General features: G+C 55.1%; 52 protein-coding genes (1 of these 52 running past the window's edge). 26 read left to right on the plus strand and 26 right to left on the minus strand.

Going from position 1 to position 57,671, the window contains the following annotated elements; all coding sequences use genetic code 11:
• Nucleotides 1-618 (plus strand): dihydroorotate dehydrogenase (quinone) (gene pyrD, locus ABF287_RS09605; protein ID WP_347184786.1); only part of this gene is annotated, 618 nt, incomplete at its 5' end.
• 36 nt (nt 619-654) lie between these two features.
• On the opposite strand, the gene ABF287_RS09610 is transcribed toward pyrD, so the two are convergent.
• Genes ABF287_RS09610 through ABF287_RS09620 form a run of 3 tightly spaced genes read right to left on the minus strand, consistent with a single transcriptional unit; the run spans nt 655 to nt 2,889 of the window.
• Complete coding sequence (locus tag ABF287_RS09610; protein WP_347184787.1) at nt 655-1,986, minus strand: MATE family efflux transporter; 1,332 nt, start codon at nt 1,984-1,986, stop codon at nt 655-657.
• Nucleotides 1,979-2,467, minus strand: a complete 489-nt coding sequence (locus tag ABF287_RS09615; protein ID WP_347184788.1) for a PaaI family thioesterase — start codon at nt 2,465-2,467, stop codon at nt 1,979-1,981. Before ABF287_RS09615 ends, ABF287_RS09610 begins: the two co-directional genes overlap by 8 nt.
• The gene (locus ABF287_RS09620) at nt 2,464-2,889 is read right to left on the minus strand and encodes a PaaI family thioesterase (protein WP_347184789.1); all 426 of its coding nucleotides are present in this window, start codon (nt 2,887-2,889) and stop codon (nt 2,464-2,466) included. The genes ABF287_RS09615 and ABF287_RS09620 overlap by 4 nt, the downstream gene beginning before the upstream one ends.
• A gap of 226 nt (nt 2,890-3,115) precedes the next feature.
• Here ABF287_RS09620 and ABF287_RS09625 point away from each other — a divergent pair, with 226 nt between their 5' ends.
• From ABF287_RS09625 to ABF287_RS09660, 8 genes are all read left to right on the plus strand, one after another.
• Nucleotides 3,116-3,481 (plus strand): MerR family DNA-binding transcriptional regulator, encoded by a 366-nt coding sequence (locus tag ABF287_RS09625; RefSeq protein ID WP_347184790.1) that lies wholly within the window; start codon nt 3,116-3,118, stop codon nt 3,479-3,481.
• A 392-nt stretch (nt 3,482-3,873) separates the two neighbouring features.
• A complete protein-coding gene (locus tag ABF287_RS09630) occupies nt 3,874-4,257 on the plus strand; it encodes a MerR family DNA-binding transcriptional regulator (RefSeq protein ID WP_347184791.1) in 384 nt (127 codons plus the stop codon).
• 48 nt (nt 4,258-4,305) lie between these two features.
• Nucleotides 4,306-6,078: an acyl-CoA dehydrogenase C-terminal domain-containing protein gene (locus tag ABF287_RS09635; protein WP_347184792.1), complete on the plus strand. Its 1,773-nt coding sequence runs from the start codon at nt 4,306-4,308 to the stop codon at nt 6,076-6,078.
• Nucleotides 6,079-6,431: 353 nt separating this feature from the next.
• Complete coding sequence (locus ABF287_RS09640; RefSeq protein ID WP_347184793.1) at nt 6,432-6,758, plus strand: hypothetical protein; 327 nt, start codon at nt 6,432-6,434, stop codon at nt 6,756-6,758.
• Nucleotides 6,755-7,390 (plus strand): glutathione S-transferase, encoded by a 636-nt coding sequence (locus ABF287_RS09645; protein WP_347184794.1) that lies wholly within the window; start codon nt 6,755-6,757, stop codon nt 7,388-7,390. The genes ABF287_RS09640 and ABF287_RS09645 overlap by 4 nt, the downstream gene beginning before the upstream one ends.
• Before the next feature lie 11 nt (nt 7,391-7,401).
• On the plus strand, nt 7,402-8,613 hold the full coding sequence (locus tag ABF287_RS09650) for an acetyl-CoA C-acetyltransferase (RefSeq protein WP_347184795.1): 1,212 nt from the start codon (nt 7,402-7,404) through the stop codon (nt 8,611-8,613).
• Between the two features lie 10 nt (nt 8,614-8,623).
• Nucleotides 8,624-10,831, plus strand: coding sequence for a 3-hydroxyacyl-CoA dehydrogenase NAD-binding domain-containing protein (locus ABF287_RS09655; RefSeq protein ID WP_347184796.1), 2,208 nt, complete (start codon nt 8,624-8,626; stop codon nt 10,829-10,831).
• Between the two features lie 266 nt (nt 10,832-11,097).
• Nucleotides 11,098-12,117, plus strand: a complete 1,020-nt coding sequence (locus ABF287_RS09660; RefSeq protein WP_347184797.1) for a hypothetical protein — start codon at nt 11,098-11,100, stop codon at nt 12,115-12,117.
• 19 nt (nt 12,118-12,136) lie between these two features.
• Here the strand turns inward: ABF287_RS09660 and ABF287_RS09665 are convergent, their stop codons facing one another.
• The 6 genes from ABF287_RS09665 to cdd all read right to left on the minus strand — a co-directional run bounded on the left by ABF287_RS09665 (nt 12,137) and on the right by cdd (nt 17,904).
• Nucleotides 12,137-13,291, minus strand: coding sequence for an SPOR domain-containing protein (locus ABF287_RS09665; RefSeq protein ID WP_347184798.1), 1,155 nt, complete (start codon nt 13,289-13,291; stop codon nt 12,137-12,139).
• A gap of 69 nt (nt 13,292-13,360) precedes the next feature.
• Nucleotides 13,361-13,993, minus strand: coding sequence for a uracil phosphoribosyltransferase (gene upp, locus ABF287_RS09670; RefSeq protein ID WP_347184799.1), 633 nt, complete (start codon nt 13,991-13,993; stop codon nt 13,361-13,363).
• Nucleotides 13,986-14,978 carry an adenosine deaminase gene (locus tag ABF287_RS09675; protein ID WP_347184800.1) on the minus strand — a complete coding sequence of 331 codons (993 nt, stop codon included), beginning with the start codon at nt 14,976-14,978 and terminating at the stop codon, nt 13,986-13,988. The genes upp and ABF287_RS09675 overlap by 8 nt, the downstream gene beginning before the upstream one ends.
• Nucleotides 14,975-16,186, minus strand: a complete 1,212-nt coding sequence (locus tag ABF287_RS09680; protein ID WP_347184801.1) for a phosphopentomutase — start codon at nt 16,184-16,186, stop codon at nt 14,975-14,977. Before ABF287_RS09680 ends, ABF287_RS09675 begins: the two co-directional genes overlap by 4 nt.
• The gene (locus ABF287_RS09685; RefSeq protein ID WP_347184802.1) at nt 16,183-17,493 is read right to left on the minus strand and encodes a thymidine phosphorylase; all 1,311 of its coding nucleotides are present in this window, start codon (nt 17,491-17,493) and stop codon (nt 16,183-16,185) included. Before ABF287_RS09685 ends, ABF287_RS09680 begins: the two co-directional genes overlap by 4 nt.
• 18 nt (nt 17,494-17,511) lie before the next feature.
• Entirely contained in the window at nt 17,512-17,904 is a 393-nt protein-coding gene (cdd, locus tag ABF287_RS09690; RefSeq protein ID WP_347184803.1) for a cytidine deaminase, read from the minus strand.
• 270 nt (nt 17,905-18,174) lie between these two features.
• Here cdd and ABF287_RS09695 point away from each other — a divergent pair, with 270 nt between their 5' ends.
• Both ABF287_RS09695 and ABF287_RS09700 read left to right on the plus strand, forming a co-directional pair.
• The gene (locus tag ABF287_RS09695; protein ID WP_347184804.1) at nt 18,175-20,457 is read left to right on the plus strand and encodes an NADP-dependent malic enzyme; all 2,283 of its coding nucleotides are present in this window, start codon (nt 18,175-18,177) and stop codon (nt 20,455-20,457) included.
• A gap of 299 nt (nt 20,458-20,756) precedes the next feature.
• On the plus strand, nt 20,757-22,661 hold the full coding sequence (locus ABF287_RS09700) for a propionyl-CoA synthetase (RefSeq protein ID WP_347184805.1): 1,905 nt from the start codon (nt 20,757-20,759) through the stop codon (nt 22,659-22,661).
• A gap of 110 nt (nt 22,662-22,771) precedes the next feature.
• Here ABF287_RS09700 and ABF287_RS09705 read toward each other — a convergent pair whose 3' ends face one another.
• On the minus strand, nt 22,772-23,530 hold the full coding sequence (locus ABF287_RS09705; protein WP_347184806.1) for an NAD kinase: 759 nt from the start codon (nt 23,528-23,530) through the stop codon (nt 22,772-22,774).
• A 273-nt stretch (nt 23,531-23,803) separates the two neighbouring features.
• On the opposite strand from ABF287_RS09705, the gene glyA reads away from it, so the two are divergent.
• Nucleotides 23,804-25,099, plus strand: coding sequence for a serine hydroxymethyltransferase (gene glyA, locus ABF287_RS09710; RefSeq protein ID WP_347184807.1), 1,296 nt, complete (start codon nt 23,804-23,806; stop codon nt 25,097-25,099).
• Nucleotides 25,100-25,174: 75 nt separating this feature from the next.
• Nucleotides 25,175-26,023 carry a DUF817 domain-containing protein gene (locus ABF287_RS09715; RefSeq protein ID WP_347184808.1) on the plus strand — a complete coding sequence of 283 codons (849 nt, stop codon included), beginning with the start codon at nt 25,175-25,177 and terminating at the stop codon, nt 26,021-26,023.
• 22 nt (nt 26,024-26,045) lie between these two features.
• On the opposite strand, the gene ABF287_RS09720 is transcribed toward ABF287_RS09715, so the two are convergent.
• Complete coding sequence (locus ABF287_RS09720) at nt 26,046-26,417, minus strand: hypothetical protein (protein ID WP_347184809.1); 372 nt, start codon at nt 26,415-26,417, stop codon at nt 26,046-26,048.
• Nucleotides 26,418-26,471: 54 nt separating this feature from the next.
• Between ABF287_RS09720 and ABF287_RS09725 the strand changes: the two genes are divergently transcribed.
• From ABF287_RS09725 to ABF287_RS09735, 3 genes are all read left to right on the plus strand, one after another.
• Nucleotides 26,472-27,251, plus strand: coding sequence for an alpha/beta fold hydrolase (locus tag ABF287_RS09725; protein WP_347184810.1), 780 nt, complete (start codon nt 26,472-26,474; stop codon nt 27,249-27,251).
• Nucleotides 27,252-27,398: 147 nt separating this feature from the next.
• Nucleotides 27,399-27,743 (plus strand): type II toxin-antitoxin system Phd/YefM family antitoxin, encoded by a 345-nt coding sequence (locus ABF287_RS09730; RefSeq protein ID WP_347184811.1) that lies wholly within the window; start codon nt 27,399-27,401, stop codon nt 27,741-27,743.
• A gap of 263 nt (nt 27,744-28,006) precedes the next feature.
• Nucleotides 28,007-28,894, plus strand: a complete 888-nt coding sequence (locus tag ABF287_RS09735; protein ID WP_347184812.1) for an FRG domain-containing protein — start codon at nt 28,007-28,009, stop codon at nt 28,892-28,894.
• A 207-nt stretch (nt 28,895-29,101) separates the two neighbouring features.
• On the opposite strand, the gene lepA is transcribed toward ABF287_RS09735, so the two are convergent.
• Complete coding sequence (gene lepA / locus ABF287_RS09740; RefSeq protein WP_347184813.1) at nt 29,102-30,901, minus strand: translation elongation factor 4; 1,800 nt, start codon at nt 30,899-30,901, stop codon at nt 29,102-29,104.
• 349 nt (nt 30,902-31,250) lie between these two features.
• Here lepA and ABF287_RS09745 point away from each other — a divergent pair, with 349 nt between their 5' ends.
• The 3 genes from ABF287_RS09745 (at nt 31,251) to ABF287_RS09755 (ending at nt 33,934) form a co-directional block, all read left to right on the plus strand.
• Nucleotides 31,251-32,585 (plus strand): hypothetical protein, encoded by a 1,335-nt coding sequence (locus tag ABF287_RS09745; protein WP_347184814.1) that lies wholly within the window; start codon nt 31,251-31,253, stop codon nt 32,583-32,585.
• Between the two features lie 331 nt (nt 32,586-32,916).
• On the plus strand, nt 32,917-33,234 hold the full coding sequence (locus ABF287_RS09750; RefSeq protein WP_347184815.1) for a hypothetical protein: 318 nt from the start codon (nt 32,917-32,919) through the stop codon (nt 33,232-33,234).
• A 10-nt stretch (nt 33,235-33,244) separates the two neighbouring features.
• Complete coding sequence (locus ABF287_RS09755; protein ID WP_347184816.1) at nt 33,245-33,934, plus strand: NAD-dependent deacylase; 690 nt, start codon at nt 33,245-33,247, stop codon at nt 33,932-33,934.
• Between the two features lie 18 nt (nt 33,935-33,952).
• Here ABF287_RS09755 and ABF287_RS09760 read toward each other — a convergent pair whose 3' ends face one another.
• The 3 genes from ABF287_RS09760 to ABF287_RS09770 are packed head-to-tail and all read right to left on the minus strand — an operon-like array spanning nt 33,953 to nt 37,002.
• Nucleotides 33,953-35,461 carry a tripartite tricarboxylate transporter permease gene (locus ABF287_RS09760; protein ID WP_347184817.1) on the minus strand — a complete coding sequence of 503 codons (1,509 nt, stop codon included), beginning with the start codon at nt 35,459-35,461 and terminating at the stop codon, nt 33,953-33,955.
• Entirely contained in the window at nt 35,461-35,946 is a 486-nt protein-coding gene (locus ABF287_RS09765; RefSeq protein ID WP_347184818.1) for a tripartite tricarboxylate transporter TctB family protein, read from the minus strand. The genes ABF287_RS09760 and ABF287_RS09765 overlap by 1 nt, the downstream gene beginning before the upstream one ends.
• Before the next feature lie 60 nt (nt 35,947-36,006).
• On the minus strand, nt 36,007-37,002 hold the full coding sequence (locus ABF287_RS09770) for a tripartite tricarboxylate transporter substrate binding protein (RefSeq protein WP_347184819.1): 996 nt from the start codon (nt 37,000-37,002) through the stop codon (nt 36,007-36,009).
• A 219-nt stretch (nt 37,003-37,221) separates the two neighbouring features.
• Between ABF287_RS09770 and ABF287_RS09775 the strand changes: the two genes are divergently transcribed.
• From ABF287_RS09775 to ABF287_RS09785, 3 genes are all read left to right on the plus strand, one after another.
• On the plus strand, nt 37,222-38,142 hold the full coding sequence (locus tag ABF287_RS09775) for a LysR family transcriptional regulator (protein WP_347184820.1): 921 nt from the start codon (nt 37,222-37,224) through the stop codon (nt 38,140-38,142).
• Between the two features lie 166 nt (nt 38,143-38,308).
• The gene (locus tag ABF287_RS09780; RefSeq protein WP_347184821.1) at nt 38,309-39,145 is read left to right on the plus strand and encodes a shikimate dehydrogenase; all 837 of its coding nucleotides are present in this window, start codon (nt 38,309-38,311) and stop codon (nt 39,143-39,145) included.
• Entirely contained in the window at nt 39,145-41,085 is a 1,941-nt protein-coding gene (locus ABF287_RS09785) for a TIM barrel protein (RefSeq protein ID WP_347184822.1), read from the plus strand. Before ABF287_RS09780 ends, ABF287_RS09785 begins: the two co-directional genes overlap by 1 nt.
• A 49-nt stretch (nt 41,086-41,134) precedes the next feature.
• Here ABF287_RS09785 and ABF287_RS09790 read toward each other — a convergent pair whose 3' ends face one another.
• On the minus strand, nt 41,135-41,824 hold the full coding sequence (locus tag ABF287_RS09790) for a hypothetical protein (protein ID WP_347184823.1): 690 nt from the start codon (nt 41,822-41,824) through the stop codon (nt 41,135-41,137).
• Nucleotides 41,825-41,968: 144 nt separating this feature from the next.
• On the opposite strand from ABF287_RS09790, the gene ABF287_RS09795 reads away from it, so the two are divergent.
• A complete protein-coding gene (locus ABF287_RS09795) occupies nt 41,969-43,102 on the plus strand; it encodes an AraC family transcriptional regulator (RefSeq protein WP_347184824.1) in 1,134 nt (377 codons plus the stop codon).
• Between the two features lie 90 nt (nt 43,103-43,192).
• Here the strand turns inward: ABF287_RS09795 and ABF287_RS09800 are convergent, their stop codons facing one another.
• The 5 genes from ABF287_RS09800 to meaB all read right to left on the minus strand — a co-directional run bounded on the left by ABF287_RS09800 (nt 43,193) and on the right by meaB (nt 47,201).
• Entirely contained in the window at nt 43,193-43,690 is a 498-nt protein-coding gene (locus tag ABF287_RS09800; protein ID WP_347184825.1) for a copper chaperone PCu(A)C, read from the minus strand.
• 48 nt (nt 43,691-43,738) lie between these two features.
• The gene (locus tag ABF287_RS09805) at nt 43,739-44,128 is read right to left on the minus strand and encodes a hypothetical protein (protein WP_347184826.1); all 390 of its coding nucleotides are present in this window, start codon (nt 44,126-44,128) and stop codon (nt 43,739-43,741) included.
• 44 nt (nt 44,129-44,172) lie between these two features.
• Nucleotides 44,173-45,429 carry a hypothetical protein gene (locus ABF287_RS09810; RefSeq protein ID WP_347184827.1) on the minus strand — a complete coding sequence of 419 codons (1,257 nt, stop codon included), beginning with the start codon at nt 45,427-45,429 and terminating at the stop codon, nt 44,173-44,175.
• A 117-nt stretch (nt 45,430-45,546) separates the two neighbouring features.
• Entirely contained in the window at nt 45,547-45,834 is a 288-nt protein-coding gene (rpmB, locus tag ABF287_RS09815) for a 50S ribosomal protein L28 (protein WP_347184828.1), read from the minus strand.
• A 377-nt stretch (nt 45,835-46,211) separates the two neighbouring features.
• Nucleotides 46,212-47,201 (minus strand): methylmalonyl Co-A mutase-associated GTPase MeaB, encoded by a 990-nt coding sequence (meaB, locus tag ABF287_RS09820; protein ID WP_347184851.1) that lies wholly within the window; start codon nt 47,199-47,201, stop codon nt 46,212-46,214.
• Nucleotides 47,202-47,361: 160 nt separating this feature from the next.
• Between meaB and hrpB the strand changes: the two genes are divergently transcribed.
• Nucleotides 47,362-49,791 carry an ATP-dependent helicase HrpB gene (gene hrpB / locus ABF287_RS09825; RefSeq protein ID WP_347184829.1) on the plus strand — a complete coding sequence of 810 codons (2,430 nt, stop codon included), beginning with the start codon at nt 47,362-47,364 and terminating at the stop codon, nt 49,789-49,791.
• An 878-nt stretch (nt 49,792-50,669) separates the two neighbouring features.
• Here the strand turns inward: hrpB and gndA are convergent.
• A complete protein-coding gene (gene gndA / locus ABF287_RS09830; RefSeq protein WP_347184830.1) occupies nt 50,670-52,100 on the minus strand; it encodes an NADP-dependent phosphogluconate dehydrogenase in 1,431 nt (476 codons plus the stop codon).
• Between the two features lie 342 nt (nt 52,101-52,442).
• Here gndA and ABF287_RS09835 point away from each other — a divergent pair, with 342 nt between their 5' ends.
• On the plus strand, nt 52,443-52,856 hold the full coding sequence (locus ABF287_RS09835; RefSeq protein WP_347184831.1) for an NUDIX hydrolase: 414 nt from the start codon (nt 52,443-52,445) through the stop codon (nt 52,854-52,856).
• 106 nt (nt 52,857-52,962) lie between these two features.
• Nucleotides 52,963-54,441: an inorganic phosphate transporter gene (locus tag ABF287_RS09840; protein ID WP_347184832.1), complete on the plus strand. Its 1,479-nt coding sequence runs from the start codon at nt 52,963-52,965 to the stop codon at nt 54,439-54,441.
• A 95-nt stretch (nt 54,442-54,536) separates the two neighbouring features.
• On the opposite strand, the gene argF is transcribed toward ABF287_RS09840, so the two are convergent.
• From argF to ABF287_RS09860, 4 genes are all read right to left on the minus strand, one after another.
• On the minus strand, nt 54,537-55,460 hold the full coding sequence (gene argF / locus ABF287_RS09845) for an ornithine carbamoyltransferase (protein ID WP_347184833.1): 924 nt from the start codon (nt 55,458-55,460) through the stop codon (nt 54,537-54,539).
• A gap of 24 nt (nt 55,461-55,484) precedes the next feature.
• Nucleotides 55,485-56,651, minus strand: coding sequence for an aspartate aminotransferase family protein (locus ABF287_RS09850; protein WP_347184834.1), 1,167 nt, complete (start codon nt 56,649-56,651; stop codon nt 55,485-55,487).
• Between the two features lie 293 nt (nt 56,652-56,944).
• Nucleotides 56,945-57,478: a hypothetical protein gene (locus ABF287_RS09855; RefSeq protein ID WP_347184835.1), complete on the minus strand. Its 534-nt coding sequence runs from the start codon at nt 57,476-57,478 to the stop codon at nt 56,945-56,947.
• A gap of 10 nt (nt 57,479-57,488) precedes the next feature.
• Nucleotides 57,489-57,671 carry the 3' end of a mechanosensitive ion channel domain-containing protein gene (locus ABF287_RS09860; RefSeq protein ID WP_347184836.1) on the minus strand. Its footprint extends 1,179 nt past the window's final position, so only the last 183 of its 1,362 coding nucleotides appear in the window; its start codon lies beyond the right edge, outside the window; it ends in the stop codon at nt 57,489-57,491.

Raw genomic sequence — 57,671 nt, forward strand, 5'->3', positions numbered from 1 at the left:
CGCGCGGCGGACTTTGCCCGCGTGCTGGCGCATTGCGGCAACCACATCGACTTTGCGACGGTCAATGTGTCGTCGCCCAACACCGAAAAGCTGCGCGATTTGCAAGGACCTGAAGCGCTTGAAGCTTTGCTGGCAGGTGTTCTTGACGCCCGCAAAGGGCTCACGCACGAGGTGCCAGTGTTTTTAAAAATCGCACCGGATCTTGACGCCAGCGAGATCGCGGAAATCGCGGAAGTGGCCAAGAAATCAGGCATCAACGGCGTGATCACAACAAACACCACTTTGTCGCGCGAAGGTTTGAAAAGTGCACACAAAGGCGAAATGGGCGGCCTTTCCGGTGCACCATTGTTCGAAAAGTCCACACGGGTGTTGGCGCAACTGTCCAACATTTTGCGCGATGACGTGCCGTTGATTGGTGTCGGCGGGGTGTCCTCTGCACTGGATGCCTATGCCAAAATTTGCGCAGGCGCATCTATGGTCCAACTCTATTCGGCGATGGTGTACTCAGGGCTTTCACTGGCACCCCAAATTGCCCAAGGCTTGGACGCGCTTTTGAAAGCAGACGGTTTTGAAAACGTGTCAGATGCCGTTGGCACAAAACGCGACAACTGGCTCTAATCCAAATATACGTGGCAATAGCATGGAGAAGTGGCGTTAGCGCGCTGCTTGCCGTTCCAGTTCGGGATATTTCCACGCCAGCGTTGCACCGCGCGCCACATAGCTGATCAACAATGCTGCCCATAAGCCATGCGCCCCGAACAGCGGACTAAGTGTGTAAACTGCGGCCAAGTATACAGCCAGACTGATGGCGCTCATATTGCGCATATCGCGGGTGCGCGTCGCGCCGATAAAGACCCCGTCAAGCATCCAAGCACACAAGCCAACCAAGGGCACGGCAACCATCCATGGTAAAAATCGCCGCGCTTCGCTTTGAACATCGGGCGCAGTGGTCATCACATCGACGATCGCCCCGCCAAAGACCGCAAAAACGACGGCCAACGCCGTGCAGATCAACAATCCCCAAAACGACGCCATCAAGGCCCCACGCCGCAATGCTACGGCAGACCCAGCACCCATCGCTTGTCCCACCAAAACCTCTGCTGTGAAGGCAAAACCGTCCAATGCGAAGGCCGTAATTTGAACGAATTGCATCAAGATATGATTGGCCGCCAATGTTAAGTCGCCAAAGCCAGACCCAAAAAATGCAAAACTCACCATGATCGCCAACAGCAAGACCGAGCGGATCATGATGTCGGTGTTCACGCGCGCCATATTCATCACGCGTTCCATGTCGAATATCTGCGACCACATCCACCAATTGGGATGCGCCAGCGCTGAACGACACAGGTACAAGCCAAGCAAGGCACCTGAAATCTCGGCAATCACCGTTGCACTTGCAACGCCTTGCACGCCCCAGCCAAGCCCGAGCACAAACCAAATATCCAGCACGACATTCAGGCCATTCATCCAAAGCTGTAGCACCAGCACCGCGCGACTGCGCTCAGACGCGATAAGCCACCCCGTGAGCCCAAAAACCGCGATTGCAAAAGGGGCGGACCAAATCCGAATTGAGATATAGCTGCGTGCCAAGCTTTCCACTTCGGCGGACGCAGGCGCCACTTGGAACGCCAACCACAGTATTGGCACCTGCAAAACGATCAACGTAAGCCCTGCCGCCGCCGCAATCATCATGACGCGGCTCAACAGGGCTGATACTTCACCGGCGTTCCCTGCTCCGCGCGCTTGTGCGACCAGACCCGTTGTGCCCATGCGCAAGAACCCAAAGAGCCAAAATATCGACGACAAAATAACCGTGCCCAGCCCAACTGCGCCAATCGGAGCGGCTAGGCCCATTTGCCCCACCACGCCTGTATCGACCACGCCCAAAATCGGAACCGTTGCGTTTGACAACACGATGGGCAGCGCAATCGCCAACACCCGTTTGTGCGTGATGTCAGCCGCAAGAGCCGCGCCTGTTTCAGTCATTGTTCGGCATCAAAAAGTGCCCCGTCGCCATAGCGAATGGACGCGCTTGATTGTCTTGCCATGCCTCCACATGAACGGACGAAATCCTGCGACCCGTTCTCACAATTCTAGCGCGCGCATAGGCATCACGCGGCAAACCAGCGCGCAAATAATCGACGGTTATATCAATGGTCTTGGGCAAAGCTGGCAATTTGTCTATATCGCCGCCAGCTTCGACAATCGGCCAAATCACCGACCAACCGAGCGCCACTTGAGCCGTAATTTCCAAAAAGGCCGCCGTCGCCCCACCGTGCAACGCCTGAAGCGCGGGATTGCCAATCAAGTCGGCGCGAAAGGGCATAACCGCGGTCAATTCATCGCCACGGCGTTCGAATTCAAGCCCTAAGTATGTCGCATATGGCACGCGCGCCTTGAGGGCAACGAGCGCAGAATCTCTGCGCGTTTTGACGACTTGTACGGGTTCGGGGGCTGTTCTGCTCATGTGGCCCGCTCCACTGAAAACGTACCTGTTGCAGTTGCAATAGGTGTTTGCGATGTCCCATCTGTGGCCGTGGCACGCACGAACGCCACGGAACCGGTCACATGGTAGCACTGCGCAGACGCAACAATTTCACTACCTGGTTCGGCTGAGCGCATATAGTCGATACGCAAGTCGATTGTGGCCGTGGCGATACCCGCGTTTGGGTGCGACATCACTGCTGCACCACAACACGTGTCCATCATGGCGGACACAGCCCCCCCATGAATCACACCGGTTTCCAGATCGCCAATCAGCGAGTCACTATAAGGCATGGCGATCTCTGCCTCGCCGGTGCCAAAGTGCTTAAATTGCAACCCAAGCGCCACAGCGTGCGGCAAAGTGGCCATAAACTTTTCGGCCAACTCTGTTCGGTTTTGTCCCATTGTAACCCCTCCATTCAAGACCAATATGCCATAAAGGAAGTCTAGATATCGCGCGAATTTTACCAAATAGCCAACGCTAATTCACGTTGCGAAAAGAAAGTCTTACATCGTGCAACAGCTACCTTGATATCGCAGCAAAGATGTTTGTAATATTTGCGAAGGACTTCGGACCTACGTTGCACTTTGTTTGTTGTCAGTCTAGTTTTGCGGTAAGGAGAACACGATAATGCCCCATGAACGTCTGACGTTTAAAGAAATGTGTGCAAGGTTTGATGTCACGCCGCGCACCTTGCGCTATTACGAATACATTGAACTCCTGTCTCCAGAAAAAGAAGGGCGTTCACGCTTTTACCTGTCGCGTGAAATTGGCCGTATGAAGCTGATCATGCGGGGGCGCAAATATGGGTTCTCTCTCGAAGAAATCCGTCAGTGGCTGATGATGTACGACACCGAAGGGTCGCAAGCGCAATCCAGTGCCTTTATCGCACTCGCGGATCGGCAACTGGCCGAATTGCAGCGACAAAAGGCTGAAATCGAAGAAGCCATTGCGGAATTAGGCCAGCTCAAAAAAGACATTTCGGCCCAAAATTAAGACATGAACCGTGCGGGCTGTGCCCTTTGACGATTTGGCGCAACCAAACGACGTAACGTCTTTAACACTGCCACTTCAGCAAAGCACCCTTTCGCCGCCTCTTACCCCCTATCGCTTTGGTGGTGTTTCGTGCCGCCTTTAGCCATTCCCAAATCGCTGTGACCCCACAAATAGTGGGAAAATGATTTACATCATTCGCAACCGTCAAAACGCTTTGGAAATTTTATTTCATCTAAAGACAATAACTGCATCGAATGTTTCACCTAACAAAAATTGACGCCACGTTACATTTACATACGGGCGAACTTCCCTTGTACAGTTAGCTCACAATGTCCATTTCAGCCGTCTAGCAAAATCATAAAGCACAGACTGCTGAACCGGAGTAAATTGAGATGACGACCAAGGTGATGACAATTCGCCAAATGTGTGACGCGTATGACGTCACACCGCGGACACTACGGTTTTACGAAGCAAAGGAGCTTTTGTTTCCAATACGCGAAGGCCAACGGCGTCTTTTCACTGGGCGTGATCGTGCGCGATTAAAACTTATTTTGCGCGGAAAGCGTTTTGGGTTTTCTCTCGAGCGCATTCGCCAAGTGCTGGATCTATATGACACCGAAAACGGCAGCGAAAAGCAACTCCGAGGCACTTTGGTTGCGTACCAAGAGCGCAAAGCCGATTTGAAACGGCAAGTTGAGGATCTGCAGCAGGTCTTGGTTGAGCTAGAAGAACACATGAGTTTTGTGCGCAATGCACTAGAAGAAAACGTTGCGTAGGAAGTCGTAATCAGCGCCCTTCCTACACTGACTTTAGGGAGAGCAAACATGCCGCAATACACGGCCCCAATCAAAGACATCCAATATGTCTTGCATGATGTCCTAAACATTTCAGGCTCAGATACGCTTGGATATAGCGATCTTGATGCAGAATTCACCGAAGCAATTCTAGAGGCCGCAGGCGCACTTTCTTCAGACGTTTTGGCACCCTTGAACGCTGTGGGTGACAAAGAAGGCTGCACGCTTGAAAACGGTGTGATCACCACCCCTGCAGGTTTTAAAGACGCCTTTGAACAGATCAAAGAAGGCGCATGGCCGGGCCTTGATATGCCCGAAGAATTCGGCGGTCAGGGACTGCCCTATGTCATGGGCACTGCGGTAGGTGAGTTGTTTTCTGCCGCCAACCAAGCTTTCACCATGTATCACGGCCTCACCCATGGCGCGGCGTCTGCGATTTTGGCGCATGGGACCGATGATCAAAAAGCGACCTATTTGCCAAACATGATTTCGTGCGAATGGACCGGCACGATGAACCTGACCGAGTCACATTGCGGCACCGACTTGGGCCTCATGCGCACCAAGGCAGAGCCTCAAGACGACGGCTCTTACAAAATCTCTGGCCAAAAAATCTTTATCTCTGCCGGCGATCACGACATGTCCAACAACGTGATCCACTTGGTCTTGGCCAAGGTTCCAGGTGGCCCCGAAGGCATCAAAGGCGTGTCGCTCTTTATTGTTCCAAAGTTCCGCGTAAACGCTGACGGCAGCGTCGGAGAACGCAATGGCGTGAGCGTCGGATCAATCGAAGAGAAAATGGGCATCCACGGCAATTCAACCTGTGTGATGAATTACGACGACGCGACTGGGTATCTGTTGGGCGATCTCAACAAGGGCATGCGCGCCATGTTCACCATGATGAACGAAGCGCGAATTGGCGTCGCCATGCAGGGTCTGGCCCAAGCCGAGGCCGCCTATCAAAACGCAGTGATTTACGCCAAAGACCGTTTGCAAGGGCGTGCCGTGACAGGTGTTGAAAACCCTGATGGGCCTGCAGATCCTTTGATTGTCCACCCTGACATTCGACGCAACTTGATGGATCAAAAGTCCTTCATCGAAGGGGCGCGTGCCTTTATGCTTTGGGGGGCATCCTTGATTGATTCAAGCCACCGCAACGACAATCACGACGCCGAGGGTTTGATTTCCTTGATGACGCCTGTGCTCAAAGGGTTCCTCACTGACAAAGGCTATGAGGCGACCGTGAACGCGCAGCAAGTCTACGGCGGCCACGGCTACATCGAAGAATGGGGCATGTCGCAATTCACTCGTGATGCGCGCATTGCGATGATCTATGAAGGCGCGAATGGCGTGCAAGCCCTTGATCTTGTTGGACGCAAACTGGCCCAAGATGGCGGCAAACATGTCATGGCCTATTTCGATATGGTCAAATCGTTCTGCAAGTCCGCAGATGCGCCAGAAATGGAAGAGTTCACCACACCGCTCAAAGCCGCCTCAAAAGACCTGCAAGCCGCAGGCATGTATTTCATGCAAAACGGCATGAAAAACCCGAATGCTGCGCTGTCAGGCTCTTATGATTTCATGCATTTGTTCGGCTATGTCTCACTCGGCTTGATGTGGGGCCGCATGGCGGAAACCTCGCTCAAAGCACTGGCCAATGGCACCGATGATCCCGAGTTCCACAAAAACAAACTGATCACCGCGCGCTACTTCATGTCTCGTCAGTTGCCCATGACTGGCACGCTTTTGAAACGTATCGAAAGTGGCGCTGATCCCGTCATGGCATTGTCTGCGGACGCGTTCTAAACGCATCATTTAGTCCAGCTTTGCCGCACATGGCTTTGCGCTACAAAACGCATTCAAAGACCCCGCACCCCGAAAACGGGTGTGGGGCTTTTTTGTTAGAAAGCCGCCAAGACTGTGCAGACCAAACGATGACGGAACGTTACAATGACCAAGTGATTTAGAATGACGCGGCGTTCTGCTGTTGCGATGACAGAAGAAGGCTATCGTCATCTCAAGTCATTCTCGCGGGCGGCGGGGTTGTACGAAAGTGAGGCCCTGCCTTTCCTTTTCGAAACATTCTCATCCGCGACAGATCAAAACATACTCGAACACCGGTGACGGCTGTTCAATTCAGAACTGGAAGATCGCAAACAATGAAACGCTCCGCGCCATTAAGAAAACAGGCTTTAAGTCTGCTAAGCGCGCGCAGTGAGTATTTTTGCCAAGAAAAAACAAGCTGCAAACAAGGTAAAGTTGCGCGCCAACCACGATCGGTCGGGCTCATGTGTCTGAGCAGCTTCTCCGATGTCGGCCAGCGCGGCTTTTCCTTGGGCGGCCATCGGCTCTCCAGCCTGTTCCGCGCCATTCAGCAAAACGCGTTGACCTTAATGCTGGGTAAACTTTTGCGCTTTTTCTTGGCTCCAATACTCAAATTCTACCCTATCATCCCCATGTCTAAGGTATCGGAGGACATACAATGACAGCGAAACTCTATTGCTTTGGTGAAAGCGGAAACTCTTACAAAGCCGCACTCACACTCACTTTATGCGATATCGCGTGGGAACCGGTCTATCTGGACTTTTTTAATGGTGCTGCGCGCACGCCAAGCTTTCGCGAAATGAATGTGATGGCCGAAGCCCCGTTTTTTATCGACGGGGACGTGAAGCTCAGCCAGTCAGGCGTCATTCAGCACTACGCCGTTGAAAAGTCTGGACAACTGGGAGGCAAAACACCCGAAGAAGTTCGCGAAGTGCTGCGTTGGGTTTTGTGGGACAATCACAAGATGTCTGGCGTTGCAGGTCAGACCCGTTTTTTGAATAACTTTCTGTCCGAGGCCAAACGCCCACAGGAAGTGATTGCCTTCAACAAAGCGCGCTTGAACGCCGCCTTCCAAGTGCTCGATGGCGCACTAGAGGGGCGCGATTGGTTGGCCACTGACACCGTAACCATCGCGGACACCGCGTGCTGTGGCTATCTGTTTTACCCTGAACCTTTTGGGTTCACGCGGGCCGATTGGCCAAACATTGACCGTTGGTTGGGAAACATCGAACACCTTCCCGGCTGGCAACACCCCTACGATATGATGCCCGGATCCCCTGCGGATCGGACCTGAGGAGGAAAATCATGACTGAAGCATATATCTATGATGCGGTGCGCAGCCCGCGCGGCAAAGGCCGAAAAGACGGGAGCCTTCATGAGGTCACCGCAGCGCGCCTGTCCGCGCAGATGCTCAACGCAATCAAGGACCGTAGCGGACTTTCAGGTCATGCTGTGGAAGATGTAATTTGGGGCAATGTGACCCAAGTGGGCGAACAAGGCGGCTGCCTTGCACGCACGGCTGTTTTGGCCTCAGACCTTGATGAGCGCATTCCGGGTTTGGCGATCAATCGCTTTTGTGCTTCAGGCATGGAGGCTGTGAACTTGGCCGCCAACCAGATCAAAGGTGGCGCTGGCATGGCCTATATTGCTGGTGGTGTCGAAATGATGGGCCGTGTGGCTATGGGCTCAGACGGCGCTGCGATTGCCGTTGATCCGAGCATTGCCATGGACACTTATTTTGTACCGCAAGGCATCTCTGCTGATATCATCGCCACAGAATACGGGTTTTCGCGCGCAGACGCCGACGCTTTGGCCGCAGAATCGCAAGCGCGCTCAGCCGCCGCTTGGGCCGACAACCGCTTTGCAGGCTCCATCGTGCCTGTGATGGACCAAAACGGCCTGACCATTTTGGACACAGACGAATACATGCGCCCGGGCACTGACATGGAGGCGCTGGCGAAATTGAAGCCTGCTTTCAAAGACATGGGCGAAGTGATGCCCGGCTTTGATAAAGTCGCTTTGATGAAATACCCCCATTTGGAAGCCATCGATCACATCCACCATGCAGGCAACTCGTCTGGCATCGTGGATGGCTCCGCCGCTGTGTTGATCGGCAACAAAGAGTTCGGCGAGAAATACGGCATCAAGCCGCGCGCGCGCATTCGTGCCACCGCGAAAATCGGCACGGACCCGACCATCATGCTGACAGGCCCTGTGCCCGCGACGCAAAAAATCCTTGCGGACAGTGGCATGAGCATTTCCGATATCGACCTGTTTGAAGTCAACGAAGCATTCGCCTCAGTCGTCTTGCGCTTCATGCAGGCGTTTGATGTGGACAGCTCAAAAGTGAACGTCAACGGCGGGTCTATCGCGATGGGGCACCCATTAGGAGCCACTGGCGCGATCATCATCGGCACTTTGCTGGACGAACTTGAACGCACAGGCAAAGGCACAGGCCTTGCAACATTGTGCATCGCATCCGGCATGGGTGCAGCCACAATTATCGAGCGGATGTGAGGAGGCAGACATGACAGATTTTACTTATAGCGTAGATGCAGACGGCGTGGCTGTGATCACTTGGGACGTCAAAGCCAAAAGCATGAATGTGCTGTCGCTTGAAGGCCTCGACGCTTTGATGGCACATATCGATACAGCCCTCGCGGACGATGAGGTCAAAGGCGCGGTGATCACCTCGGGCAAAGATACGTTTGCCGGCGGGATGGATTTGAACATCATCGCCTCGATGAAAGACAGCGCTGGCGACAACCCCGCCAAAGGCCTGTTTGACGGCCTCATGGAATTTCATGCCAAATTGCGCAAAATTGAGCGTGCAGGTATGGATCCGAAAACCAACAAAGGCGGCAAACCGATTGCGGCCGCCCTGCCCGGCACCGCGCTTGGCATTGGCTTGGAAATTCCGCTCGCCTGTCATCACATTTTCGCGGCAGAAAACCCGAAAGCCAAAATCGGCTTGCCAGAAATCAAGGTTGGTATTTTCCCAGGCGCTGGCGGCACGACACGCGTGTCTCGCAAACTTGGCGCGATGGCGGCCTCGCCCATCCTGCTGCAAGGCCAGATGATGGACCCGAAAAAGGCGAAGGCCAGCGGTGTGATTGACGAAGTCGTGCCCGCAGATGAGCTTTTGTCCACAGCCAAGGCTTGGGTTTTGAGCGCAACCGACGCTGATATTTTAAAACCTTGGGACGCCAAAGGCTGGAAGATGCCCGGTGGCGCGCCGTATCACCCAGCGGGCTTTATGACTTTTGTCGGCGCATCTGCGATGGTCAACGGTCAAACGCAGGGTGTATACCCAGCTGCCAAGGCCATGTTGTCAGCGATCTATGAAGGCGCGCAGGTGCCCTTTGATGTGGCGCTGAAAATCGAGGCGCGTTGGTTCACCAATGTGCTGATGAATCCGTCTTCTGGCGCGATGATACGGTCATTGTTTATCAACAAAGAAGCTTTGGAAAAGGGCGCGAACCGTCCTGATGTGGCCGATCAACGCGTCAACAAAGTTGGCGTGATCGGCGCGGGCATGATGGGCGCGGGTATCGCCTATGTGTCTGCCAATGCAGGCATCGATGTTGTCTTGATCGATGCAAAACAAGAAAGCGCTGATAAAGGAAAATCTTACTCTGAGGGCATCTTGGACAAAGGCATTTCTCGCAAGAAAGTCACGCCTGAGAAGAAAGAACAGGTGGTGGCGCGGATCAACGCGACCACCGATTATGACGCGCTTAAAGGCTGTGATTTGATCGTCGAAGCGGTGTTTGAAGACCCATCTGTGAAAGCCGAAGTGACCGCCAAAGTTGAGGCCATTGTGGGCGAAGACTGTATTTTTGCCACCAACACCTCGACCCTGCCGATCACAGATTTGGCCAAAGCGTCGAAACGTGCGGATCAGTTCATCGGCATCCACTTCTTTAGCCCTGTCGACAAAATGCTTTTGGTCGAAATCATTAAAGGCAAAAAGACCGGCGATGTGGCCGTGGCCAAAGCCCTTGATTTCGTACGTCAAATTCGCAAAACGCCAATCGTGGTCAATGACGAGCGGTTCTTTTACGCCAATCGCTGCATCATCCCTTACATCAACGAAGGCGTGCGCATGGCGGCCGAGGGCGTTGAATTGCCTTTGATCGAAAACGCAGCCAAGCTGTTGGGCATGCCGCTTGGGCCGTTGCAGTTGATTGATGAGACCTCCGTTGATTTGGGTGTCAAAATTGCCAAGGCCACGAAGGCCGCGATGGGCGACGCATACCCAGATGAAGCCGTAGATGAGGTCGTATTCTGGTTGGCAGAGCAAGGCCGTTTGGGGCGCAAGGCAAATGCCGGTTTCTATGACTACAATGAGAAAGGCAAACGCGGCGCACTGTGGTCCGGCTTCGCGGACGAATTCCCAGTGGCCGAAAGCCAGCCAGAGCTGGACGAAGTGCAACACCGCATGATCATGGCTCAAGTTCTAGAGGCAGTGCGCGCTTTGGAAGCTGGCGTGTTGACCGACATTCGCGAAGGCGACGTGGGCGCGATCCTAGGGTGGGGCTTTATGCCATGGTCCGGCGGTCCGTTCAGCTGGCTCGACATCATCGGCGCAGCCCAAGCTGTCGATATTTGCGACAAACTGACAGCCACACACGGATCGCGGTTTGAAACACCTGCACTGCTGCGTGAAATGGCCGCTGCAGGTGAGACGTTCTACGGTCGATTTGGCTCAGGGTCCGATCAAAAGGCAGCGTAGAGCCATTGCACATATTCAGCCCTTGAGCATTCGTGCTCAGGGGCCCCAAAGCAACCAAGGGTCAAAGCTGTGCCACCCGTTCTTGGACTTGAAGTAGGGACGGATTTTCGGTCAAGCGACATCATCATGATCAAGTGTGTGCAGGTGGTCTGAAATTTTTAAAGCTATATTTTCCGCTGAACCAGCTACGAATAGTGCGACCAGAGATTGTGAAGGGCTTCAATCCGCAGTAGATTGGCGCAAAGCAACAAAATGAGCAGACGCGCATGACCGCGCTTACCAAATTTGATCGTCTCGAAGCCTCTGCGCTGTGGCGGCCCCAAGGGGAAACTCAAAGGGTCGAAGTCATTGTGTCTATGGGCGATGCAACGCTGACCATCAGCAACCTGAACGAACAGCCCTTGTCGCATTGGTCCCTGCCCGCCATCGAGCGCATCAACGGCACCAATGAACGTCTTGCGATCTATGCCCCCGGTCCAGACACGGACGAACGCCTTGAAACCGAAGACGAAACCATGATTGCCGCCATTGCGCGGATTCAGCGCGCCATTGAACGTGGCACAGCGCGGCAAGGTCGCGTTCGGGGCGGTCTATTGGCAGGCGTCTGCGTCGGAATGTTAGCCATCGGCATATTTTGGCTGCCTGGTGCCCTTGTGCGCCAAGCCACCAGCATCGTGCCAGACGTGACGCGCAATCAGATCGGCGCCTCTTTGCTATCGCGCCTCGAACGCCTGTCGGGAAGACCCTGCCAAACGCCGCAGGGCACAATTGCGCTGCGCCTTCTCAACGCGCGCTTAAGCACCAACCCAGTTGGTGAAATCGTCGTTCTGCGCAGTGGTTTGGAAAGCCCCAAAACGTTGCCTGGCGGTTACATTTTGCTGGACCGCAGTGTCATCGAAGATCACGAAGATCCGGATGTGGTCGCGGGCTACGTTTTGGCAGAACAACAGCGCGCGCAAGACGTTGATCCGCTTGAACACCTTTTGCAACATGCTGGATTTTTGACGCCTCTCAAGCTTTTGACCAGTGGGCATATTCCGGATGCAGCACTCGACAGTTACGCCGAAGATCTTTTGCGTGAAACGCCTGCGCCCGTCGCCATGGAGGCATTGGTCGAACGATTTGCCAAAGCTGAAGTCCGTTCCTTGCCCTACGCGCAAGCAATTGACATCACAGGCGCAGAAACGCTCCCGCTGATCGAAGCCGACGCTGTGCGTTTGCAGTCAGCGCGCCCCGTTTTGACGGACGGCCAATGGGTAGCTTTGCAAAACATCTGCGGCGGATAACGGCAGTCTGCAACGCAAACTACCGACGCGCAAACGCATCCTTGTAACCTGCTGAACGGGCCTGCTTCAAAGCGGCCTTTGTTTGGGCATGCGTCTCAAACGGGCCAGACAAGATAACCTTCACGCGCTTTCCATTCAGGGTAATAAACTGTGAGGCGACGGGCAACCCTAACGCGTGAAGCCGCGCGATTGATCTCTCCGCATTGCTCGGCACGCCAAAAATGCCAACCTGTACATAGCGTTTGCCAAGTTTAGGAGGCATCGTGTGCGTTGCCACTTTCCTGACTGGCTGGGGTTTCGCATTTACAGCAGCATCTGTCTGGGCGTTTGCTGTCGCAGAATCAGGCGATGCAACCTTCGCGACCTGAGATTCCTCGGGGCGCAGTTGCGGTCTTTTGCTTTGCGTTGGGACTGCGTCCACCTTTTGCACAGCTGGCGCAGGCGGCGTCACCAGTGCCTCTGGCTCCGCCGTTTGCTCAGCGCTTGCCATCTGCATTTCGGGCGCGGCCTCATCTACGCTCTCCGGCCCCTCAACCTCGTCCATGTTCTCAGGCACTGAAACGGGTAACGTGACTCCAGGTTCTGGAACTTCTGCAACCTCGGCATCAACCGCCTCAACGGGAACCCGAACAAACGTCGGTTCGGTTGTGGTCAAGGTTCCACCATCCGATGTACGCACAGTCAGCCCAGCAGGCAAACGCTTCACAACAAAGTTGGTGGACGGATCTTCTTGCGCTGCGCAGTTTGATGACTCAGTTGATTCAGCGGCATCACAGGCCTCAGCCACATCTAAGGCTTCAGCTACGGCCTCATCTTCTTTAACGTCACTGGCGTCGAGAGGTTGCTCAACCGCACCGACATCACTGTCGTCTTTGATGACGACATCAGTGTCTGGCGCAGGTACGACGTCTGGCTCGGGCGACGGCAAAGACGGTTTAAATCCACACAACACCGTCCCGTCACGCGCCAAACGCGGCGCCCACAAAGGCGCATCAGTGTTCAAACTGCGCACAAAGGCACACCCTGTACTGTCGACATATTGGCGCGCTGCAAAACTAGCAGGTGGAATTTCAGCTGGCCCGTCAGAGCTCGCCAAAACTGGCCCTATGCTCATACCAAACACACCGACAAAAGCGGCCCCAATGGCCCGCACCGTAATTTTAGTGATCTTCATAAACGCCTCAGCCCGAACATTTATGTGTGTTGTGACACAGTTCCGCCGCTTTGTTTAGCGCCAATTGACTTACTTTGTGCCAAACATACGGTCACCCGCATCCCCAAGACCCGGAATGATGTAGCCTTTGTCGTTTAACTTTTCGTCAACCGACGCCGTAACAATGGGCACATCTGGGTGGGCCTTTTTCATTGTCGCAATGCCTTCTGGAGACGCCAAAAGGCACAAGAAGCGAATGTTCGTCGCACCAGATTTTTTCAACAGATCAATGGCCGCAACCGAAGAATTGCCCGTGGCAAGCATCGGATCAACTGCGATCACAAGCCGATCTTCCATCGCTTCGGGCACTTTGAAATAATATTGCACTGGCTCAAGTGTTTCTTCGTCGCGGTACAAGCCCACGAACCCAACGCGCGCCGAGGGGATCAGTTCAAGAACCCCATCCAACAAACCGTTGCCTGCGCGCAAAATAGAAATCAGCGCAAGCTTTTTACCGGCAAGAACAGGGGCATCCATCTTTTGCATCGGTGTTTCGATTTCGCGCGATGTCATTTCCAACTCGCGCGTCACCTCATAGGCCAAAAGTTGAGAAATCTCGCGCAAAAGCTGACGAAATTCGCCCGTAGATGTGGACTTGTCCCGCATCAACGTCAGCTTGTGCTGCACCAAAGGATGAGTGACGACAGTAAGGTGTTCAAGCATCGTTTTGCTCCAAAGTTGATTTCAAGGCACTGCGGGTTGCATCGTCGCAAAACGCCGCGTCCAAAGCTGTTGTGTTCAATGCTGCAAAATCAGTGGCGTCCCAGCTAAATGTCTGAGCCAAAGCACCAAATTCTTTACGCATAGTTGTATGGAAAAAGGGTGGATCATCGGTCGACACTGTGACCTTCACGCCCCGCTCGCGCAGTTTTGCGATGGGGTGATCTGCCAGCGTTTTGTAAACGCCCAGCGCCACATTGGACCCTGGGCACACTTCCAAAACGACATCTTTTTCAAGGATTTCGTCGATCAATGCATCATCTTCAATCGCGCGCACGCCGTGGCCAATGCGCGAGACACCCAAATCGCGGATCGCATCACGCACGCTTTCAGGTCCACCCCATTCGCCCGCATGCGATGTTAGCTGAAGCCCCGCTTCTTTCGCCATATCAAAGGCATAGGCGTAATCACGTTGCGCGCCAAAGGCCTCGTCGCCGCCCATGCCAAACCCAGTGACAAAGCTGCTGGCCGTTTCTGCGGCACAAATCGCGGTCTTTTTGGCTTTATCAGGTCCGAAATGACGCACACATGTGGGAATGCCTTTGAGGATGATCCCAGCCTCATTTTGCATCTCTTCGGCGGCCTGTTCGATGGCGGCCAAATAGTCTTTCCAAGCGATCAAATCGCCACCACCACAAAAATCAGGCGCCAAGAACGTCTCGGCGTAAATAACTTGGTTGGCAACGCATTCTTCCAAAACGGCACGGGTGAGACGGTAGAAATCTTGCGGACTTTGCAAAACCGTCGTTGCCGCCTCATAGACCCGAAGGAAATCAACAAAATCTTTATATTTATACGCGCCGTTTTCATCGAAAATCCGGCCGATATCGACGTTTTTCTCTTTGGCCAATCCGCGAATAAATGCAGGCGGCGCTGCCCCTTCCAGATGCAGGTGCAACTCAAGCTTTTTAAGGTCTTGTACGGTCATAGAAAACTCCTTCCGGGGCCTTGTGAAGGCACCCCGAGATGTTTGGCGATGGACGCAGCAACGTCCACAAAATTAACGTTTCCGATTGGTTTTGCACCAACGCCAGTGCCAAGCACGGGCACACGTTCACGGGTGTGATCTGTCCCCACCCAAGTGGGATCGTTCCCATGGTCTGCGGTAAATAGAATAAGGTCGCCTGCTTTCATGCGCGCCAACAGACGGGCAATTTGCGCGTCGAACCATTCAAGATGGCGCGCATAGCCTGACACGTCGCGGCGATGGCCAAACAGACTGTCAAATTCTACGAAATTGGCAAAGACAAATGCCCCGTCCGGTGCCTCGTCCATCACATCACACAGATGATCAAACAAAACCGCGTCACTGCCCTTTCGCAAATCACTTACGCCGCGCATTGAAAAAATATCACCAATCTTTCCAACAGCATATGTCTTGCGACCTGCATCATAGGCCCAATCCAAAAGCGTTGGGCTAGGCGCTGCAATGGCATAATCATGGCGGTTTTGAGTGCGCGTGAACCCGTCTTTGACAGAACCGACGAAAGGTCTTGCGATGACCCGACCCAGCTTCATTTCATGGAGCACTGGCGCCAAATCCTTACACAGCTTCAACAGCCGTTCGAGACCAAAATGCTCTTCGTGGGCGGCGATTTGCATCACGCTGTCAGCCGAAGTGTAAATGATCGGCCACCCCGTTTTCACGTGTTCAGCCCCAAAGGTATTAATGACTTCTATGCCCGAAGAATGGCCATTGCAGAGCGTTCCACCGGCCCCACTCAACTTTGCGGTCAGCTCCATGATTTCAGCTGGAAAAGATGGTTTCGCATCTGGAAAATAGTGCCAATCCCAAGGCACAGGAACACCGGCAAGTTCCCAGTGTCCAGACGGCGTATCTTTGCCGCGAGACACCTCGGTTGCGACGCCGAACAATCCTTGCGGGACACCGGCAAATCCCGGCACGGCATCCGAACTGGCAATCCGCAGTGCCGCTCCCAGTCCCATTGCTTCCAAATGAGGAATGTTCAGCGGACCCGAACGGCCCTCTTCGGCGCGTCCTGCACTGCACTCTTGTATGATATGCGCCAAGGTGTTTGCGCCAGTATCGGGCACATCCCCGTTGAAAAATGTATCGGCATCCGGCGCACCACCAGCCCCGACTGAATCCATAACAATCAAAAACGCTCGTGTCATACGGACACCTTCTCTAGAACCAATTCAGACTTTTTCGGGGCGACATCGGCAATGGAAACGGCGCTTAACAACGCAGCTTCAGCCGCATCCGCATCCTCAGGGGATCGTGCATGTATCGTTGCGATCAGCACGTCTTGGCCCGTTGGCTCGCCCAGCGCACAGACGTTTGACAACCCAACAGCCGGATCGATCCGTTCGCCGCCTTTCATACGCCCGCCTCCCAAATGCACTACAGCCATGCCCATGGCTTTGCCATCCATGGCGGCCACAAAGCCGGATCTTGGTGCTGTTACATCTCGAACAACGGGTGCCGCAGGCAGACGATCACGCCAGTTGTCCACGAAATCCTTAGGCCCACCAAGCGCCGACACCATTTGGCCAAACCGCTCAGCTGCGGAGCCGTCCGTCAGTGTGTCGCGCACAGCCCAGCTTGCGGCGTCAATGTCATCGGACATGCCACTGAGCACCATCAGTTCGCCGCCCAAGGCGCAGGTCAGATCACACAGATCGTTGTCCACCTCGCCTGATGTGAGGGCTTTCATAACTTCCATGATCTCAAGCGCATTGCCAAGCGACGGACAGCAAGGTTGGTTCATATCGGTGATCAAGGCAGAGGTCTTGCACCCCGCCCCATTTGCTGTCTTCACCAAACTTTGCGCGAGCGCTTGGGCCTCTGCCACTGTCGACATAAACGCGCCAGTGCCGCATTTCACGTCAAGCACCAAAGCCTCAAGCCCTGCCGCCAGCTTCTTGGACAAGATGGACGCGGTGATCAAATCAATGCTTTCGACCGTGCCTGTTACATCGCGAATTGCATAGAGCCGCTTGTCAGCGGGCGCGATCGCCCCCGTGGCAGACACAATCGCACAGCCCACCTCAGTTACGACATCGCGAAACTTGTCTTCGCTCACTTCAGTCTTCAGGCCCGCAATGGATTCCAACTTATCCAACGTGCCGCCTGTGTGACCAAGACCACGCCCAGACACCATAGGAACATAGGCCCCCAAAGCGGCCAAAGCAGGCGCGAGCAACAACGACACGCAATCGCCAATACCCCCAGTGGAGTGCTTATCAATTGTGGGTGCAGGATAATCCCATTGCATCACATCGCCACTGTCGCGCATCGCCAGTGTCAGCGCCACGCGTTCAGGGTCCGTCATACCATTGAGCACCGCCGCCATTGCAAAAGCACCGGCCTGCGCATCGCTGATGGCACCGGACGCCAAGCCCGCGGCAAACCACGTCAATTCAGCAGGTGAAAGCGCCTGCTTGTCGCGGAGTTTTGCAATGAGTTCCCGTGCATCCATAACCGTCACACTTTCACTTTATGACATATCCAACTGATCTTTCGAAAACGCCCCAGGCAACAACTCCCCAACAGTCATCGAAAGGGACACACCGTCCAAGTTGGCCATTGTGACGCGCACATCCGCATCAGAGAATTCTTTAAGTTTTTGCCGGCAGCCACCACAGGGTTGCACAGGAGTCGGCGCATCCGCGATGACAGCGACTTCCGCGATTTGCGTTTGCCCTGCTGCGATCATGGCCGCAATGGCACCAGCTTCGGCGCAGGTGCCCTCAGGATAGGCCGCATTTTCCACATTCACCCCGACGAAAACGTCGCCCGATACGCTGCGCAAGGCAACGCCGACTTTGAACTTTGAATAAGGCGCATAGGCTTTTTCGCGGATGTCGCGTGCGGCGGAAAGTAGAGACACGGGCGGTCACCTCATAATTTTGACTGTTTGGTCTAGACTGCGCCGCAGCTTGGCCGGATGCAAGAGTCTTGCCGCAAATCACAGGCACAATTCGCGAATTTGCGCTTCATCGCATAAAAACGGTTATCGTTTGCGCTAACATGGCCTAATTTCGCATGGGAGGGCTTGATTGCAAGGGGTCCACAAGCGTAGAGCGATAACAAATGACGCAAACGCAGGCGTCGCGTAAAAATTAGTTTAGCACTAAACTAAATATTTGGAGGCAATAAGATGGCGGACGACACACGCAACGAAGCATTGCGCAAAGCGGCTCTTGGGTACCACGAATTTCCAAAACCTGGGAAACTGGAAATCCGCGCGACAAAGCCACTCGCAAATGGCCGCGATTTGTCACTCGCTTACAGCCCCGGCGTGGCCGAGGCCTGCCTCGAAATCAAAGCGGACCCAAGCACCGCAAGCCGCTATACCTCGCGTGGCAATCTGGTTGCCGTTGTTTCAAATGGCTCGGCCGTTCTCGGCCTTGGCAACATTGGCGCAGCCGCGTCCAAACCCGTGATGGAAGGCAAGGCCGTTCTGTTCAAGAAATTCGCCAACATCGATTGCTTCGATATTGAGGTGAACGAAAACGACCCAGAAAAGCTTGCTGACATTGTCTGTTCGCTAGAGCCAACCTTTGGCGCGATCAACCTTGAAGACATCAAGGCGCCTGACTGTTTTATCGTCGAAAAACTGTGCCGCGAACGGATGAACATCCCAGTCTTCCATGACGATCAACACGGTACCGCGATTGTTGTGGGGGCCGCTGCGACCAACGCGTTGAAAGTGTCCAAAAAGAAATTCGAAGACATCAAGGTCGTTTCAACAGGCGGCGGCGCTGCGGGCATTGCTTGCTTGAATATGCTGCTTAAACTTGGTGTGAAACGCGAAAACGTTTGGCTGTGCGACATTGCTGGGCTTGTCTACGAAGGTCGCACCGAAGAAATGACACCGCAAAAAGCGGAATACGCGCAAAAAAGCGATCTGCGGACTTTGGATGACGTGATCGAAGGCGCGGATCTTTTCCTTGGCCTGTCTGGCCCTGGTGTTTTGAAACCAGAAATGGTGACAAAAATGGCCAAAGCGCCAATCATTTTCGCGTTGGCCAATCCCAACCCTGAAATCGATCCTGCTGACTTGGAAAAGGTCGCCCCCGACGCGATCATCGCGACGGGGCGTTCTGATTACCCCAACCAAGTTAACAATGTGTTATGCTTCCCTTTCATTTTCCGCGGGGCGCTGGACGTTGGCGCCACCGAGATCAATGACGACATGAAAATCGCGTGTATCGAAGGTATCGCAGCCCTCGCCCGCGCCACAACATCTGCAGAAGCGGCGGCGGCCTATAGCGGTGAACGCATGACCTTTGGTCCGGATTACTTGATCCCCAAACCCTTCGATCCCCGCTTGATGGGCGTGGTCGCCACAGCCGTCGCACGCGCTGCGATGGAAAGCGGAGTTGCAACGCGTCCTCTGGAAGACATCGAAGCCTACAAAGCCTCGCTTGATCATTCTGTGTTCAAATCCGCGATGATTATGCGCCCTGTCTTTGCTGCAGCCTCACAAGTTGAGCGGCGCATTGTTTTTGCAGAGGGCGAAGACGAACGCGTGCTGCGCGCGGCCAATGCAATGATCGAAGAAACGACAGACATGCCAATTTTGATTGGTCGTCCGGACGTGATCGCCATGCGTGCAGAGCGTGCTGGCCTGCAAATTCGACCAGGTATCGATTTTGAAATCGTGAACCCTGAAAGCGACAGCCGCTACAAACAGTATTGGCAGGCCTATCACGAGCTCATGCAGCGCCAAGGCGTGACGCCTGACTTGGCCAAAGCAATCTTGCGGACAAACACCACAGCCATCGGCGCGATTATGGTTCAGCAAGACCATGCAGACAGCCTGATTTGTGGCACCTTTGGACAATACTTGTGGCACCTCAAGTACCTGACCGAAATTTTGGGCACCAAAGAACTGCACCCTGTTGGGGCTTTGTCGTTGATGATTTTGGAAGACGGCCCGCTGTTTATTGCGGACACCCATGTGCATCCTGAACCGACACCGATGCAAATCGCAGAAACCGTGATCGCTACAGCGCGCCATATTCGTCGTTTCCGAACGGAGCCGCAGATTGCGCTGTGTTCCCATTCGCAGTTTGGCAACTTGGATTGCGACACAGGCCGTCGCATGCGCGCAGCGCTTGAAATTCTCGACTCTGAGCCACGCGACTTTTTATACGAAGGCGAAATGCATATTGATGCGGCCTTGGATCCAGAATTGCGGACACGTATTTTCCCGTCCTCACGCTTGACTGAGCCCGCGAATGCGTTGGTCTTTGCAAACGCTGATGCGGCCTCTGGTGTTCGTAACATCTTGAAAACAAAAGGTGGTGGGCTGGAAGTTGGTCCTATCTTGATGGGTCTTGGCAACCGCGCGCATGTGGTGACGTCGTCCATCACGGCCCGTGGATTGCTCAACATGTCGGCAATCTCTGGGACGCCTGTGTCGCACTACGGCTAAAACGTCGGCGGCGCATTTTCCATTGCGCCCGCTCAAACTCGTTGCCCAATCGGAATTGACGCGATTGGGCACACAACCCCCTAATCTATTCTGCTGCAAATTTTGCAAACGCGCTTTCTATTCAAGTTTGCATAATTTTGGTAACCTCTAACGCCCAGTTTTGCTAACATTGCATTCAGCGTCTTCAGCGCAAGATACGTTGTCCCTGAGGAGGGCTGCGCCGCCACTGTGGCCGCGCATGCAGTCAACTGTCGGTCTGGCGCGGCAAATGTGTAACGATGTGAGGAGAACAGCATCAAATGGGTCAAAGCAACTCTTACTCAGACGTCTATGATGCTTGGAAAGCGGATCCGGAAGCTTTTTGGATGGATGTCGCAGAGCAGATTCACTGGTTCAAGAAACCGACAAAAGCTCTGTTTGATGACGCCGCACCGATTTACGAATGGTTCTCAGACGGCTTAACCAACACCTGTTACAACGCTGTTGATCGCCACGTTGAAAACGGGCGCGGGTCGCAGGCGGCTATTATCTATGACAGCCCCGTTACGCAAACCAAGCGCTCTATTTCATACACCGAACTGCGCGATCGTGTGGCCAATTTGGCTGGTGCAATGCGTGCCAAAGGCATCGGAAAAGGCGACCGCGTCATCATCTATATGCCGATGGTTCCAGAAGCGCTTGAAGCCATGCTGGCCTGTGGGCGCATCGGGGCTGTGCATTCCGTGGTCTTTGGTGGCTTTGCCGCGAATGAATTGGCGGTGCGGATCGACGACGCCACGCCCAAAGCGATCATCGCCGCCTCTTGTGGTATTGAGCCCAATCGCGTGGTGCACTACAAACCCTTGCTCGACAATGCCATTGAACTGGCGGCCCACAAACCAGATTTCACTGTAATTCTTCAAAGAGAACAAGAAGTTGCGCAACTTATTGAAGGGCGCGATTTTGACTGGAACGGGTTTCAAGAGGGCGTCGCCCCCGCAGACTGCCTGCCAGTCGAAGGCAATCACCCTGCATATATCTTGTACACTTCTGGCACCACAGGCGCGCCCAAGGGCGTGATCAGACACACGGGCGGGCAACTTGTGGCGCTGAATTGGACCATGAAGAACATCTACAATGTAGACCCCGGTGATGTGTTCTGGGCTGCGTCAGACGTGGGCTGGGTCGTGGGCCATTCCTACATTTGCTACGGGCCGCTCGTGCACGGCAACACCACAGTCGTGTTCGAGGGCAAACCCGTCGGCACCCCTGACGCCGGCACTTTTTGGCGCGTGATTGAAGAACACAACGTCAAAGTCTTGTTCACAGCGCCCACGGCCTTTCGTGCGATCAAACGCGAAGATCCAACCGGCGCTTTGATCAGCGACTACGATCTGAGCGGCTTGCAATCGCTGTTTTTGGCCGGCGAGCGCGCAGACCCAGACACAATCAATTGGGCGCAAACCTTGTTGAAAAAACCTGTCATCGATCACTGGTGGCAGACAGAAACAGGCTGGGGCATTGCAGCCAATCCGCTTGGGATCGAAGCATTGCCAGTGAAAGTCGGTTCCCCTTCGGTGGCGATGCCGGGGTATGATATTCATATTTTAGACGAGGCTGGCCACGAAGTTGCCGCAGGCGAACTCGGTGCCATCGCTGTCAAATTGCCCTTGCCGCCCGGGACATTTCCGAACCTTTGGAATGCCGAAGATCGTTTCAAGAAAAGTTACCTCGAGCAGTTTCCAGGTTACTACGAAACGGGCGACGCGGGCATCAAAGATGAAGACGGTTACTTGTACATCATGGCGCGCACGGATGACGTGATTAACGTTGCAGGCCACCGCCTGTCGACCGGCGCGATGGAAGAGGTCTTGGCCTCCCACCCTGATGTCGCCGAATGCGCCGTGATCGGCGTGGCAGACACGCTCAAGGGGCAAATGCCGCTGGGGTTCTTGTGTCTCAATGCTGGGGTGGAGCGGTCCACCGACGACATCGTCCGCGAAGTCGTGACAGATGTTCGAGGTAAAATCGGACCTGTTGCTGCGTTCAAATTGGCCTGCGTGGTCGAGCGCTTGCCCAAGACGCGATCAGGTAAAATCCTACGTGCAACGATGGCCAAAATCGCTGACGGTGAGCCGTTCAAAATGCCGGCGACCATCGACGACCCCGCGATTTTGGACGAAATCAAAGTGGCACTTCAAGGACTTGGTTACGCCAAAGACTGACTTTAACTGGCTCATCGGGAAACACAGATCTGCGGGCGCTTTAACACGTGCCCGCAAAAACACGTGAGGTCGCGTTAGAACCTATGTGACGGGTCTCAGACGCAAGTGCATCAAACGAATTGTTCGCTCAACAAACGCTCTTCAAGACCGTGGCCTTGATCAAACAGGATGCGGTGCTGGACGCTCGGGTCTGAGGTGATCTCCACCCATTCAACATCGCTGACAGACCGGCTATCCGCATCCGCCATCACTGGCCGCTTGGCACGATTCAGCACGTCAAACCGCACCTTAGCCCCTTTGGGCAGCAATGCCCCGCGCCAGCGTCTGGGGCGAAATGCAGCCAAAGCCGTCAGCGCCAGTACGTCAGAGCCAATCGGCAAAATGGGACCACGGGCAGAATAGTTGTAAGCGGTCGATCCCGCGGGCGTCGCCACAAGCGCACCGTCACACACCAGCTCATCCATCCGCACCTTACCGTCAACAGACACGCGCAGCTTGGCGGCTTGCGGGCCTGCACGCAGCAGTGAGACCTCGTTGATTGCAAGCATGTTGTGCATCAAACCATTGCCGTCTTGTGCGACCATCTTCAGCGGGTTGATCACTTCTTCTTCAGACGCCATCAGACGTTCGGGCAAATTTTCCTCACGAAATTCATTCATCAGAAAACCGACCGTGCCACAATTCATACCATAAACTGGTGTGTCCAAATGCATGGTGCCGTGCAACGTGTGCAGCATAAATCCGTCGCCCCCCAATGCCACGATCACGTCGGCCTGTTCCACAGGGACGTGCGGGTATTGTGATGTGAGCCGTTCATAGGCCCGTTGGGCGACCTGTGCGTCGCTGGCGGTAAAAGCAATTTTGACCATAGTTTGGGGTCCAATTTATAGATGTCTTACACAAGACACAGCTTTGCCTAACAAATCACAATCGAAAACTCACGCGCTTTCGTTCAAAGCGGCACGAAACGCGCCAAGACCGCGACCCACCCGCGTTCTTTCAAGTGTATTTTCACCCTAAAACGACGGTAGAACCACGCTCTTTGGCCTATTCATCATCATTATGCGCAAGACGAGGGTTTCCCACGGGGCGCGATTTGGCTAAACACACCGCAACATTCTCCATCTGCCAAGGAACACACCATGACGTCAAACGTACGCGATGCAGGTTTTTTCACAGAAACGTTGTCTTCCCGCGATCCTGAGCTGTTCGGCTCAATGCAGCAAGAGCTCGGCCGCCAACGCGGTGAGATCGAATTGATCGCATCTGAGAACATCGTCTCAGCCGCCGTCATGGAAGCTCAAGGATCCGTCCTGACGAACAAATACGCCGAAGGTTACCCAGGGCGCCGTTACTACGGTGGTTGCCAATATGTGGACATCGCAGAGAACCTTGCACGTGACCGCGCAAAAGAATTGTTCGGCGTTAAGTACGTGAACGTACAGCCAAATTCCGGTTCCCAAGCCAACCAAGGTGTCTTCACAGCGCTCTTGCAGCCTGGCGATACGATCCTCGGCATGTCCTTGGATGCGGGCGGTCACTTGACCCACGGTGCCAAGCCAAACCAATCTGGTAAATGGTTCAACGCCATCCAGTACGGCGTGCGCATGCAAGACCAGCGTATCGATTACGATCAGATCCAAGAACTGGCGAACGAGCACAAACCAAAGATGCTTATCGCAGGTGGTTCTGCCATCCCACGCCAAGTTGATTTCAAGAAAATGCGCGAGATTGCTGATTCTGTTGGCGCGATCCTCATGGTCGATATGGCGCACTTCGCGGGTCTCGTCGCAGGCGGCCAGCACCCAAGCCCGTTCCCATATGCAGACGTGGCGACAACAACGACACACAAAACTCTGCGCGGTCCACGCGGTGGCATGATCCTGACAAACGATGTTGAGATCGCCAAGAAAGTGAACTCCGCGATTTTCCCAGGCATCCAAGGTGGCCCTTTGATGCACGTGATCGCAGCCAAAGCCGTCGCATTCGGCGAAGCCTTGCGCCCTGAGTTCAAAGAGTACGCCAAGCAAGTGATCGTGAACGCTCAAGCGTTGTCCGATCAGTTGATGAAAGGTGGCCTTGATATCGTCACAGGCGGCACAGACACCCACGTTTTGCTGGTCGATCTGCGCCCCAAAGGTGTGAACGGTAAAATCACTGAGGCCGCTCTCGAGCGCGCTCACATCACCTGTAACAAAAACGGCATCCCGTTTGACCCAGAGCCACCGATGATCACATCTGGCGTGCGTCTTGGTACACCTGCGGGCACAACCCGCGGCTTTGGCGAAGCTGAGTTCCGCCTCATCGGTGATTGGATCGTCGAAGTTGTTGATGGCTTGGCCGCCAACGGCGAAGAAGGCAACGCAGAGGTTGAGGCCTCTGTGCGCGCCAAAGTCGAAGCCTTGGCCGCAAAATTCCCGCTTTACCCAAACCTGTAAAGCCAAACAAAACCGACATTTAAAGGGGCCTCAGGGCCCCTTTTTCTTTGCCCGCAAACATGTGAAACTCAGCACATGAAGCAGAACATGATCATCGAACGCCGATTGGGCAATTGGCTGCGCGCGCGCCTCCCCCAATCCGTCACGGAATTGGTTATGTTCACGCTTAAAATGGGCTGGGCAGCACTCTTTGGCGGCCTGCTGTTGATCGCGATGCTGCTCAGCAATGCAGTGTGGCAAAGCGACTGGCCTATCGCGCGCTATGACGCGCTTTTGGCCTATGCGCTCACCTTACAGATCCTGTTTCTCGCGCTGCGCATGGAAACGCTTTCAGAGGCCAAAGTCATTTTCTTGTTTCACATCACAGGCACGATCATGGAGGTGTTCAAACTCCACGTAGGCTGTTGGGACTACCCCGGATCAGGCCTGTTCGAAATTGGCGGCGTGCCTTTGTTTTCCGGCTTCATGTACGCCTCTGTCGGCAGCTTCATGGCTCGCGCCATTCGCCTGTTTGACATGCGGTTCGCCCCCTACCCACCGTTTTCGTGGACCGTGGTTTTCGCAAGCCTCATCTATGTAAACTTCTTCGCGCACCACTTCGTCCCTGACATCCGGTACGCCCTATTTATTGGGTCTATCCTATTGTTTTGGAATACGAAAATATGGTTCACAATTGGGAATCAATACTGGATGCCCATGCCTGTGGCGGCCTTTTTGTCATCGTTCTTTTTATGGGTCGCAGAAAATGTCGGGACAGCCACAAAAGTCTGGGTTTACACAGGCCAAATGCACGGCGAAATGGTCAGCTTCGCCAAAATGGGATCATGGTATTTGCTGCTTTACGTCAGCTTTGTCACCGTCACTTTGGTCATACGTGACGCATTGCACAGCACCCCCCTTTCACCACAATCCTTCAGTAAATGACACGGGGTGTCGTGGCGCGTTTTTATATCAGCCCTTGCCAAACCATATAGGTAACAAAACCGCCGACGGTCACGATCAGGACCAACGCGATCATCGCCAAAATATCAAGCAAACGCTCCACGCGCCGCTTATTGGGATCGATGCCCTCAAGGTAGGACGTCAGGTTTCGAATGGACCGATTTACGGGTTTTTGATCCACACGCATCGACATTTTTGGATGCGTTTCCAATGACATAGCCCCAACAATCGCAGCACCGTCTTTGCGCGCCCAACGAGGCAAACGGCGCCCTGCTTTGCGTAGCTTTTGCTCAAAACCCTGCCCTGCATGCACGCCAAGGCGATCCGCCAAAAGGGTCGCAAGCCGGTCGGTTTTATGTGCGAAATTGTGGTCCATAGTGTTTTAATTTAGGGGCTTTTCGCCTTGCCGCCAAGCCTGTATCACTGCGATATGTTAAACACAGTTCTCACGGGGCAACCCACTGATAAAACACCACTTTTGATCGTGCACGGGCTGTTTGGCTCTGCGCGCAATTGGGGTGTGATCGCCAAACGGATGTCTGCGGATCGCCAAGTCATTTCGGTTGATATGCGCAATCACGGCGCGAGTTTTCGTTCTGATTCAATGGCTTACACGGACCTTGCTGATGATCTCGCTGAGGTTCTTAAGGCGCATGGCGCTGACGGGGGCACCCATGTTTTGGGGCATTCCATGGGCGGCAAGGCGACGATGATGCTGGCTTTGACGCATCCTGAATTGGTTAAGTCCTTGATTGTGGCGGATATTTCGCCTGTTGCTTATGAGCATACGAACAAGCCGTTGATTGATGCGATGCAGGCTTTGGACTTGTCCAAGGTGGAAAAACGGTCCGACGCAGATGCGCTTTTGGCCGAGGATGTTTTCAACGATGGCGTGCGGGCGTTTTTGCTGCAAAGCCTTGTTGTTAAAGACAAAAAATGGCTTTTGAACCTGCAGGTTTTGGAAGATGAAATGCCCAAAATCGTCGGTTGGCCGGATGATGTGACGGGCCGTTTTGAAAAGGACACGCTGTTTTTGTCTGGCGAGGAAAGTTCTTACGTGTCGCGCGACCACCGTAAGGCGACTAAAGCATTGTTCCCGAAGGCAAAATTTGCATCTTTGCCCGACACCGGTCACTGGCTGCACGCCGAGAAACCGCGTGAATTCGAAGCGGCCTTGACCGTTTGGCTGTCGCGATTCGAGCGCGTCTAAGCCCTGAGACATTAATCCCGCATCGAACGCTGGGGTCGAGGTTCTTTTAAAGTTTTGCACGACATTAAGGCACAAGGTGGCAAAAGTTTAACGCTTTGGCCCCCGCCCGCTTTACATGTTTGCAAGATTTTTGAGGGGCTTATCGCCATGGAATACATCACTGTCAAAACCACCGACTTCCGCCCTCGCCTGACCGAGCTGCTGGATCGGGTCGAAAAAGGCGACACGCAAGTGATCCTAAAACGCTACGGCCGCGCGCGGGCGGCGCTGATCAGCTTTGACGATCTGTTTCGAATTTGGGACGCCGTGGCCGAAGAAGTGGATGGACCTGTCGACCCAAAAACGGGCCGCAACGTGGGCCAAGATCACCCCGAAGTGAAACAACAACTGGCCCAAGAGCAAGCCGACCGCGAGGCCTATCGCGCCTTGGGTCAGGATGAACGGTGGAACTCGTTCTGGTCTTGGGTCAAGTCGCTTCATGAGCGTCGTTAAAAAACGCCATGGGATGGCGTTTTAGACGCGAACGGGTTTGCCACTGCAAACACGATACGCAGGTGCCAAATGCTTCGCATGTGTGACCTTGGCGCGCGGTTCATTAGGAGTTGCTAAGGACAGCGCCTGACCCTGGGTGGGTGCTTTAGCGCCCTCCCGTGGGGAGGGTCGGGCGCTGGCCGACGGTGTCGGCCTAAAACTTGCATGTCACAACATTTGGCGGTTAACTCATAGAAAACAATTTTCCAAAGTGAGACCAATTTATGCCGCGCCATATCACTAGCTTAGAAGGTTTTATTCGAAAGCTGTCCAAGATCACTAGTGAACGACAAAATCAAACCTTAGTATTTAGGGGCCACGGTAGGAAAACATTTGAGGCGACGCCTTCGGTTTTACGGGTTAAAAATCACATAAAAAACGAGCATCTACTATTCCGTCAAATTCTTGCCCGTCATCCCCAAGAGTTTATGACTGACAGTTCTACTTTTGACAGGTTGGTTCGTGCTCAACATTACGGCATTCCAACCAGACTTTTGGACGTCACAAATAATCCTCTGGTGGCTCTATATTTTGCTGTTTCAAGCCATCCATCGGATATTGGATCGGTTCTAGCCATGAGGCCCAACTTAAGTAAGCAGAAGTACTTTGATAGTGACGCAGTTTCAATTTTAGCGAGCTTAAGCCTATTAAACACAGCGGAAAAAGGGACAATTAGAGAACATCTAATACATTGCAAGGGCGAAGAAACAACGAGACGTGACTTTCAAGTTACTCTGTCAACAACGGATAAGGAGTGCATAGAGAAATTCAACGAGCACGAAGCAGTTAAGAAATTAATTCAGTTTGTCAGACACGAAAAATCAGATTTCAGGCCAATTGTTGATCCATTAGACCTAGTAAGAACCATTTCGGTTGTTCCAAAACGCTTACATAAGCGTATCGAAGCGCAGGATGGGGCCTTTTTAGTTTTTGGAATTGATGTTCCTCCGTCAGCGGAAATAGTGAATGATATTCCATACGACGAAATTGCAATTGCTCCATCATCAAAAAACAGAATTTTAAAGGAGTTGTCGCTCTTGGGAATAACAGAACAAGACCTTTTTCCAGACATAGAAAGGTCAGCCAAGGCAATCACAAAGAGGTATTCCTAAAAAACGTCCCAGCCCGCGAAAAGCCTCCACCGCTCTCGCCCATTTTCTTACAGAAAATAGGCTGCCACGGCAGGGTCTTGCGCTGTTGTGCGGGCCTGCGCGGTTCCGTTTCTTAAAAGCACCGCGCGTTCTCGCGTATTTTTCCTTGAAAAATAAGCTGCCACGCGCAGCACTTTCGTTCACTTTCGGGCAAGCCCGAAAGTGAACTTAATCGTCCATCTTCAATGCATTAATAAACGCCTGCTGTGGGATCTCCACGCGGCCGAATTGGCGCATCTTTTTCTTACCTTTCTTCTGCTTCTCCAGCAGTTTCTTCTTACGCGTCGCGTCGCCGCCGTAACATTTGGCGGTCACGTCTTTGCGGAGCGCAGCAAGGGTCTCGCGGGCGATGACTTTGCCGCCGATGGCGGCTTGGATCGGGATTTTGAACATGTGACGCGGGATGAGTTCTTTGAGCTTTTCACACATGCCACGGCCACGGGCTTCGGCGCGGTGGCGGTGGACCATGGTGGAGAGCGCATCCACGGGTTCGTCATTGACGAGGATGGACATTTTGACCAGCTCGTCTTGTTGATAGCCTGTCATGACGTAATCGAAGGACGCGTAGCCTTTGGTCACGGATTTGAGGCGATCGTAGAAGTCGAAGACCACCTCGTTGAGCGGCAGATCGTAGACGACCATGGCGCGGGTGCCAGCGTATGTCAGGTCGATTTGCACACCGCGACGGTCTTGGCAGAGTTTCAACACATCGCCCAAGTATTCGTCGGGCACCATGATGGTGGCCTTGATGCGCGGCTCTTCGATGTGTTCGACATGCGTGAGATCGGGCATATCGGCGGGGTTGTGCAGTTCGATCATGGAGCCGTCGCGCATGTGCACGTGGTAGATCACGGAAGGCGCTGTGGTGATCAGGTCGATGTCATATTCGCGCTCAAGACGGTCGCGGATGACCTCGAGGTGCAACAGGCCAAGGAAGCCACAGCGAAAGCCAAAGCCCAGCGCGGCGGATGTTTCCATTTCAGAGGAGAAAGACGCGTCATTCAGAGCGAGCTTTTCGATGGCATTGCGCAGGTCTTCGAATTCGGCGCTATCGACTGGGAACAGACCACAGAACACCACAGGCTGCGCAGGCTTAAAGCCTGGCAACGCCTCAGCGCAGGGTTTCTTGTCATGCGTAATCGTATCGCCCACACGGGTGTCGCGCACCTGTTTGATGGAGGCGGTGAAGATGCCAATCTCGCCAGGGCCAAGCTCGGGGATGTCGACCATCTGGGGTTTAAGAACCGAGAGCTTATCGACGCCATATTGCGCGCCGGTCTGCATCATCTTGATCTTGTCGCCCTTTTTGATCGTGCCGTCGATGACGCGGATCATAACGACAACGCCGAGATAGCTGTCGTACCAACTGTCCACCAGCATCGCTTTGAGCGGCGCATCGCGGTCGCCTTTGGGCGCAGGCAAACGGGTGACGATGGCTTCCAAAACGGCCGGAATGCCGATGCCGGTTTTGGCGGAAATCTCCAGCGCGTCAGAGGCGTCGATGCCAATCACGTCTTCGATGTTTTGACGCACGCGGTCGGGTTCGGCGGCGGGCAAATCGACCTTGTTGAGCACAGGCACGATTTCGTGGTCCGCATCCAACGCGTGATAGACATTCGCCAAGGTCTGCGCCTCAACCCCTTGCGAGGCATCCACGACCAACAAAGAGCCCTCGACCGCCTGCATAGAGCGCGAGACTTCATAGGCGAAATCCACGTGACCGGGGGTGTCGATGAGATTGAGAATATACAGCTCGCCGTCGTCCGCTTTGTATTCGATGCGCACAGAGTTCGCCTTGATGGTGATCCCCCGCTCGCGCTCGATGTCCATACTGTCCAACATCTGCGCCTTCATATCGCGGTCGGCAACCGTGTTGGTGGACTGGATCAAACGATCCGCCAAAGTCGATTTGCCGTGGTCGATATGAGCAACAATCGAGAAGTTGCGGATGTTTTTAAGCTCGGTCATGTCAGGCCTTTAGCGCAAAATGTGGGGCGTCAGATTTAGCTGATTTCTATGGGGTGAATCCGCACCATTTGCAAGCCCTGAACGCAGGGCGCGGCCCCAAGTGGCGATAACACCCAAGGTCAGCGCCCGACCCGAGGTGGGTGCGAAAGCGCCCGCCTGTGGGGGTGAAGAAGGGACCGTCGCCCCAGATGGGGCGGCGTAAGCCCTTATGAACGGGCGCTGACCGACGTTGCCGGTCGAAAACAGTGCAAAACGGCATAGCCTCGCAAGCGCGTTTAGTTTCTTGCAATCAGTCGGGGACTGCGTGAATTATGGCGGATTGAGGCAGTGAATTTGATTGGTGAGTATCGTGGCAGACGACGAAGAATTTGACTTCGACGCATTCGAAAAAGAAATCGAAAACTGGGCCAAAGGCGCCAGCCATGAGGCACATTGCGCCTTTGCCAGCCAATGCGCCGCACGCGTCCTGCCCAACATCGGCGGAGCGCCTCGCCCAGTGGCACTCACAGGATTTTCATTTGACGTAATCGTCATCCGCGCGATGTTCACATCGGCGGTTGCGGGCACTTTACCAACCGCCGATGTGAAAGCCGCAGCCGCCGATTCCACCGCTATTTCCACCAATTCCGTCGCTTTCGCCGCCGCCTTTCCCGCCGCAAATGCCGGCAATTCCGCCTTTTCCGCTGCCGATGCCGCCTCTTCCGCTGCCTCTTCCGCCTCTTCCGCCGCCCGTTCCGCTACCGATGCCGCCTCTTCCGCTGCCTATTCCGATGCCGTCTCCACGTCTTCCGCCGCCCGTTCCGCCGTCTCTTCCGCCCGTTCCGCCGCTGAGCTGCTCAACCAGTCTGCCCCCAAGGTCCTGTTAGAAAAGCCTCTCTGGCTGAACGTGACATGGCCAGACGCCATCGCAAACAACTGGAAAACCCTGCGCCACGAGTGGTCCACCGATCCCGCCATGGCGTTTTGGATCGATTGGTACGAGGGCCTGCTTAAGGGTCGCACCCCCGATTGGGACCTCTGGTATGACATTGTTTTGATTGACGATGAGCACTGGAAAGCAGGACCAGAAGCCGTGGCGCGTGAGATTGAGCGCATCAAAAAAGAGCTACGCGCCAAACGCGCCGAGAAATTTGAAGATCACGTCCGATCTATGGTGCCGCGCTCTAAAGTCCTTGCGCCGCAAGCCGATCGCCTTGCAAACCTTATTGAAGAAGCACTCAACCTTTATCATCGAGAAATATCAAACTGCACGGCAGACTCCATCGAACCTTTGGAGAAGCTTCCAAATATCCTGCGCCAAATTCGCTTTCAATTGACGAGCGATGCCCCCGAAGGCAAACGTGTCAAAGAACTCGCCCTGCTCGTTCATGCAATGGTCGACACGATTGATCAGCTAAACCGACGCTTAGAACGCGCGAGTGCCCTGCCAACGGACCAACGCAGTCCGTCGCCATCACGTATTGCTAAAGTTGTAACTCACCCACTTTTCAACACAGTTTTGGGTGCGGTTTTAGCAACGGGTCTCACAACATTCGCAGGGGCAGCGGGCGATGACATCAACAAAGAATTCATTGATCAAACAGAAGACGGCCTGTGCTTGACGGACTTTCCAAAAGACCCTGCACCTGTGAAAACGCCCGCTGAAACCTCGGACATTCCTCCAGAGGCTTTTACGCGCGTTTAGCTTTTTCTTGGCAAAAATACTCACTTTAGCTACGCCCCAGACTCCAAACACACCAATAGACATCTAGCCCCCCACGTGACCGCACGGGTGGGAGCGGAAAGCTCCCGCCTTGGGGGCGGGCGGTCGCGTGTCGATGCTTTGCATCGACGGGAAGAGGTGCATTATCTCAGGCGTGCGGTTCAAATTCCCCAAATCGGCAATCCATCGCCGCCGTTTGCACGCGGGGGACGTCGAAATTGAAATGTCCTTATAAATCAGGCATACTGCCCACATAGGTAAACCATATATCAGGCCCTGCGTAAGACGGGGCGGTTTTGGCAAAGGCAGAGACATGAAAAAAGCAGTAATGATTTTGGCGGCGGCTGTCGCTTTTACGGGGCCCACACTGGCGCCCGCTCCCGTATCCGCAGGCGTGATTGAACGGGCGTGTATCGCCTCTGATCGCAAGGCTTCCAGCCGCGCGTTGTGTGGCTGCATTCAGCAAGCCGCGGATATGACGCTTAAGAACCGTGAGCAGCGCAAAGCGGCCAAGTTCTTTGAAGATCCCCACAAAGCGCAGGAGCTGCGTCAGGCCGATGGGCGTGGCAACGAAGCCTTCTGGAAGCGCTACAAGAATTTCGGCCAAACAGCCGCGCAACACTGTAGCTGATCGCGCAAAGATGGCCCAAGGCGGCATATTCATTTTGTCTGGCGCAGGCCTGTCGGCGGAAAGCGGTTTGCGGACCTTTCGCGCCGCTGATGGCTTGTGGGAAGACCACCGTGTCGAAGATGTCGCCACGCCCGAAGCCTTTGAGCGCGATCCGGATTTGGTGCAACGGTTTTACAATGAACGCCGCAGACAAGCCGCCGAGGCCCAGCCCAATGCGGCGCATAAGGCTTTGGCGCGCTTGCAAAAATCCCATGATGCGCCGGTGTATTTGGTCACGCAGAACGTCGATGATCTGTTGGAACGTGGCGGGGCCAAACAGGTGATCCACATGCACGGCGCTGTGATGGATGCGCTTTGTGCGGCCTGCGTCCATCGCTGGCGCGCCCCGCGCGAGATGCATGTGACAGACCCCTGCCCGTCATGCTCTGCGCCCAAAACGCGGCCAGATATCGTCTGGTTCGGCGAAATCCCCTACCACATGGACGTGATCCAAGACGCGATTGAAGACAGCGATCTGTTTGTGTCGATCGGCACCTCTGGCACGGTCTATCCTGCGGCAGGCTTTGGCCACATGGCGCGCCAGCTAGGCATCAGAACGCTGGAGCTGAACCTAGAAGCCTCCAACGCGCCCTTCGATGAAGTCCGTGAGGGCCGCGCCAGTGACATCGTGCCCGCGTGGGTGGATGAAGTGTTGGGTTAGCGCAAAGGCGCGACCGATCTATCCTTTGCGGAACGATAACCGCTTGCGCAGATAGGGCCACACAGGCGTTTGACTGAGCACCATCAGCACCAACGCCGTCGTCAGCACCAGCGAAATCGGGTTGGACAAAAAGCCCCAAATAAAGTCACCGAAATCCCCGCGCGACCGCAGCATGGTCCTGCGATAATTGCTGTCCATCATCGGGCCAAGGATCACACCCAAAATCACAGGGCCAACCTCAAACCCGTAGGTCTTCATAAAGTATCCCACAACTCCGAACAGCAGCATCCAATAGACATCAACAGGGTTGTTCTGGATCGCGTATGTGCCCACCGCGCTGAGCACCACAATCAGCGGGATCAAAACAGCCTTGGGGCATTCAACGATCTTTGTGAACAGCTTGATCCCCGTCAGCCCGAACACCAGCAAAAAGATATTGGCCAAGGTCAACGTGCCAACGATGAACCAAAACAGATGCGGGGTTTCCACCAACAATAACGGCCCAGGTTTTAGCCCATGAATGAACAAAGCGCCGATGATAACGGCCGTCACCGCATCGCCCGGAATGCCGAGCGTCAACATCGGAATATGCGCCCCACCCACTGCCGCGTTGTTTGCCGCCTCAGGTGCGACCAAGCCTTCACGGTTGCCCGTGCCAAAGGGGCGCTCAGGGTCCTTGGTCGTGCGTTTGGCGTCATCATAGGCCAGCAAAGCCGCGATATCGCCGCCCGTGCCAGGCAACGCCCCAATGATCGTGCCAATCCCAGAGGCCCGCATCGCCAACCAAAAGTACTTTTTGACGTCCGAGAACTTCGGGATAATTCGGTCGATCTTTTGTTTGATCGCAGGCGTATTCAACGTGTTCAACTGCACCAAGGCTTCGGCGACACCAAAGAAACCGATCATGGCCGCAACATAGGGAATGCCGCCCAAAAGATGGATCGAACCAAAGGTAAAGCGCCCTTCGGCGGTCATCGGGTCCAGCCCAACCATGCCGATCAAAATGCCAAGCCCGCCTGCAAACGCGCCTTTGGCAAAGCTTCCACCAGACAATGTGCCAATCAACAAAATACCAATGCAGCCCAACAACAAGTAGTCGCGCGATTGGAATTTGAGCGCAAATTCAGAGATGATCGGGGCGAACAACGCCAGTGCCAAAATCCCAACAAATCCACCAAAAACCGACATCACCGTGGTCAGCCCGATGGCTTCCCCCGCCTCGCCGCGTTTGGCCAAAGGATAGCCCTCGATCGCCGTTGCGATGGCCGATGGGGCCCCTGGTATGTTCAGCAAAATCGCCGTTCGAGACCCGCCGTAAACGCCGCCAAAGAACACACCTGATATCAAAGCCAAGGCCTCGTTCACGTCCCATTTGAAGGTGAAGGAAATCAAAATAGATGTCGCCATTGTGACCGACAGGCCGGGAATGGCGCCGATGTATATGCCTGTAAACGTCCCCGTCGCGACCAAGAAAATGAGCCACGGATCGGTCCATGCAATGGAAAAGAACCCCAAGATTTCCAACATTAGAATAGACCTTTCACAAGGGTGCCCTGCGGCAGGACGACTTGAAATACTTCACGGAAAACGACGTAGATAATGGCCAAGGAAAAGACCGTAAGTGCCAAGGTCAGCAACGGATTTCTGCGCCACAAAAACTGAAACGCGCCAAATAAAAACAGCGCGGAGCTTGCCACAAATCCCAAGCTCGGCATCAACAGCACATAGCCAAAGACCAAGCCAATCAACACGAAATGGCGCGGGGTCATCACCGTGTCCAAAAACCCGTCGGCATCGGCCGCAGGGCCTGCGCGCCGCGCGGCGGACACAAGGATCACAAGGCTGCTCACCACCATGATGGCGGCAGCGACCATCGGAAAGACACCGGGCTCCGTCTTTCCTGAAAACCCAGAAATTTCATAGGCTTGCCAGAATGCGGCGACAGAAAACACCAGAAGGATCAGCGCGAAGACAAGCTCTCCGGGCTTACGGTTGGGTTGATCAGTACTCATGGGGAGGGGCTCCGTAAAAAGCGCAGCGTCGGCCCAACGCATGGGCCGACGCGCAATCGTTTATGGACGGGTGATACCCAAGTCCGCAGGGTTCACTTTCGCGACGCCTGTGTCTTGCAAGACCCAAGCTGTGACCTGCTGCCACTTGGCAAGGAAGTCGACCGCTTCTTGGCCGGACATATTCATCACGATGTTGCCGCGATTGGCCATCAAAGTGGTGAAGGTTTCGCTTTGCGCGGCTGTGTCAAACGCGGCTGTCATCGTGGCGACAACATCGTCAGGCGTGCCCTTTTTCACGAAGACGCCATAAAACGGCCCCCATGGCAAAAAGTCGGACATCGCAGGAAGCGCATCTGTAATCGCTGGTGCTTCTGGCAATGTGTCAACAGGCTCAGTGTTCACAACCGCCAAGGCGCGCATTTTGCCCGCTTTGACCTGTTCCGCCGCAGCAGAGATACCGGCAGGCATAAAGTCAACTTCGCCGCCAAGCATCGCAGTCAGACCGGGGCCTTCACCGTCAAATGGGATCGCGGTCACATCGAAGGGCGCTGAGTTTGCAATCAACGCGCCAATTGTGCTGGGCAAACCGCCGGGGCCAGTTGAGCCCATAATCACATCGCCGGGGTTGGCCGCGATTTCCGCCATCAACGAAGACATATCTTGGTATTTAGAGTCGGCAGGCACCACAATCACAGCCACGCCACGACCCAGAATGTTGATCGGTGTAAAGCCGGAATAATCGAGGTCAGACACGCCCATGATCGGGTGCAACTGCGGGTTTTCAGCGCCGTACAAGAACGTGTAGCCATCCGCCGCAGCTGTGTTCACATAGGCCGTCGAAATCGCACCAGCACCGCCGGATTTGTTCAAAACAACGATGGATTTGCCAAGCGCCTCTTCTGCCGCTGGGTTGATTGCGCGCGCAACTGTGTCGGTTGCCCCGCCTGCGCCCCACATGACAACGCCAAGCATTTCGCGCTCAGGAAATCCCTGCGCCATGACGGATGAGCTTGCCAAAACGAGTGCGGCAACCGCACTCCCGAAAAACTTATTCATAATTCCTCCCTTTCGCGGCCCGTGCCGCACTCCCATTGTACTTTCTAAGTATCTTCCAAATTCTGCGTCGTTCAAAATTCGTATCAACGCCCGCGATAGCTGGCAAAATCTGCAGCTTGTCACAAGCACATGCTATCGCCCAGTCGCAATGAACTTCAATAGCCGACTTTGACCAATGCGTAACATCATGTTAATTTTGAGGCTTGGAGGACGTTGACAATGCATGAAATCACCTTGCGCCAAGTCGAAATGATCCGCGCGGTTATGCTGCGGGGCACCATCAATGGGGCGGCGGAACATCTCAATGTTTCGGCCCCAGGGGTGAGCCGATTGATCAAACACACCGAAGAATCCTTGGGCATTCGGTTGTTTGAACGTCAAGCGGGTCGCTTCGTTCCGTCTGTGGAAGCGAGTGTGGTTTTCGATCAAATTCGCGAAGTCTACAAAGGGGTGGAAAACCTGCAATCGGCGCTTGGGTCGCTCAAAAAGGGCGAAGATGTGCGACTGTCTTTTGCATCGGCCCCATCGGTTGCGCAGTTTATCGCGGCACGCGCGGTGCGGTCCATTCGCGCACGATACCCTGATTTGTTTATTGATCTCAATATCTTAAAAATCGAAGAGACATTGGATTATTTGTTGTTGGAACGCGGCGAGTTCGTGATCATGAGTTCCCCGCTGGACAATCCCGCGATTGAAAACACCGAAATTGCCACCGGAAAAATCTTGGCGATCTTGCCCGAGGGGCATCCGTTGGCCAGCAAAGACGAAGTGTCGATCCACGATTTGATACAAGAACCGCTGGTGGGGATCGACCCTGCGGACCCTTACGGCGCGATTTTGGCCAAGCCTTTCGCCAACGCTGGCATCACGCCGCGCCACACCATGCGTGGCCGCTTTGCGCAAACCGCTGTTAGCTTGGTGCGTCACGGTCTTGGGGTTGCGCTGATCGACGAGTTTTCCGTCGCAGAGGTCTATCTGCCCGGTGTCGTGCGGCGCCCGCTGAAAGAAAGCACGTCGATCACGATCTATGCCGTCGCCAAAAAGGGCCGCGTGATTTCGAACTTTTCGGAGTACGCGATCAAGCAGTTTAAAAAAGAACTGGCAGAGGCGCATATTCTGTCTCAGCCCGGCTTAGATTAACACAATGTTCCGAATGTCCACATTTGGGCATTTGACGTTATCTCGCAAGCACCGCACAAATGGGTGCCCGCACATCAAATCCGTGACGGGCCCCACGCAGCTTTGCAAACGCAGTTTTGTATAAGCAACTTCGCCCTACTCACCTTTGCCCACATGGAGCGCCAAAATGGTCATTCGCCTTGGTCTTATCGGAGACAACATCGAAAAATCCCAAGCGCCTGATTTGCATCGTCTGGCGGGACAAAGTCTCGGCCAAGACGTTACCTATGATCGGTTGGTCCCGTGGCAGCTTGAACAATCCTTTGATCAGATTTTCGACAGCTGCGTGGCGACGGGGTTTCGCGGCATCAACGTCACCTATCCCTACAAAGAACTGGCCGTGCCCCGCGTGCAGATCGACGACCCGCAGGTGCGCGCCATTGGGGCCATCAACACAGTGGTGTTCGACGCCGATGGACCGCGCGGCTACAACACGGATTATTCAGGCTTCATAGAGGCTTACAAGCGCGCCATGACTGACAAAGACACTGGGCCTGTGACCTTGATTGGATCGGGTGGCGTGGGGCGGGCCATCGCCTTTGGCCTTGCCACTTTGGGCACCAAAGACCTGCGTCTTGTTGATCTTGATGCTGCCAAGTCAACCGCCGTGGCCGAGGCCTTGCGCGCGGTCAATTCTGAGATGACCGTCAGCGTTTGGACCGATGCGGCCGCCGCTGCACAGGGCGCGGCTGGGCTGATCAACTGCACCCCTGTGGGCATGGTCGGATATGAGGGCACGCCTTTGGAACGCGCGGCCATGACGGGTGCTAAGTGGGCGTTTGATGCGGTCTATACGCCCGTCGACACAGAATTTCTGAACGACGCAACATCACTTGGTCTTACGATCATTTCGGGCTGGGAGCTGTTCTTTTTCCAAGGGCTGCACGCTTGGAAGATCTTTTCAGGAACCGCCTGTGATGAGGCCGCGTTGCGTCAAAACCTAATGCAAATCGGAGGGTCATGATGAAAACGTCTATAGCCACAGTTTCGATTTCGGGGAACTTGCGCGAAAAGCTTGAAGCCATTGCGAGCGCCGGATTTGACGGGGTTGAAATCTTTGAACAAGACTTCATTGCCGACGCGCGCAGTCCACGTCAGGTCGCGGATATGATCCGAGATCACGGTTTGGACATCACCTTGTTCCAACCCTTTCGCGACTTTGAAGGCCTGCCCAATCCCTTGCGGGCCAAGGCCTTTGAACGGGCGAAACACAAGTTTGAACTGATGAATGACTTGGGCGCAGAGCTTGTGCTGTTTTGTTCGACGACCCATCCCCAAAGCCTTGGCGGGATTGATCGCAGCGCCGAAGATTTTGCCGCTTTGGGCGACATCGCGGCCGCGCATGGGGTGCGTGTTGGCTTTGAAGCGCTGGCGTGGGGGCGTCACATTGATGATCACCGCGATGCGTGGGAAGTGGTGCGCCGCGCCGATCATCCCAATATTGGTCTCATTTTGGACAGTTTTCACACCATGGGCCGTGGTATTGACCCCGAAACCATTCGGCGCATTCCAGGCGATAAGATCTTCTTTGTGCAACTGGCCGATGCGCCAAAAATCGACATGGATTTACTGTACTGGTCGCGGCATTTCCGAAACATGCCGGGCGAAGGCGATTTGGACGTTACGGCGTTCACACGCGCTGTCATGGCCACCGGATACACCGGCCCACTCAGTCTTGAAATTTTTAACGATCAGTTTCGGTCTGGCAGCCCGCGCATCGTTGCGCGCGATGGCTATCGGTCCTTGGTCAATCTGATCGATGATGTCTGTCGCACCGAACCTGAGGCCTGCGTTGAACACAGCCCTTTGCCCGTAAAAATCGCCCCCGAAGGCATCGCCTTTGTTGAGTTTGCGTCGCGCGGCGAAGACGCTGCTGCGCTGAAATTGCTTTTGAAGACATTGGGGTTTTCACAGGCGGGGCAGCATGTGTCAAAGGCGTTATCGCTGTGGCAACAAGGCGGCATTCGCATTTTGATCAACGAGGAAAAGACCGATCTGGCCGCCTCGATCTATAACGCGCGCGGCACGAGCATTTATGACATCGGGCTGACGGTTCCCTCTGCCAAGGACACGGTTGTGCGCGCGAAAGGGCTTGGTGCAGAGCCGTTTTCGCAACCGCTGAGCCCCGGTCAGGTCGAGATCCCCGCGATACGGGGCTTGGGTGGCAGCGTTCTGCATTTCTTAGATGGGTCAAAGCCTCTGTCGGATGTCTGGTCCCATGAATTTCATCTGCAAGACACTGGACAAGACACTGGACAAGATACGGGGCAAAATAGTGGAACCACAGGCGTCGGGCTGACTCACATTGACCACATTGCACAGACGATGTCTTACGAAGACATGCTCAGTTGGTCGCTGTTCTACACGACGCTTTTTGACATGAAGAAGGACCCCTTGGTGGATGTGACCGATCCCGATGGCTTGGTGCGCAGCCTTGCGCTTCGGTCTGGGGCACAAACGGGCGCAGATGCGGGCGCGTTTCGGATCACCTTGAACGGTGCCGAAACCCACCGGACCTTTGCGGGGTCGTTCTTGGCGGATAATTTCGGCGCACCGGTGCAGCACATTGCCTTTGCCTGCGATGACATTTTTGCCGTGGCACAATCTTTGGCCAAGCTGGGGTTTGCCGCCCTGCCCTTGCCCGACAACTACTACCGCGATTTGGCATCGCGCTTTGATCTGTCCCCCGACACACTGGCGCTCTTGCAGGCGCAGAACATTCTGTATGATTGCGATGATGTGGGCGCGTTTTATCAGTTGTATTCACAGCCCTTCGCCGGCGGCATGTTCTTCGAAATCTTGCAACGCGAAGCGCACTATGAAGGCTATGGCGCCCCCAACGCCCCGTTTCGCATTGCAGCTCAAAAGCGTCTTATGCGCCCCAAGGGCGTCCCGAGCACCTGACGCCGCCGACCGCCAGTGACAATCACTTCCCCCGAAAGCGCGGTGCAGCCTATTGAGTTGCAACCACGGGCCGCGCTTTGCGCAACGTGCGCCAAAGCCAAAACAGCATAAGAAGCACAATGGTCAGTTCCGGCAGGGACAAAAGGCCAGAGTCACGCACGGCCTGAGGAAACGCTGAGGCCCCCGGTCCGGTAAAGGCCGATCCGGCTGCGATGAAAAAGCCGATGCACATGCGCAAAAGATGCTGGGCGATCCGAAGTTTATTGGAAATCTTTGCGCCAAAAATCATGCGCGCATCGCCGCCGCAGACGACCGCCGCCATGGCGAACAAGAAGAAATAATCCGCAGCGGCAAAGCCGAACAAATGCCCGTCTGGCAATGTCGTGGCGTACCAGCCAGCACCGAAAAGCGCGACCGCGTTCAGGGCATTCAACACAGCAATGGCTTTGAACCACACTTTGACGCCACGCGCATGAATGCGCACAGCCAACACACCGCTTGTCACCAAGGTCGCCCCAAGGATGCCCGCGTGAAACGTGATCCAGAATGTTTCGTATTTTAGCGCCCCAAGGACAGCCCCCAGCACCGAGGCAATTCCCATGCTGACGACAAAGAGACGGCCCGCGCCGACGTGCACTTTGCGCCCTTTGCGAGCTCCAAGGGCGATGGCGCCCAAAAGGACTGCCAATGAGCCGAGCAGGACATGTGCAATCAATGTGATGGTGTCGGGGGTGAGCATAATGATTCCTTTCCGTTGCGTTGATTTCGCCCAGATATGCGCACCTTGGAGTGTCCTGTCGTCCTCGCATGACGGCGAGGACATTTTATTTGCCGCACCAACGCACGTGTTGATACCGACGTTCAGACAGGCATATAAATACTTATGGAAAACGCCGCTGTTCTGTCAGTTGCCGGACTATGTCTTGGCATTGCCCTGTCGGGGTTGCTTGCTGTTGCGGCGCGAAAAGGCAGCCTGCGCGAAAGGCTCAGTCTTGGGATCGCCTATCTCGCGTTCGTCGGGTTGATCGCGCTGCCGATCGTCAAAATCTCCGCCACTGAGATGTTGCTCAATTACATGCCGCTGTTGCTGGTATGTCTACTGGCCCTGCCTCCGGCATTGTATCACCATATCGCAGCCAGAACGGCCAAGGCTGCGCAGGCTCACATCCCAAAACGCGATCTGATTTTGCCCTTGGCAGGCGGGCTCGTTTGTATCGGGTTTTGGATATTGCCAGCGCAGGCCAAGACCTTGATGTTCATATCAGGTGAATTGCCCGCTGGCGTTTTGCCCGCAACGCTCGCCCTTTTGACATTCGCCTTAATCGTGATCTGGTTGGTGGCATCCTTTGCCTACCTTGTCGCGATCCTGCGCAGCCTTAGGGCCTATCGCGCCCGTATCAGGCAGCTTTATTCGGACGTCGAAACACGGGATTTGCGCTGGGTCGATGTGGTGATGGGGCTGCTTGTCTTGATTTGGGGCGTGGGCGCTTTGTCGCTGGCAGATGAAAACTTCTCGGATGGCACTTTGGTTAGCGACACGCTTTTGCTTGCGCTGATCGCTGGAGGTTTGTTGGTGATAAATGTTTTCGCCCCGCTCACACCGCCAGACCTAAACGGGGACGCCAAAGAAGATGCGCCAGATCTTAAATATGCCCGCTCTGCCTTAAAGTCCGATCTTGCGGAAAAATTGACCGCACGCGTTGAGACAGCAATGCAAAAAGATCAGCTTTATCTCGACCCCAACTTGTCGCTGCAAAAACTGTCAACGCATGTGGGGGCACTGCCGAACCATGTTTCACAAATCTTGAATCAACACATCGGCGCATCCTTTTTCGACTACGTGTCGCGGTGTCGGATCGAGGCGTCAAAACCACAGATCATAGCAGGCGATGTCTCGGTGCTGACTGTCGCGCTCGATGTTGGGTTCAACTCGCGCTCAGCGTTTTACAAGGCCTTTAAACGCGAAACGGGCATGACCCCTAAAACCTATCGCGCGGCGCAGCATCACTTAGGCTAAAGGCTGACATGTAAAATGGGCGGCGCCAAACGCAAAACGGCGGTCCTTCCTGTTTTGGAAAGACCGCCGCTTGTGTTCATTTGGACGGGATCAGTGGTCCATTTTGCCATGGTCCATCTTTTCCATATCCACCTTCATTGCGCCCGCGTCGGCTGTGCGCTCAAGATCGACAGGCACGGTGATGGTGATGTCGCCGGCGTGCTCAAATGTCAGGGTCACGTCGAATGTCTCGCCCTGCACCATCGGCGCGGTGAGGCCCATGAGCATCACGTGATCGGCCCCGCGTTGTAGCGCATGCATCCCCATGGCAGGCACTTCGAAACCGTCTTCATCGCGGCGCATTTTCATCACGCCGTCATCGCCGTGGATATGCGTGTGCAGCTCGACGCGTTTGGCCATACCTGAGGCAGCATTGATCAGACGGTCTTCTTCCATGCCAGTGTTTTTGATCACGAAAAACGCGGCACCGGTTTTGGCAGAAGGGCCAGAAGAGCGCGCATAGGCGTCCTCAACGGTGATGTCAGCGAAGGCAGGCAGCGCGAACAAAGTGGCAGCAAAGCCGCCCAAGAGAGTGGATTTAAGGGACATGATGTCTTCCTGTCGTTCTGAAATTATCTAATGATACGAGAGAGATAATCAGAAAACGGGTGGCCCACGCGCAGTTGTAAAGACGCCATCAACTGGGGCTTGGGCGATCTGAACCGGCGTGACAGGCAATGTTTTTGCGCTGAACGATGGCTGCACAACTGCCTCATCTGTGGCAACCACAGCCAAAGAGGCCAGCGCACAATCTGGGCAGAAATGCGCGACGCCCAAAGGCTGTCCGTCTGCGTCCATCAAGACCGTCACCGACCCTGTGCCGACGCACAACACCATCTCGCCAGAGGCATCGCGCGCCATGCCGCGCGCCGACGCCATCGCGCCTGAGGTGGCGATGATCACGGCGGCAAAGACAAAGGCCAATATGGGTTTCAGCAAACGCATGGCCTGTGATAGCGCCGTTTCACCGGATATGGAAAGCGACATTTTGCAGCGGCCGTGTGACGCGCGCAGCTTCGCGCTTGCGCCAATCAAAAATCACGCAAGAAAAAGCTGAAATCTGCAAAATCGCCGTTGGATGTCGCAGCCCCCGCATGACAGCCCAGACAACTGCCCGTGCCATCGCTTTGCATAAATGTTTCCATCGTCACATTGGACAAAAACCGTGGCAATTCGCCGTGTTCAAAGATCGGACTTTTTTGCGCCCCACGCCACTGCACCGAGATCAACTGATACTGGGCCAAGGGCGTGCCTTGAAGCTTCGCCTGCCATTTGGCATTGGTGCGCGCGGTGGCGTCAAAGATCTGCCAGCAACGCGTGATCTGATTGGACATCAAAGGCTTGCCCGCAGGTGTGACCCCATGCGGCCAGTCCTGCGACCATTTCACTTCGCCCTCAAGAGGCTGATTCACAGCGCAATCTTCACAGGTCGGGTCAAACAACAAATAGTCTTGAAGCTCTGCGCTCAGATCGTCCGGCGCGGGGCATCCATTGGGGAAAAGCTCTTTGGTGAAAAGCGAATTGATTTTGCGCGCATGAACAGACGTCGGGACGGTGTTGCGATGCTCGAATGTGGCCCAGATCCATTCATCGCCATTGCCCGAGGCGACCTTTGCCATGACGTGCATGCCCACAAGGCCAAACGCGCCCTCAATGCACATCGCCTCCGCCGACAGCGAGTCTTCGGCGGGCACATAGACAGCGCCCCGCTCAGAGATGAAGCGCGGGTCTGGCCCCGCCAGCGCGATCCAAGAGGTTTTGACATGCACCGCAGGACGATCCTCTGTGTCACCCCCACGGGGGAAATTGATATCGCCACTGGGCGCCGTGTTCAGATAGGCCGCGGCCACGGCATTCGTGCGCGTCTCGTAAACCACAGGGACGCCGTTTTGCGCAATCAAACTGCTGCCATCAGCCTGAACAAGATCGGAAAACCGCAACGGGCCGGGCGCATCCGCGCAAGTCTCCCCCGCAGGATCAAGACCGACGATGGCGTCCGTGCGGGTGAAATTCTGCCATTGATCAGGGCCATCCGCGCCACGGACATCGCGCCAATTGAGCGCCACGAAGCCCTTCCAGCCAAAGGCATCAAAGGGCGCCTGAACGCCTTTGGCCACGATCATATATTCGAAATTGTCACCAAATTCAGTCTGATCAAAGGGATACGCGGCGCAGATTTGGTCATGGGGCGGCAACGCGCAAAAACGATCCGCCTCGGCGTCTTGGGCCGAGACAGCCCCCACCGCGCCAAGCACGGCCAAACAGAACCAGAAGAACAGCTGTTTCATGCCTCTATCAGAGACAAGACACACCGTTGAGTCAATCTCGCGACCCACGCAGCAAACATGAGAAAACCCCGCACGGTCTAAACCGGCGGGGTCTTAATCAGTCAAAGACTGGAAGGCTTAAGCGGCTGCTTGAGCTTTCGCGATGTCTTTTTTGATTTTCAATGCTGTTGCAGAGAGCTCTTCGTCTTTGGCTTTCGCCATGAACGCGTCAAAACCACCACGGTGGTCGACAGAGCGCAGCGCAGCTGCAGAGATCTTCAATTTGAAAGTGCGACCGAGAGTTTCCGACATCAGCGACACGTCGTTGAGGTTCGGAAGAAAACGGCGGCGTGTACGGTTTTTAGCGTGGCTGACATTGTTGCCAGACATTGGGCCTTTACCAGTCAATTCGCAGCGGCGTGCCATGGGTTCATCCTCGTTTAGGTACCAAGACGCGGCGCGCCCTAGCTATTGCTCTAATCTATATTATTCGCGCCCGTATGACGACTTGCGGACCAAGGTGCAAGACCTCGCGCACGTTCATCATCAAAAAAGGCTGAATTCTATAGAGAAAGGCACCCCAAAAAGCGGCGCCCGAAATTCAGTTTCGGGTGAATATGAGGAATCAACAGAGTCGTCAAGGCCCGTAAGCCGGTTGAACCATGATCTTTGGCCCCAAATGCAAATATATACAGATTGCAGCGCGCCTGAGCACTGGATGCCCTGCCTTGCAACGGCGCATCCTCCTCAGACCCTTGCGCCCAGCGGGACTGATTCTTTCTTATATAGTCGCTAAATAGTCGTTATTTCGACGTGCCAGAGGCCGTCAGCGCCGCCAAGACCTGTTCTGCAGCACGGCTGGCGGTCAGTTCACCCCGCCCAACTTGCTGCGCAAAATCCGTGATGGCCGTCTTCAAAGGTTCGCGGTCCAACTGACCCAACAAGCCATTGCGAATGTCTTGCGCAAACCAATACTGCGCCTGATCTGCGCGGGTCTGGTCGTAATGCCCATGCTCTTTGCGCCACTGCACAAGGCTTTGCATCTCTGCCCAAGCCTCACTCAGCCCCGCACTTTCGATCGCCGACACGGTGGCCGCCTTTGGAAAACCCTCAGGGTCTTGCGGACGACGCCGCAACAAATGCAAAGCCCCTGCATAATCGGCCCGCGTGCGCTGTGCGGCCGCCTTGAGATCCCCATCAGCCTTGTTGACCAAAATCAAATCGGCCATTTCCATGATGCCACGTTTGACGCCCTGCAATTCATCGCCCCCCGCAGGCGCGAGCAGCAACAAAAACACGTCAGACATCTGCGCCACAACCGTTTCAGATTGCCCCACGCCCACGGTTTCAATCAGCACGACATCATAACCTGCCGCCTCACACAGCTGCGTGGCTTCGCGCGTGCGCCGCGCCACACCGCCCAAGTTGGTTTGCGACGGCGACGGCCGGATAAAGGCGTTCTTTTCCCGCGTCAGCAATTCCATCCGCGTCTTATCACCCAAAATCGACCCCCCAGAGCGCGCAGACGACGGATCAACCGCCAATACAGCGACCTTGAGCCCCTGCTCGATCAGCATCATGCCAAAGCTTTCGATAAAGGTCGATTTGCCCACACCCGGCGTGCCCGACAGGCCCAAACGCAGCGCTTGGCGCCCTGAGTGCTGCACCAATTCCATCAGCTCCAAAGCCTGCGCACGGTGATCGTCGCGCCCGCTTTCGACCAAAGTGATTGCCCGCGCCAAGGCCCGTCTGTCGCCCGCCAACAGGCGTTCCGCCAATTCGTTGATATCCATACCGTCTTCCAGCATCCCATGCGCATTTTGGCCGATACTGCCCCGCAAAACGGGCCCCTGTCCAGTCGCGACCGCAACCCTGCGGCAATTGGGGCGCGCAGCCACCGCACCGCGCGATCTCGGGTCTTCCCCTTGCACAGTCAATCCCGCATAAAGAGCCATGACCCGGACCACCCGCCCCATTGACTTACCCATTGATGTCGTTTTGCCCGACCTTGTGGCCGCCGTGCAGTCGCATGGCCAAGCCGTGTTGATGGCACCCCCAGGGGCTGGCAAAACCACCCGTGTGCCGCTGGCGCTCTTGCCTGTGACCTCTGGCAAAATCATCATGCTGGAACCGCGCCGCTTGGCCGCGCGCTCTGCCGCTGAACGCATGGCGGAAACCTTGGACGAAGCAGTCGGTCAGACCGTGGGCTACCGCATGCGCGGTGAGAACAAAACGAACAAAAATACGCGCATAGAAGTCGTCACAGAAGGTATTCTGACACGAATGCTACAATCGGACCCTGAGCTGTCCGGTGTGGGTGCTGTGATTTTTGATGAGTTTCACGAACGCTCTTTGAACGCCGATTTCGGTCTGGCGTTGATCTGTGAAGTGCGCGGCGCCTTGCGCGATGATCTGGCGCTGATCGTCATGTCCGCCACCTTGGATGCTGCCCCTGTGGCAGACCTTTTGGGCGGCGCGCCGATTGTGCGATCCGAAGGCCGCGCCTTTCCGGTTGAGACCCGTTGGCTGGACAAGCCCGTCCCCAAATCCCAACGCTTTGAAGCCGCCGTGGCCGATCTGGTGATCGAGGCTGTCACAACTCAAGACGGCTCCGCTTTGGTGTTCTTGCCGGGGGAAGGCGAAATCCGCCGAGTGGAACAGCACCTCACAGGCCGCGTGCCGAAAGATTGCGCCATTCGTCCGCTGTTTGGCGCGATGAAATTCGACGCGCAACGTGCCGCCATCGCGCCGTGCAAAACAGGTCGTAAAATCGTGCTCGCCACATCAATTGCCGAGACATCCCTGACCATCGAAGATGTGCGCATCGTGGTCGATGGCGGCAAATCGCGCCGTGCGCGGTTTGATCCCTCATCGGGCATGTCTCGGCTGGTCACGGAACGCGCCTCCAAAGCCGAAGCCGAGCAACGCAAGGGTCGCGCGGGCCGTGTGGCCGCGGGGATATGTTACCGCTTGTGGACACGCGGCGAAGAAGGCGCGATGCCGATGTTTGCCCCTGCCGAAATTGAAGCCGCAGACCTCAGCGGCTTGGCCTTGGAACTGGCACTTTGGGGCGCATCCGAGGCGGAATTGGCGTTTTTAACGCCGCCACCGCACGGCCAATTGGCCGAGGCCCGCGCGCTGTTGCAGGGGCTTGAGGCACTGGACGCGTCGCACCGCATCACTGATCATGGCCGTAAAATCGCGGCCCTGCCTTTGCACCCTCGGCTTGCACATATGCTGCAAAAAGCGGGTACAAATGCCGCCAATTTGGCCGCAATCTTGAACGAACGCGACCCACTTCGTGGGGTTGGCGTGGATTTGGCGCTGCGCATGACGGCGCTCGGAGGGCGGGACAATCGCGCGGATCGTGGCGCGATTGAGCGGATCAAGCTTGAGGCCAAACGCCTGCGCACAGGCCTGCCAAACGGGCCTGATTTGAGCTTGGGCGAAATGGCCGCGCTCGCCTATCCCGACCGCATCGGGCTGCGCCGCAAAGGCGACCAAGCGCGCTATGTGATGTCGGGCGGCAAAGGCGCCGTGATGGAGGATAGCGACGCTTTGGCCGGCGCGCGGTTGATCGTGATCACCGACACAGACGGTGCCCCGCGTGAGGCGAAAATCCGTCAAGCCGTTGCGTTGACTGAGGCCGAGCTGCGAGGTCTCTATGGTGATCAAATCGCGTGGGCAGATGTCTGCCATTGGGACAAACGCGCCGGCCGCGTGGTGGCCCGCCAACGCGAAATGTTCGGTGCGCTGACCTTGGATGATCGCCCGTGGAAAGACGCACCTCCTGAGGCCATTGCCCTTGGCGCGCTCGATGGTATTCGCCAGATCGGCCTGCCGTGGACGCCCGCTGCCAAACGCTTTGCCGCGCGCGTGGCGCTGATGGGCGATGACTATCCTGATATGAGTGACGCGGCTTTGCTGGACAACTTAGAAGACTGGCTGCTGCCGCATCTGAAAGGCGCAAAAACCGACGGGGCTTTACGTAATCTCGACACCACTGAGGCGCTGCGGGCGATGCTCGACTGGAACCAGATGAGCCGCTTGGACGCCGAAGTGCCTGGGGCATTTACCAGCCCCATGGGGCGCAAACTGCCTATTGATTACTCAGGCGAACATCCTGAAATCACAGCCAGAATCCAAGAAATGTTCGGCACCACGCGCCATCCCACAGTGGGCCCACGCCAGACGCCGCTGAAAGTGGTCCTGACCTCCCCCGCGCATCGCCCGCTACAGGTGACGATGGATATCCCGAATTTCTGGAAAACATCCTACGCCGATGTGCGCAAAGACATGCGCGGCAAATACCCGCGCCACCCTTGGCCCGAAGACCCGACGGAAGCCGATCCAACGCTGCGTGCCAAACGGCGTGGGACGTGAGAGAGGAGTTTGGGGGACGCGATAGGGCGGCATTGCGCAATCTGACCCGATAAGAAGAAAAAAGACAGATTGTGGTATTTTGCATCTTGAGAGTCTGTTAGGTTATCAACATGACCACCAAAATCTCCCCAGCCTGTAAAAATCTCCTCGTCGAGGAAATGCTAGTCCAAGCTAACCTCGCGATTGAGGCCTACAGTCGGCTGCATGAAATGCTAGCACATCCTGAAACTCGTCAGAAGCGCGAGGTCTAGGCGTTCGTTCAGTCTGCGCTGTCCCATACGGCGATGATTTCAAAGTTCATGAAGCCGCCCAGTAAATCCCAGCTTTCGGCTGAAAGGGCAAGTTCACTAAAGGAATTGCTAAAAGTAGAAGAAGATTCTCCGGTCTTCAGCAGAAACGCGAGAAACAACGTTGAGCACCTCGACGAACGGATTGACCTTTGGATCGAGACGGGCGGGACGAAGATGCTAGAATGTGTTTTCGATTCTCGCCAAAACTACGATTTTTTAAATAGACCTAGCTCTGATCAAAGAAGCTGGTTCACAAAACGCGTTTATTTGATCGCGGACGACACATTCTTGTCAGCGGGGCGATCGGGCGTCGAAGAAATCAACATGAAGCTACTGATGGATGAAGTTCGCCGAATTAAACAAGTCGCGGAGTGTTTCCTAAAGGAAGACTCCACAATTACGCGCCTTCATCCTTAAATTCAATCAGAAGCCATTGGCGAATGGTTCTGTCGATCAGCATAGCCTTCCAGCGCAATGATCGCCAGTGCCAAATCGATCCACTACACCCCCACCCAAATGAGAAAGCGCGAGGTTGCCCCCGCGCTTTGAAAATGTCGTTTTGCGTGATCGCTTAGGCCCGCGCGTGACTTAAGAATGCGCGATGTCTGAGGCCCATGGGCCGTGCTGATCGACCTCGCCTGTGTCAACGCGCACAAAGCCGTGGGCGCCGAAGAAGTCGCGTTGGCCTTGGACCAAATCGGTTGTGCCGCGGCCTTGGCGCATGGTGTCGAAGTATGCGAGCGCGGCTGCGAAAGCTGGCACGGGCAGGCCTTGCAAGGATGCAGAGGCCACGACGCGGCGCAAAGCCGATGAGCCGTCGATGATGCGTTGCGCGAAACGTGGGGCGAAGATCAGGTTGCCGTGGGGCAGACCTTCGCGCACGGCGGATGCCATTTCATCAAGCATTGTGGAGCGGATGATGCAGCCTTCGCGCCAAACTTCGGCGCAGCTGGCCAAGTCCAAGTCCCAGTTGTATTCATCAGAGGCCGCAGCCAAGAGCTTAAGCCCTTGATCGTAGGCGATGATTTTCGCCGCCAGCAGTGCTTTTTCCAGATCGTCGTCAGAAATGGCAGGCGCGTTTGAGGCATCCATTTCCAGACCTGCGAAGAGCTCTTCGCCCGCGATCCGCGTGTCTTTGGCCGCAGACCAAGAGCGCGCAGCCACAGCTGCTTCGATGGTGGATGGAGACTGGCCGAGTGAAAGCGCTTCGATGGCAGTCCAACGGCCTGTGCCCTTTTGGCCGGCTTTGTCGACGATGATGTCCACGATCGGCTGGCCAGACTTTTCATCGATGGTCTGCAAAACCTTGCCAGAGATTTCCACCAGATAGGATTTGAGCTGACCTTGGTCCCAAGTCTCAAACAGCTTGCCGATGTCAGCGGCAGAGCGACCTTCGCCATCACGCAGCAGGCCATAGACCTCGGCGATCATCTGCATGTCAGCGTATTCGATGCCGTTGTGCACGGTTTTCACAAAGTGACCCGCGCCATCGGGGCCGAAGTGATCGGCACAAGGCGCGCCTTCGTGTTTGGCAGAGATCGCTTCAAGGATGTCTTTGATCACGTTGAAGGACGATTTATCGCCGCCCGCCATGATGGATGGACCGTGACGCGCGCCCTCTTCGCCGCCAGACACGCCCATGCCGATGAAGTTGAGACCGCTCTCGGAGAGAGCCGCATCACGACGGCGGGTGTCGTGGAAGTTGGCGTTGCCCGCATCGATGATCATGTCGTCTTTGTCCAAGAGCGGCTTGAGCCCTTCGATCACGGAATCAACGGGTCCGCCTGCTTGCACCATAATGATGATGGCGCGCGGTTTTGTGAGTGAGGCGACGAGCTCTCCGAGTGTTTTTGTTGGCACTAGGTTTTTCGCAAGATCTCCAGCGGAGGCGATGTAGTCATCTGTGACAGACCCTGTGCGATTGTAGACCGCCACTGGGAAGCCATTCTCTGCGATATTGAGCGCAAGATTTGCCCCCATAACACCAAGGCCGATCAGGCCGATGCGCGCTTGTGCCATATGTCATTCACTTTCTTAAATGTTGCCGTCTATTTCTTGTATGAGGCATCAGGTATTCCGCTGCATACAGGAAGCTTGGCCACAGTGTTAGCGTATGACAATCCAGAATGCCATGCAGCCAGCACCCTGATTGTCAAAAAGTGACATATTACATCATCGTAAATTGCGTTCCGTGGCAGATATGGCGTGCCAACATGGGCGGGCGTGCAGGCCGCTGTAAATCCCTGTTTCTTGATTCTTTGCAATTATTGCCCTATGTTAACAAAATAAAAATAAAAACAGGCACATGGTTTCCCAATGGTATCTCTTTTAAAAAACGCCTGGTCAGGCGTCATAAATCCTTTGATCAAACGCCCAAATCGGGTGCAATCAGCGGCGCTGTGCTATCGCACAGGCAAACGCGGCAAAGAAATTTTGCTGATCACATCACGTGAACGCGGACGGTGGATTCTGCCCAAAGGTTGGCCGATTGCGGGCCTTGATGGCGCAGGCACAGCCGCCCAAGAAGCGTGGGAAGAAGCAGGCGTTAAACCTCTCAAAGTGAACAAGAAACCTTTGGGACAGTTTCACTACGACAAGATTTTGGACAACGGTGCGACGGCGCCGGTTGACGCGAATGTCTATTCCATCGAAGTCAAAGACCTGTCGGACAGCTACCCTGAAGTGAGCGAACGCACACGCAATTGGGTCGCACCAAAACAGGCCGCTGAATTGGTGGAAGAACCCGGTCTCAAAGCGATTTTGCGCGACTTTTAAAAACGACACACACCCCAACGAAGTTATCAAAAAGCTTGATCCTTAAGCTTTGGTCCTTTAGCGCTGCCCAGAATGTAACAGTTTTGTGAAAGCGAGAGGGTGAGCCATGAGCGCGCCAAACGACAATCAGTGGAAGACACTGGACAAAGACCTGAACCGTATCAGCCAATTTGAATACGCCCAAACCTACGTTGCCCGCCCTATGGTCGGTCTTGGCGTGGCTTTGGCGTTCATCGTGATTGCTGCCCTTGTTGCAGGTCTTATTTTCGGAAGCCAACCCGGATCAATGATCATCATCGCAGCTGCCGCATTGGGCGCTTATATGGCGATCAACATCGGTGCCAACGACGTGGCCAACAACATGGGTCCTGCGGTGGGGGCCAAAGCGCTGACCATGGGCGGGGCGATTGTGATCGCGGCCTTGTGCGAAAGTGCCGGCGCGCTTTTGGCGGGCGGCGACGTGGTGTCGACCATTTCCAAAGGCATCATTGATCCATCGTCCATGGCGGACACGCGCATCTTTATATGGGCGATGATGGCGGCTTTGCTGTCGTCCGCGCTTTGGGTGAACCTTGCCACTTGGATCGGCGCACCTGTGTCCACCACCCACTCTGTTGTGGGCGGCGTTATGGGCGCAGGCATTGCAGCGGCTGGGTTCTCGGCCGTGAACTGGGTCTCAATGAGCAAAATCGCAGCCTCATGGGTCATCTCGCCCTTGCTCGGTGGTTTGATCGCGGCGGCTTTCCTTGCCTTGATCAAAGCGAAAATCATCTACCAAGAAGACAAAATCGCAGCCGCGCGCAAATGGGTGCCCATCCTTGTGGGCATTATGATGGGCGCATTCGCAGCCTATTTGGCGGTCAAAGGTCTCAAGCGCATCGTCATAATCGACATCCCCACAGCCCTGCTGATCGGGGCGGCCATTGGCGCGGTTTCATACGCCGTGTCTGCGCCTTTGATCCGTCGTCAATCTGAGGGTCTCGAGAACCGCAACAAGTCGCTGAAAGTGCTGTTTGGTCTGCCTTTGGTGATCTCTGCCGCGCTTTTGTCTTTTGCCCATGGCGCCAACGACGTGGCCAATGCGGTTGGTCCCTTGGCCGCCATCGTCCACGCCAATGAGTTCGGCGAGTTCGCGGGCAAGGTGAACATCCCGCAATGGGTGATGATCATCGGTGCTTTTGGTATTTCCTTTGGCTTGATGTTGTTCGGTCCGAAACTGATCAAAATGGTCGGCAGCCAAATCACCAAGTTGAACCCGATGCGCGCTTACTGTGTGGCACTGTCTGCGGCGATCACCGTGATCATCGCAAGCTGGTTGGGTCTGCCTGTGTCGTCCACACACATCGCTGTTGGCGGCGTGTTTGGCGTTGGCTTCTTCCGCGAATGGCATCTTGAGCGCCGCCGCCGTGCCACAAACGCACAGCGCCCCGTCGAGAAACGTCTCGCCAAAGAAGAGCGCCGCCGCCGCAAATTGGTGCGTCGATCCCACTTCATGACCATCATCGCAGCTTGGGTCATCACCGTGCCCGCCGCGGCTTTGCTGTCTGGTTTGGTGTTCTTGATGCTGTCCGCGCTGTTCCACTAGGACCGCGACAATCGCAACAAAATCGCAACAAAAAGGGGCGCTCCATTTGATTGGAGCGCCCCTTTTTTCTATTCTTAAGTCAGTGAATTCGAGCCTTAAGACACACACCAGCCCATGATGGCTTTTTGCGCGTGCAGACGGTTTTCCGCCTCGTCAAAGATCACAGATTGCGGGCCATCCATCACAGCATTCGTGACCTCTTCGCCGCGGTGCGCAGGCAGGCAGTGCATGAACAAAGCGTCTTCATTGGCTTGCGACATGAGTTTGCGATCCACACGGAATGGACGCAGCATCGCATGGCGGCGTTCACGCGCGGACTGGCTGTCATGCATCGACATCCATGTGTCGGCAACGATCAAATCAGCGCCCTCAACGGCTTTCTCAGCGTTGCGCTCAACCTCGACCTTTACGCCCTTCTTGCGCGCATCGGCGATGAACCCTGCTTCTGGGTCCAATTGCTCAGGCCCAGCGAAGGTGAAATCAAAGCCGAACTGGCCAGCGGCGTGAATGAAAGAGGCAGCCACGTTGTTGCCGTCGCCACACCAGACCACTTTTTTGCCTTTGATCGGCCCGCGGTGTTCTTCGAACGTCAAAATATCCGCCATGATCTGGCAAGGATGCGTGCGGTTGGTCAGCCCGTTGATCACCGGCACAGAAGCGTATTCCGCCATCTCGAGCAACGTGGTTTCTTCAAACGTGCGGATCATGATCATATCGACATAGCGCGACAAAACGCGGGCCGTGTCAGCAATGCTTTCACCGTGGCCCAGCTGCATGTCCGTGCCAGACAAAACCATCGTCTGACCGCCCATTTGGCGCACGCCCACGTCAAACGACACGCGGGTGCGTGTGGACGGCTTTTCAAAAATCAGCGCGACCATTTTGTCTTTGAGCGGCAAATCCGCGTCCAAAGCCGCTTTGGGCAGACCCACGCGCGCCTCTTTGGTGGCACGCGCCGTATCGATGATCTGGCGCAAGGCGGCGGGATCAGTTGTGTGAATGTCTAGAAAATGAGGCATAAGATGTTCGTTTCTATCAGCAGATCAAAGGGAAGAGGCCGCCGCATCAAGGCGTGCAACGGCCTCGGCGATGTCCTCGTCGGAGATATTCAAAGGCGGCAGCAAGCGCACCACATTGTCGGCGGCAGGCACGGTCAGCAATTCTTGCGCATAGGCCGCGTTGACCACATCCATGGGTGCAACCTTACATTTGAGACCAACCATCAAGCCCTGCCCCCGCACGCTTTCGAATACATCAGGGTGCGCGGCGATCAGGCCTTCAAGCTTTTGGTTCAACAGCGCTGCTTTGCGGTTCACCTCGTCGATGAAGGCAGGCTCGGACACGATTTCCATGACTTTCAAACCCACAGCACAGCCCAAAGGATTGCCGCCATACGTGGACCCATGGGTGCCCGCGATCATGCCGCTGGCCGCGTCTTCTGTTGCGAGCAAAGCCCCCAACGGAAAACCACCACCGATGCCTTTGGCCACCATCATGATGTCAGGCGTGATGCCGGACCATTCATGCGCAAACAGCTTGCCGGTGCGCGCCACACCGCATTGCACCTCGTCAAAGATCAACAAAATGCCGTGCTCATCACACAGATCGCGCAGACCCTTGAGACATTGATCCGGCACGGGGCGAATGCCGCCCTCGCCCTGAATTGGCTCGATCCAGATTGCGGCCGTTTTGTGAGTGATTGCAGCTTTAACAGCCGCGTGATCAGCGAAAGGCACAGTGATAAACCCAGGCATCAGCGGACCAAAGCCATCGGTCATCTTTTCAGAACCACTGGCGGCAATCGCCCCTGTTGAGCGGCCATGGAAACAGCCCTCAAAGGTGATGATCTCGGTGCGCGCTGGCGCCCCTTTTGAACTGAAATATTTGCGCGCCATTTTGATCGCCAGCTCGGCGGTCTCGGTGCCAGAGTTGGTGAAAAAACAGGTGTCGGCAAAGGTTTCATCGACCAGCTTATCCGCCAGTTTTTGCTGTGCGGGGATTTGGTACAGATTGGACACATGCCACAGCGTGTCGGCTTGGTCTTTAAGCACCTGCGCAAGCTCTGGGTTTGCGTGCCCCAAAGTGTTCACCGCAATGCCAGCGCCCAAATCCAAAAAGCGTCGCCCATCCGCCTCAAACAGCCAAGAGCCGCTGCCCTTAACAAAAGAAAGAGGTGCCCTGTTATAGGTTGGAAGTACGGACGAAATCATAGTCGTGGTCCTTTAAAGAGGCTTAGGCCGTCGAAGAAAGGTCATGGGTGACCTGCACAGACGCGGCTGTCAACAATGGGAGATTGATTTTTACGGGGTCTGCGTGCTTTTCGCAGGATTTGTGCCGCAATCGGCACGGATGAACGGACGGGAACCGGTTTATCGGCCTCGTCGGGAATCGCGTGTATATGTCAGCGTTGTGTTCATAGCGCCGAGATAGCGTGCAAGGCGCGCGCCTGTCAACGGGATTCAAAGCTCAGATGCGCCACAATTGAGCCGCCCGAAAGCTCAGACTATCTGCGCAGCCAATTCCAATAGCGCACAACCAACGCGGCCACGACCAAAAAGACCAAAAAGGCGACGGCAAGGTAAATGAGCGCCGCCAAGCCTGTCTCAATGGCGTTCACCACAGCGACCCTATGCGCAATGTAAAAGGCGTTCTCAATCTCAAGCCGCAAGCGCAAAAACGCGGTGACAAGATAGGTCAAAAGCAAAGCGACATTGATGGTCCAAAATGCGGCCAAGCGCGCCCGCGGCATTTGCACCACCCCAATGCGTTCATGCCCCCAAACAAGCAGCGCAAGCATGCCGGTCAATATGGAAAACTGAAGCAAATAGACGCTCATCGACACCTGCGCATAGAGACCGGATGTGGGCGTGGAAAGATCCGATCCAGAGGCGGACGTCATCGTAGCAAACGAGACCAACTGCGGGCACAGATAGATGGCAGAGACCATCGCAAAAAGCACAGATGCCACCCTCCATCGCGCTTGCGCCCAAAGCGGCAGGCCAACACATAAAACTGCAATGATAAGCCATACCAACATGCTGTCTTCCCTAGGTTTGTTCGGGCGCCGCTATCACACCGCCGCCTTTGATTTCGACAACGCGGTGCGGATATGGAATCTCGATACCGGCGTCTTTGAGCGCGTTCCAAATGATGAACAACACATCCGAAGTGTATTTGTTCGGCCCATCGTCCAAGCCATTGACCCAGAATTCCACCGCAAAATCAATACC

The organism is Pacificibacter sp., assembly GCF_039769035.1.
In the GTDB taxonomy this organism is placed as follows: domain Bacteria; phylum Pseudomonadota; class Alphaproteobacteria; order Rhodobacterales; family Rhodobacteraceae; genus Celeribacter.

Coding starts and splice junctions, on each gene's coding strand:
- ABF287_RS09620 (WP_347184789.1), bottom strand. CDS start 2,889: ATGGGACAAAACCGAACAGAGTTGGCCGAAAAGTTTATGGCCACTTTG.
- glyA (WP_347184807.1), top strand. CDS start 23,804: ATGACGTCAAACGTACGCGATGCAGGTTTTTTCACAGAAACGTTGTCT.
- ABF287_RS09640 (WP_347184793.1), top strand. CDS start 6,432: ATGAAACGCTCCGCGCCATTAAGAAAACAGGCTTTAAGTCTGCTAAGC.
- ABF287_RS09755 (WP_347184816.1), top strand. CDS start 33,245: ATGGCCCAAGGCGGCATATTCATTTTGTCTGGCGCAGGCCTGTCGGCG.
- ABF287_RS09770 (WP_347184819.1), bottom strand. CDS start 37,002: ATGAATAAGTTTTTCGGGAGTGCGGTTGCCGCACTCGTTTTGGCAAGC.
- ABF287_RS09760 (WP_347184817.1), bottom strand. CDS start 35,461: ATGTTGGAAATCTTGGGGTTCTTTTCCATTGCATGGACCGATCCGTGG.
- ABF287_RS09735 (WP_347184812.1), top strand. CDS start 28,007: ATGCCGCGCCATATCACTAGCTTAGAAGGTTTTATTCGAAAGCTGTCC.
- ABF287_RS09665 (WP_347184798.1), bottom strand. CDS start 13,291: ATGAAGATCACTAAAATTACGGTGCGGGCCATTGGGGCCGCTTTTGTC.
- ABF287_RS09720 (WP_347184809.1), bottom strand. CDS start 26,417: ATGGACCACAATTTCGCACATAAAACCGACCGGCTTGCGACCCTTTTG.
- ABF287_RS09680 (WP_347184801.1), bottom strand. CDS start 16,186: ATGACACGAGCGTTTTTGATTGTTATGGATTCAGTCGGGGCTGGTGGT.
- ABF287_RS09800 (WP_347184825.1), bottom strand. CDS start 43,690: ATGTCCCTTAAATCCACTCTCTTGGGCGGCTTTGCTGCCACTTTGTTC.
- ABF287_RS09810 (WP_347184827.1), bottom strand. CDS start 45,429: ATGAAACAGCTGTTCTTCTGGTTCTGTTTGGCCGTGCTTGGCGCGGTG.
- ABF287_RS09850 (WP_347184834.1), bottom strand. CDS start 56,651: ATGATTTCGTCCGTACTTCCAACCTATAACAGGGCACCTCTTTCTTTT.
- meaB (WP_347184851.1), bottom strand. CDS start 47,201: ATGGATATCAACGAATTGGCGGAACGCCTGTTGGCGGGCGACAGACGG.
- ABF287_RS09645 (WP_347184794.1), top strand. CDS start 6,755: ATGACAGCGAAACTCTATTGCTTTGGTGAAAGCGGAAACTCTTACAAA.
- ABF287_RS09730 (WP_347184811.1), top strand. CDS start 27,399: ATGGAATACATCACTGTCAAAACCACCGACTTCCGCCCTCGCCTGACC.
- ABF287_RS09775 (WP_347184820.1), top strand. CDS start 37,222: ATGCATGAAATCACCTTGCGCCAAGTCGAAATGATCCGCGCGGTTATG.
- ABF287_RS09725 (WP_347184810.1), top strand. CDS start 26,472: ATGTTAAACACAGTTCTCACGGGGCAACCCACTGATAAAACACCACTT.
- ABF287_RS09840 (WP_347184832.1), top strand. CDS start 52,963: ATGAGCGCGCCAAACGACAATCAGTGGAAGACACTGGACAAAGACCTG.
- ABF287_RS09790 (WP_347184823.1), bottom strand. CDS start 41,824: ATGCTCACCCCCGACACCATCACATTGATTGCACATGTCCTGCTCGGC.
- ABF287_RS09705 (WP_347184806.1), bottom strand. CDS start 23,530: ATGGTCAAAATTGCTTTTACCGCCAGCGACGCACAGGTCGCCCAACGG.
- ABF287_RS09615 (WP_347184788.1), bottom strand. CDS start 2,467: ATGAGCAGAACAGCCCCCGAACCCGTACAAGTCGTCAAAACGCGCAGA.
- ABF287_RS09650 (WP_347184795.1), top strand. CDS start 7,402: ATGACTGAAGCATATATCTATGATGCGGTGCGCAGCCCGCGCGGCAAA.
- ABF287_RS09610 (WP_347184787.1), bottom strand. CDS start 1,986: ATGACTGAAACAGGCGCGGCTCTTGCGGCTGACATCACGCACAAACGG.
- ABF287_RS09675 (WP_347184800.1), bottom strand. CDS start 14,978: ATGACCGTACAAGACCTTAAAAAGCTTGAGTTGCACCTGCATCTGGAA.
- ABF287_RS09795 (WP_347184824.1), top strand. CDS start 41,969: ATGGAAAACGCCGCTGTTCTGTCAGTTGCCGGACTATGTCTTGGCATT.
- lepA (WP_347184813.1), bottom strand. CDS start 30,901: ATGACCGAGCTTAAAAACATCCGCAACTTCTCGATTGTTGCTCATATC.
- ABF287_RS09655 (WP_347184796.1), top strand. CDS start 8,624: ATGACAGATTTTACTTATAGCGTAGATGCAGACGGCGTGGCTGTGATC.
- ABF287_RS09750 (WP_347184815.1), top strand. CDS start 32,917: ATGAAAAAAGCAGTAATGATTTTGGCGGCGGCTGTCGCTTTTACGGGG.
- ABF287_RS09625 (WP_347184790.1), top strand. CDS start 3,116: ATGCCCCATGAACGTCTGACGTTTAAAGAAATGTGTGCAAGGTTTGAT.
- rpmB (WP_347184828.1), bottom strand. CDS start 45,834: ATGGCACGCCGCTGCGAATTGACTGGTAAAGGCCCAATGTCTGGCAAC.
- ABF287_RS09700 (WP_347184805.1), top strand. CDS start 20,757: ATGGGTCAAAGCAACTCTTACTCAGACGTCTATGATGCTTGGAAAGCG.
- ABF287_RS09635 (WP_347184792.1), top strand. CDS start 4,306: ATGCCGCAATACACGGCCCCAATCAAAGACATCCAATATGTCTTGCAT.
- hrpB (WP_347184829.1), top strand. CDS start 47,362: ATGACCCGGACCACCCGCCCCATTGACTTACCCATTGATGTCGTTTTG.
- ABF287_RS09765 (WP_347184818.1), bottom strand. CDS start 35,946: ATGAGTACTGATCAACCCAACCGTAAGCCCGGAGAGCTTGTCTTCGCG.
- upp (WP_347184799.1), bottom strand. CDS start 13,993: ATGCTTGAACACCTTACTGTCGTCACTCATCCTTTGGTGCAGCACAAG.
- argF (WP_347184833.1), bottom strand. CDS start 55,460: ATGCCTCATTTTCTAGACATTCACACAACTGATCCCGCCGCCTTGCGC.
- ABF287_RS09855 (WP_347184835.1), bottom strand. CDS start 57,478: ATGTTGGTATGGCTTATCATTGCAGTTTTATGTGTTGGCCTGCCGCTT.
- ABF287_RS09805 (WP_347184826.1), bottom strand. CDS start 44,128: ATGTCGCTTTCCATATCCGGTGAAACGGCGCTATCACAGGCCATGCGT.
- ABF287_RS09780 (WP_347184821.1), top strand. CDS start 38,309: ATGGTCATTCGCCTTGGTCTTATCGGAGACAACATCGAAAAATCCCAA.
- ABF287_RS09715 (WP_347184808.1), top strand. CDS start 25,175: ATGAAGCAGAACATGATCATCGAACGCCGATTGGGCAATTGGCTGCGC.
- ABF287_RS09630 (WP_347184791.1), top strand. CDS start 3,874: ATGACGACCAAGGTGATGACAATTCGCCAAATGTGTGACGCGTATGAC.
- ABF287_RS09685 (WP_347184802.1), bottom strand. CDS start 17,493: ATGGATGCACGGGAACTCATTGCAAAACTCCGCGACAAGCAGGCGCTT.
- ABF287_RS09695 (WP_347184804.1), top strand. CDS start 18,175: ATGGCGGACGACACACGCAACGAAGCATTGCGCAAAGCGGCTCTTGGG.
- ABF287_RS09660 (WP_347184797.1), top strand. CDS start 11,098: ATGACCGCGCTTACCAAATTTGATCGTCTCGAAGCCTCTGCGCTGTGG.
- gndA (WP_347184830.1), bottom strand. CDS start 52,100: ATGGCACAAGCGCGCATCGGCCTGATCGGCCTTGGTGTTATGGGGGCA.
- ABF287_RS09785 (WP_347184822.1), top strand. CDS start 39,145: ATGAAAACGTCTATAGCCACAGTTTCGATTTCGGGGAACTTGCGCGAA.